Source organism: Bradyrhizobium retamae (assembly GCF_001440415.1).
Classification (GTDB): Bacteria; Pseudomonadota; Alphaproteobacteria; order Rhizobiales; family Xanthobacteraceae; genus Bradyrhizobium; species Bradyrhizobium retamae.
The window spans coordinates 1-41,207 of sequence record NZ_LLYA01000180.1 but is presented as its reverse complement, the minus strand read 5'-3'; the positions used below and the strand labels follow the sequence as shown (position 1 = coordinate 41,207).

Here is a 41,207-nt window from a genome sequence, read left to right as displayed (position 1 = left end):
CCTGGCTCGCGGTACCCGCCGGCTCGGAAGGATTTGCGGCGGGCACCCGGGTCGATGCCTATATGCTGCGGGAGTGATATGGGTTCGGGAATGACGAATACGCCCTCGCCGAAAGGCCGCGACAATATCGATCAGGATCAATTCCTGACCATCCTGTCGCGTGAGGATGCGCTGGCGCGGTTTGAAGCCGCGCTGTTTCCGCGTGCGGTCGCGAGCGAGCAACGCTCGCTTGCGGACGCGCTCGGCTGCGCGCTCGCCGAGGACGTCGTGGCGCCGATCGATGTGCCGCCGTTCGATCGCTCCAATGTCGATGGCTTTGCGGTGCGTTCGGCCGACCTTGCTTCCGCCGGCGAGGCTTCACCGGTGCGCGTGATGCTGAACGACGAAGTGATCGCGTGCGGCATCGCCCCGACGCGGCCGGTGTTGTCAGGAACAGCCACGCCGATCGCGACCGGCGGTCCGGTGCCGCGCGGCGCGGACGCCGTCGTCATGGTCGAGCACACGCAGCCGGCGGGGCATCGTGCGATCGACATCCGCCGCGCCGCTTCGCCCGGGCAATTCGTATCCTATGCCGGCTCCGATATCGCCCGTGGTGAGGCGCTGCTGCGCGCCGGCACCGTCATCGGCTCGCGCGAGATCGGGATGCTGGCGGCCTGCGGCATCGCGGAGGTGACCGTCGCGCGGCGGCCGCGCGTTGCGATCATTTCTACCGGCGATGAACTGGTGCAGCCCGGCCATTCCCTGCGGCCGGCCGCGATCTACGACACCAATGGCGCGATTGTCACGGCGGCGATCATGGAGAATGGCGGCGAGGCTAAGTTTCTCGGCGCCATCGCCGATGATGAGGCGCAACTCGAATCCGCGATGCGTGACGCACTCGCGAGCAGCGACATGCTGGTGCTATCAGGCGGCACTTCCAAGGGCGCGGGCGACGTGTCCCACCGCATCATCGGCCGGCTCGGCAAGCCCGGCATCATCGCCCATGGCGTGGCGCTGAAGCCAGGCAAGCCGCTGTGCCTTGCGGTATGCGACAGCAAACCCGTGATCATCCTACCGGGATTTCCGACCTCGGCGATGTTCACCTTCCACGACATGATCGTGCCGGTGCTGCGGCGGATGGCCGGCCTGCCGCCGCGATCGGACGCCAAGGTAGCCGCGCGCGTTCCCGTGCGGATCGCGTCCGAACTCGGCCGCGCCGAATTCGTCATGGTGTCGCTGGTCGAAGGCGCGGATGGACTGATCGCGTACCCCACAGGCAAGGGCTCCGGTGCCATCACCTCCTTTGCCCAGGCCGATGGCTTTCTGCGCATCGATGCGCTGGCGGACCAGATGCCGGCGGGCAGCGAGGCCGAGGTGACGCTGTTCACGCCGCATGTGCGGGTGCCCGATCTCGTCATCGTCGGCAGCCACTGCACCGGGCTCGATCTCGTTACGGCGCCGCTGGCGCATGCCGGGCTCACCGTGCGCTCGATCGCCGTCGGCAGCCTCGGCGGCCTCTCGGCCGCCAAGCGCGGGGAATGTGACTTTGCCCCAATCCATTTGTTCGACGAGAAGACCGAGACCTACAATACGCCGTATCTCAGCGACGGGCTCGAACTGGTGCCGGGTTGGCGTCGCATGCAGGGCATCGTCTTCCGCAAAGGCGACAAGCGCTTCGAAGGCCTGAGCGCGCAGGACGCGGTGCGCGCCGCGCTGGCCGATCCCGCCTGCATCATGGTCAATCGCAACCAGGGCGCCGGCACGCGCATCCTGGTCGACCGGCTGCTCGGCGGTGCGCGCCCGGACGGCTACTGGAATCAGCCGCGCTCGCACAATGCGGTGGCTGCAGCCGTCGCGCAGCACCGTGCCGACTGGGGCATGACCATTGCGCCGGTCGCGCATGCGTCAAACCTGGGTTTCATTCCCTTTGCCGAAGAGCATTATGATTTTGCGCTGGTAACGGCGCGCAAGCAACGCCCGGCGGTGCAAGCGTTTCTCGACGCGCTGGCCTCGGACGGGGGACGTGCCGCGCTGGCGCAGGCGGGGTTTCGGCCCGCCTGACTCGGTTCGGGCAAAGTAAAATCGGCCCGATCATCGTCGACAACCCGATCGTGACGGGCATTGCCGGATTACTTCTTTGGAAGCCACCCGACAAATCCGACTGCCATGGCAATCCATATCTTGAAGGCGTCGTCGTCACATTCGTCGGCATCGACAAAGACAGGCCCGCCAAGGCGCTTGCCGCCCATGTCGACGATCGATGCGCCCGGTCGCCGCAAGGGCTCGGCCTCATTGTCCTTGCCGACGCGGAACATGAACCGATCCCGGCCCGACTTGGTCCGGTCGACGCCGCCAAGCATGTTTCCGTTCACGAGCAGACAGAGCCCGCCCATCATGCGTTTTTCGGTAACACCTTTGATGCCGCGCAGACCATCGCGGAAGCGTTGGGCAAGCGCGCCATCATAAGCCACGGCTCAACTCGCGGATTTGGTGGCAACGACCTTCTGCGGTCCGCCTTCTGGCATGGTGGCAAAAACCGGCAATGCCGGGTTCACGTGATCCCAGGACGGCGCTTGGCTGGCATAGACGACCATCTGTGGCTTGGCGATTTCGGGATCATCGAGCACGGAGGCACGCGGAAATACGACGCCAGACATGCCAGAGTTCTTCGAGTAGACCGGCGATCCGCATGTCCCGCAGAAACCTCGGCTGATGATATTGCCACTATCCGCCGCACGATCATAGAACGTGACGGAGCCCGTTACGTAGAATGCCTGTTCGGGTACGACGAGATGCGTGCAGTGGCCGGTACCACTCGACTTGCGACAGTCGATGCAATGGCAATGCCCGACCATTTGGGCATCGGCCGTGCTTTTGAAATGAACGGCGCCGCACAGGCAGCTCCCGGTGAACCCTTGCGACATGGCATCCTCCATTCGAATTGCATTCCTGATGACACAACGACAGCGTGGTTAGTTGCAACTTGCAATACGCAAGTCACTCAGATGGAGAATTACCCCGTGAACCGTGAGCCACGATCTGGCTGCCCGATTGCATCGACGCTCGACATCGTCGGTGATCGCTGGACTCTAGTGATCCTGCGCGACCTGCTCAACGGCAAGAGCCGCTTCTCGCAGTTCTTCTCCTCGCCCGAGAAAATTACGACTAACATTCTGACCGATCGGCTGGCTAAGATGGAGTCGGCAGGCCTCGTCACAAAATCTGCCTACCAGGAACGGCCCACGCGTTTCGAATATACATTGACGCGTAAGGGCGAGGCCTTGCTTCCCGTCCTGCACGAGATGTGTCACTGGGCGAATGTCCACATTCCCGGAACCTGGACGCCACCTGCAAGCTTCATGGCGCAGAAGCCCGGGTGAGGCGTAAGCAGCCCGTCCTGTTATGTCAGGAGGGTCTTTCGTCGAGGCCGCCGCCCGGCAATTCGGGCTCGATTTCGTCCGGCTTCTGACGGAGGATTATTCCTTTTCTGCCGCCGGGCATTTCTGGAGACCGAGCCGATGCAGCGGCTGCTCGGCGTGATGAAAGGCAACAAATTTCACAAGGCCGTTGCCACGCTTCCCGGTTACGTCGCGGTTAATGCGGGATCGGTCAGTAGCGTTCCGGAATTCCTGGAGAGCGTGGATGCGAAGACGGTCACTTCCCGGAAGGGAAAGAAATGAGTTGGCCGCGACGCGCGCTGCTCAGCCGCCATCCAGCGCAGCCAGCCGTTCCGCTTCCGCAATATCGTCCATGGTGTTGGCATTGAAGAACGGATCGAGCGGCGTGACCGGCCATGTCACTGTGGCGAGCCTGTAGCGCGCGGTCCAGCGATCGATCTTCCTGATGTCCTCGACGACCAGCGCGTGGCGAAGTTGTTCGCGCAAACCGATGCTCCATAATCCGATCACCGGATGCGATTGGCCATCGGAGGCGGCAACGGCCAACTCGGCATTCTCCGCTTCCACCGCGTCATACAGCCTGGAGACCAGATCGCGCGGCAGGAATGGGCAGTCTGCGGCAGCGCTGAGAACAAATTTTACATCCGGCCGGTTGACCGCAGCCCAGTCGAGTGCGGCCAGAATCCCGGCGAGCGGGCCAGGAAAATCGGCGACGCTGTCGGCAATGACGGGAAGGCCAAACGCTGCGAAGCGTGCTGGGTCACCATTGGCGTTGAGGATCAGGCCGTCGCATTGTGGCGCAAGGCGCGCGATCACGCGGTCGAGAATGGTGCGGCCACCGATCGTGCGCATCGGCTTGTCGCCGCCACCCATTCGCCGCGCCAATCCGCCGGCGAGGAGGACGCCCGGAATTTTACTCGTCACGCTCTTCGCCCTTGCGCTTGTGCCGCGCGGATTCTTCCTCGACATAGTCGAGGTCCTGGTCGAACACGATCCGCTCCTGTCCTGACAGCGCAATGAAGCGCTTGCCGCGCGTACGGCCAACCAGCGTCAGTCCGACCTGCCGCGCCAGTTCGACGCCCCATGCGGTGAAGCCGGACCGCGAGACCAGGATGGGAATGCCCATCCGCACCGTCTTGATCACCATCTCCGAGGTGAGCCGGCCCGTGGTGTAGAGGATCTTGTCGGCGGGATCGACGCCGTGGCGATAGATCCAGCCGGCAATCTTGTCGACGGCGTTATGACGGCCGACGTCCTCGGTGTAGCAGACGGGCGTGCCTTCCTTGCACAGCACGCAGCCATGGATTGCGCCGGCCTCCAGATAGAGCGAGGGCATGGTGTTGATCGTGCGCGTCATCTGGTAGAGCCACGACGTGCGCAACTCGGCTTTGGGCAACGCCACGCTTTCCACCGCTTCAAGCAGGTCGCCGAACGCGGTGCCTTGGGCACAGCCGGACGTCTGCGTGCGTTTCTTCAGTTTGGCCTCGAAATTGGTGTGATGCTCGGTGCGCACCACCACGACCTGAAGGTCATCGTGATACTCGACCTCGGTGACGACGTCGTCATATTTCAGCATGTTCTGGTTCAGGAGATAGCCGAGCGCCAGATATTCCGGATAGTCGCCGATCGTCATCATGGTGACGATCTCCTGCGCGTTCAGGTACAGTGTCAGCGGCCGCTCCACCGGCACCCGGATTTCGACCGCCGCACCCGTCTGATCGGTTCCGGCAACGCGCTCGGTCAGCCGTGGATCCTCGGGGTTCGGCACGATCAGGGGTGCGGGGGCTTTTTCCATCTTCATCATAGGACGCAGGTTAGCATGACAACGGCTTCCAGCCGATATAAAGCACCCTTGGAGAATGCCTAGCCCGGTCCTGGCCAAGGCAGCGGAGAACGCAAATGAAAGTGATAGGCCTCGCGGGATGGAGCGGCGCCGGCAAGACCACCTTGCTGACGCGGGCGATCCCGCAGTTCGCAAAACATGGCCTGCGCGTGTCCGTGATCAAGCACGCCCATCACGCCTTCGACGTCGACGTACCCGGCAAGGATTCCTGGCGGCATCGCGAGGCCGGCGCGGCCGAAGTTCTGGTGTCATCGGGGCGGCGCTGGGCCTTGATGCATGAGCTGCGCGGGGCGCATGAGCCGCGTCTGCCGGAACTGCTGGCCAAGATCTCGCCGGTCGATCTCGTCGTCGTCGAGGGTTTCAAGCGCGAGCCGCACCGCAAGATCGAGGTCTATCGCGCCGCGAATGAAAAACCGCTGCTGTTCCCCGACGATCCCGGCATCGTCGGAATCGCGACCGATACGGCGGTTGAAACCAAGTTGCCGACTGCCCATCTCGACGATATCGAGGCGGTGGCGACGATGATGTTGCGGTCGGCGATATCGCTCGAAGACGTGCTGGCGAAATGCGAAGCTGAGGGCTGATCAGGCACATGGCGCAATTGTCCGACGATTGCTTTGCCTTTGGCGGCCCGATGATGTCGGTCGATGAGGCCGTCGGCCTCATTGCCACGCGTGTGACGCCGGTCGTGGATATCGAGACGGTTACGCTCGCCCGCGCCGATGGCCGCATTCTGGCGCACGAGATCCTGGCGCCGCTGCCGCTGCCGCCCTTCACCAATTCCGCCGTCGACGGCTATGCGGTTGCGAGCCGCGACCTCCCGCAGCACAAAGAGCAAACGTTTCCGGTCACCGGCCGCGTTCAGGCGGGCAGTTCTGCATCTGCGCCGCTCAAGCCGGGGCAGGCAATGCGCATCTTCACCGGTGCGCCGATGCCCGAAGGCGCAGATACCGTGTTCATGCAGGAGGACGTCCGCGTCGAGGGCGATAAGGTGGTGCTTCCCGCAGGCCTCAAGCCGGGCGCCAATGTACGCCCCGCGGGTGAAGACATCGCTTCAGGTTTTGCGGCGCTGCAGGCCGGCCAGCGGCTGCGGCCGCCGGACGTTGCGCTCGCCGCAGCCTTTGGCCTGACACAACTCGATGTCACAAGGCGCATTCGCGTCGCCGTGTTTTCCACCGGCAACGAACTGGCCTCGCCGGGCGAAGCGCGCACCGCGGTGCAATTGTTCGATTCCAACCGTTTCATGCTGATGGCGATGTTGTCGCGGCTCGGCTGCGAGGTCAGCGATCTCGGTATTATCCGGGATGATCGCGCCTCGCTGGCCCGCGCGCTGCAGGAGGTCGCCGGCGGTCATGATTTGATCCTCACGACGGGCGGCGTTTCGACCGGCGAGGAGGATCACGTCAAGGCGAGCGTCGAAAGCGTCGGCAGGCTTGTGCTGTGGCGGATGGCGATCAAGCCGGGACGCCCCGTCGCCATGGGCATCATCGACGGTACGCCCTTCATCGGATTGCCGGGCAATCCGGTGGCGAGTTTTGTCACTTTCGTTCACGTGGTGCGGCCGACCATTCTGGCGCTGTCCGGTGCCCGGCCGGAGCCGCTTCGGCCGATGCCGGTTCGCGCCGCCTTCAGCTACAAGAAGAAGATTTCGCGCCGCGAATATGTCCGCGTCAGCTTGCGCAAGGGTGCCGATGGCGTGCTCGAAGCGGTAAAATTTCCGCGCGAAGGCGCGGGCCTGCTGTCGTCGCTGGCGGACACCGACGGCCTCGTCGAACTCGGCGAAGACGTCACGCAGGTGTCGCCCGGCCAGACAGTCGGGTTCCTGTCCTATGCAAGCCTGATCAACTGATGTCCGTTGACGATGCAGGCCCCCTTCGCCATGGTCGGCGCATGACGACGACAAAACTCGATCTCGCTGGCCTGAAATGCCCCTTGCCGGCGTTGAAGACACGCAAGGCGCTGAAGATGCTGCCGCCCGGCGACAGGCTGGAAGTGCTCTGCACCGATCCGCTGTCGGTGATTGACATTCCGAACCTCATTCGGGAGACCGGCGACAAGGTCGAAATCACCGAGCGCAGCCCAAGCCGCATCGTGTTTCTGATAGAAAAAGCAAATGGGACGATATAAAAGCCGAATGCTTGGGCGATCCCGCGGGTAAAACCCTCGCGCGTTAATTAGACGAGTTCACGACAGCGTCCGATTGCCGGGTGCGACAATCGGTCCTACAAATCCCGGCATGAACGTCCCGACATCGAAGGCGAGCGCGGCGATATCCCCCGCAACGGTCAATGAACCGGCGGCCAAACCAGGCAAGCCGGCCGGCGGTCCCGAGTTCAGCGCGCTGGCGCAGGCCTCGATCCTGATCGTCGATGACGAGCCCGGGATGCGCAATTTTCTCGTGCGCACGCTGGGGCCGCATTGCAAGCACGTGGAAGAAGCCGCCGACACCGACGAAGCCTCGCGCAAGCTCGACAAGAGCCGGTTCGATGTCGTCATTCTCGACAACATCATGCCGGGCAAGAACGGCGTCGACTGGCTGGCGGAGCAGCGGACCGTCGGCTTCTTCGCCGACGCCATCCTGATTACAGCCTATGCCGATCTCGATACAGCGATCCAGGCGCTGCGCGCCGGCGCAGTCGACTTCGTGCTGAAGCCGTTCCGCTCGAACCAGATCCTCAATGCGGTTGCACGCTGCCTCGATCGGGTCCGGCTGCAGCGCGAGAACTACGTTTTGCGTTATGCGCTGCGCGCTTCATCCGATCGCACTTTCCTGCGCGACAACCTGATCGGGGAGTCGCCCGCGGCCCGCAGCGTGCGCGAAACCATTGCCCGCGTTGCCCGCCTGCCGACATCGATCCTGCTCACCGGGGAATCCGGCACCGGCAAGGAAGTCGCGGCGCGCTCGATTCACTCCCTCTCCGATCGCGCCGACAAGCCTTTTGTGCCGGTGAACTGCGCCGCCATTCCGCCTGATATGATCGAGGCCGAGCTGTTCGGGCACATCAAGGGTGCCTTTACGGGCGCGGATAGCGGCCGGGAAGGCCTGTTCCTCTATGCGCATGGCGGCACGCTATTCCTCGATGAAATCGGCGAACTGCCGTTGCCGATGCAGAGCAAGTTGCTGCGTGTTCTGGAGGACCGCCGCGTCCGTCCCGTCGGCTCCGAGCGTGAAGTGCCGGTCGATCTTCGTTTCATCTTTGCGACCAATGCCGATCTCCAAAAGCAAGTGGAGAAGGGACGCTTTCGCGCCGATCTCTATTACCGCCTGAACGTCATGCAGATACATCTGCCGCTATTGAAGGACCGAGGCGACGACGTGCAGGAGCTCGCCACCATCTTCATGAACAAGCTCTCGATCCAGCTCGGCATGCCGCCGGTCCCGATCGATAGCGCAGTGCGGGCCGCGCTCGCGAGTTACGACTGGCCCGGCAATGTGCGCGAGCTGCGCAATTTGATCGAGCGCACCTTGATCCTCGGCGCATTCCCGGACGATTTCGCAGGCCCACGGAACGACGGGCAGGTCGCCACCGCCGACAGTCTCGCGGACCTGGAGCGCTGGCATATTCTTTCGGTGCTGAAAGAAACCGGCGGCAACCGCGAGGAAGCGGCGCGGCGGCTCGGCATCTCGCGCAAGACTATCGACCGCAAGCTCGCGTTATGGAATGGCTGACGGGGCAGGCCGCATCGATGGGCCGGTGCGCGGGCGATCCGTCCGCTTCCGGCTGCTCGCGATTGCGCTGCTGCCGATGCTGGTCATCCTGCCGCTTCTGCTTGGGGTCGCCATCTATCGCTGGAATACGCGGTTTGACGCTACGCTGATCTCCAAGGTGAACGGCGACCTCACCATCGCCCACCAATACCTGGCCCGCATTCTGGAAAAGACCGGCGTTCAGATCCGCGGCCTGAGCCTTTCGTTCCGCTTCCGGGAGGTCGAAGAGCGGGAAACGATCTCCGCGGTGGAGACTTTGCTCGAACAATCCCGCAAGGAGATGGGTCTCGACTTCCTCTATTTGATGGATGCCGGTGGAAAAATCATCGCCTCGTCACCTGCGCTTGAGGGAGCGCCAAGGGCCGATTGGCCGATCATTACGTCGGCATTGTCAGGCGAATCCCCGTCGACGGGGATCGATATCTTCACCAACGATGAACTTGCGACGATTTCACCGGCGCTTGCCCAGCGCGCGCGTCTCGACCTGGTGCCGACGCCAAACGCGGTGCCGACCGATCGCAGCACGGAAACCCATGGCATGGTGGTGCATGCGGCCAGCCGCGCAACGGCTCCCGGAGGCGGACCAGCCGCCCTGGTTGGCGGGATTCTGCTGAACCAGAATCTGGAATTCATCGACACGATCAACGACCTCGTCTATCGGGCGGCAAGCCTACCAGAGGGCAGTCAGGGAACGGCGACGCTGTTTCTCGACGACGTGCGGATCTCGACCAATGTCCGCCTGTTCGAGGGACGGCGTGCGCTGGGAACGCGGGTGTCCGCGGCGGTGCGCTCTGCGGTGATGGGAGAGGGGCGCACCTGGCTGGACAGCGCCTTCGTCGTCAACGACTGGTACATCTCGGCCTACGAGCCGCTCGTCGACACCTACGGCAAGCGCGTCGGCATGCTTTATGTCGGATTTCTGCAGAAGCCGTTCAACGACGCAAAGCTTGAGACGATTCTCATCATTGCGCTCGCGTTCATCGCGATCACGGCGGCAAGCGTACCGATCTTCCTGCGCTGGGCGCAATCGATCTTCATGCCGCTCGAACGCGTCACGGCGACGATCGGTGAAGTCGAGAGCGGTAACCTCTCCGCGCGGACCAAATTGCCGGCATCGGGTGACGAGATCGGCCGGGTGGCGGTTCATCTCGATACCTTGCTGGACCAGATTCAGGAGCGCGATCGTCAATTGCGCGAGTGGAACGAGGAGTTGAATGCGCGGGTACGCGAGCGAACCCGCGATCTCGAACTCGCCAATCTGAAGCTGGAGGCGACCACCAAGCAGCTCATCATGTCCGAAAAGCTCGCCGCCATCGGCGAGATCACCGCTGGCGTTGCGCATGAGATCAACAATCCGATCGCGGTGATGCAGGGCAACCTCGACGTCATCCGCAGCGTGATCGGCGCTGACACCGAGAAAGCGAAGGTCGAGTTTCGGCTTGTCGATGAACAGATCTATCGCATCAGCCAGATTGTCACCAAGCTCTTGCAGTTTGCGCGGCCGGAAGAGTATGCCGGCTATGTCGAGCGTCATGCGCCCGGAAGCGTTGTGGCGGACTGCCTGCCGCTGGTGCAGCATCTCCTGAACAAGACCGAAATCAGTGTTGCGCGGGAAGATCGGGCGAGCCGCCTAGTCCTGATGAACCGCACCGAACTGCAGCAGGTCGTGATCAACCTCATCGTCAACGCGATCCACGCCATGCCGGACGGCGGCACGTTGACGCTGCGCTCGTTCGACGCCGATCGCGACGACAATCCGGGCATCTCAATCGACGTGGCCGACACCGGCATCGGCATGAGCACTGACGTCCTGGACAAGGTCTTCGATCCCTTCTTCACCACGAAACGCAGGGACGGGACGGGCCTCGGCCTTTCCATCAGTCAGACGCTGGTGAAGCGCCAGCGTGGCCAGATCACGGTGGAAAGCCAGATCGGCTCCGGGAGTACATTCCGGGTGTGGCTCCCGGAAGCGAGCTGACCGGACATTTTGTCCAGCGGCTATCAGGACATTTTGTCCAATACATCAGCGGCATTTAGTTAAGTGATTGATTTTCTGCATCGCGCGATTTGGCACGCGGATTGCTGACCTCTCACTCAAGGGTTGGAGTGGGGAGGGCGCGATGATCGGATATTCGGTCGCAAGCTGGGCGACTGCGCGCGCTTGCCGTCTTCATGACGTGCCCATGCCGAACCTCAAAGCGATTTTGCTTCGACTTGAACTCCGATCTGTCGCGCGGACATCGCACGTCCGCGCATACGGTCGGCGCTGCGCGGCTCCCTATCCAACACCCCAACCTCTCAACAATCGTGCCCGGTAAGGCCGCGAACCTGGAGAATACGCCTATGACGACAGCCGATGCCACGCTCGCACCATCGGGTGCGCTCGGGATTCTCGACAAGGAGCGAACGGTTGCGACCGCCGGCTTCAATCGCTGGCTGGTGCCGCCGGCCGCACTCTGCATTCACCTGTGCATCGGCATGGCCTATGGCTTCAGCGTATTCTGGCTGCCGCTGTCGCGCGCGATCGGCGTGACCGCGCCGAAGGCCTGCCCCGACATGACGCTGGTGCAGGAATTGTTCACCACCACCTGCGACTGGAAAGTCGCCAGCATGGGCTGGATGTACACGCTGTTCTTCGTGTTGCTCGGCGTCTCCGCCGCGATCTGGGGCGGCTGGCTGGAGCGCGTCGGACCGCGCAAGGCGGGTTTTGTGTCGGCGCTGTGCTGGTGCGGTGGTCTCGTGCTCGGCGCGATCGGCATCATCACCCATCAACTGTGGCTGTTGTGGCTAGGAAGCGGCGTCATCGGCGGCATCGGACTCGGCCTCGGCTACATCTCGCCGGTGTCGACGCTGGTGAAATGGTTTCCGGACCGCCGCGGCATGGCGACCGGCATGGCCATCATGGGTTTTGGCGGCGGCGCCATGATCGGCGCGCCGCTGGCGAACCTGTTGATGAACCATTTCAAGTCGCCGACCTCGGTCGGCGCCTGGGAAACTTTCATCGCGATGGGCGCGATCTATTTCGTGTTCATGATGATCGGCGCCTTCCGCTATCGTATTCCGCCGGCGGGCTGGCGGCCCGAGGGTTGGACGCCGACGGCGAAAGCCAATGCGATGATTTCGCAGAACCACGTCCACCTGAAGGACGCGCACAAGACACCGCAGTTCTGGCTGATCTGGTGGGTGCTGTGCCTCAACGTGTCCGCCGGCATCGGCGTGATCGGCATGGCTTCGCCGATGCTGCAGGAAATCTTCGCCGGCAAGCTGATCGGATTGCCCGACGTCGGCTTCAACCAGCTTGACGCCACGCAGAAGGCGACCATTGCAGGGATTGCGGCCGGCTTCGCCGGGCTGCTCTCGTTGTTCAATATCGGCGGCCGGTTCTTCTGGGCCTCGCTGTCGGACAAGATGGGCCGCAAGAACACCTATTATACGTTCTTCATCCTGGGCATCGTGCTCTATGCGCTGGCGCCGACATTCGCGGCGATGGGCTCAAAACTTCTGTTCGTGCTCGGCTTCGGCATCATCCTGTCGATGTACGGCGGCGGCTTCGCCACCGTGCCGGCCTATCTCGCCGACATGTTCGGCACACAGTTCGTCGGCGCCATCCATGGCCGTCTGCTGACGGCGTGGTCGACCGCGGGTATCATCGGTCCCGTAGTCGTGAACTACATCCGCGAGTTCCAGCTTGCCGCCGGCGTGCCGCGCGACCAGCTCTACAATACGACGATGTACATCCTGTGCGCGATGCTGATCGCGGGCCTGATCTGCAACTACCTGATCAAGCCGGTCGACGCGAAGTGGCACATGAGCGACGCCGAGGTTGCCAAGCTGCAGGCAGCGACGGCGAGCGCGGGTAGCTCGCGGCCGTCTGGATCCTACGGCATCGGGTTCGGTGGGCTCGACGCCAAGGCTGCGATGTTCTGGGCGTTCGTCGGCATCCCGCTCGCCTGGGGCGTCTGGAAGACGCTGGAAAGCGCCGTCAAGATCCTCTGACTCTTCTGGCCGTCGCGGGGCGAGCGTTCCGCGACGGCATTTCAGATGCGATGGCTCAGGCGCGATGTCGAATTCAAATCGAGTAATCGGAAATCCAGATCAATGCGCATTCGCAATCGCAGCATGAGACGGCTTTATTGATCTCCTGACCAAATTCGCGTTCTCATTCAGTGGTCAGGCAAAGCAAGCGCAGTTGTTCCAGGCGCGGAAGGATCGAAAGCTCGCGGCCTGTGTTGCCCTAAATATCTGATAAATCTCTTGGCATCTGGCATGCCACTGACTAGAGTTGGCTGGCAGACTGGCAGGAACGAGACGTTTCGATGGATCACGACGTACACGACCTACAAAAAGTCCGCTCGTTCGATCATCCGGGCGCGGGACGGAAGCGGGCCAAGGCGACGCCGAAGGGCCGCCAGGTCGACCCCACCGCCGCCCATGAGATCGAGCTCCTGCTCGGCGACCGGCCGCGCCGCCGCGACCTGCTGATCGAGCATCTGCACCTCATCCAGGACAAGTATCACCAGATCTCGGCGGCGCATCTGGCGGCGCTTGCCGACGAGATGAAGCTGTCGTTTGCCGAAGTGTTCGAGACCGCGACCTTCTACGCGCATTTCGACGTGGTGAAGGAGGGCGCGCCCGATATCGCGCCGCTGACCATACGCGTCTGCGATTCGCTGACCTGCGCCATGATGGGCGCGGAGAAGCTGCTAAGCGAATTGCAGGACAGTGCCGGCCCCGGCATCCGCGTGGTGCGCGCGCCCTGCGTTGGCCGCTGCGACACCGCGCCCGCCGCCGAAGTCGGCCATCACTTCGTCGATCATGCCACGGTGACGAATGTGCTGGCCGCCGCCAAGGCCGGCGACACTCACGCGCATCTGCCCAAATATACCGGCTATGACGCCTACGTCGCAGGCGGCGGCTACAAGCTGCTCAATCGCCTGCGCTCGGGCGAACTGAGCAGGGACGATCTGCTGAAGGCGCTCGACGACGCTTCGCTGCGCGGGCTCGGCGGCGCGGGCTTTCCGACCGGGCGCAAATGGCGCGCGGTTCTGGGTGAGCCCGGCCCGCGGCTGATGGCGATCAACGGCGACGAGGGCGAACCCGGCACGTTCAAGGACCGCTTCTATCTCGAAACCGATCCGCATCGCTTCATCGAGGGCATGCTGATCGGCGCGCATATCGTTGAAGCGACCGACGTCTATATCTATCTGCGCGACGAATATCCGGCGTCGCGCGAAATCCTCACGCGTGAAATCGCAAAATTTCCGCCCGGTGGTCCCGTGCTGCATATGCGCCGCGGTGCCGGCGCCTACATCTGCGGCGAGGAATCTTCACTGCTCGAATCGATCGAGGGCAAGCGTGGTCTGCCCAGGCACAAGCCGCCTTACCCGTTCCAGGTCGGCCTGTTCGGCCTGCCGACGCTGATCAACAATATCGAGACGCTGTGGTGGGTGCGCGACATCGTCGAGAAGGGCGCCGACTGGTGGAAGAGCCATGGCCGCAACGACCGTCACGGCCTGCGCAGCTATTCGGTCTCGGGCCGCGTGAAAAATCCCGGCATGAAGCTGGCGCCGGCCGGCGTTACCGTGCGCGAACTGATCGATGAGTTCTGCGGCGGCATGGCCGACGGCCACACCTTCCACGCCTATCTGCCGGGCGGCGCATCGGGCGGCATCCTGCCGGCATCGATGGACAACATCCCGCTCGATTTCGGCACACTGGAAAAATACGGCTGCTTCATCGGCTCCGCCGCTGTCGTCATCCTGTCCGAGCAGGACAGTGTGAAGGGCGCGGCGTTGAACCTGATGAAATTTTTCGAGGATGAAAGCTGCGGCCAGTGCACGCCGTGCCGTGTCGGAACCCAGAAGGCGGCGCTCTTGATGCAGCAGCCGGTCTGGAACCGCGAATTGCTGGACCAATTGAGCCAGGCCATGCGCGACGCCTCGATCTGCGGGCTTGGACAAGCCGCCTCGAACCCGCTGACGTCAGTGATTAAATATTTTCCGGAAGAATTCGTGCCGAAAGAGGCCGCGGAATGACCAAGATCAAGTTCGAACTCGACGGCCAACAGGTCGAGGCCAGCGCGGGCGAGACCATCTGGCAGGTGGCAAAACGCCACCAGAAGGAAATCCCGCACCTCTGCTATTCGCCGGAGCCGGACTACCGGCCTGACGGAAATTGCCGCGCCTGCATGGTCGAGATCGAGGGCGAGCGCGTGCTGGCGGCGTCCTGCAAGCGCACGCCGAGCGTCGGCATGAAGGTGAAGACCGAAAGCGCCCGCGCCGTGGCCGCGCAGAAGATGGTGATGGAATTGCTGGTCGCCGACCAGCCGGCGCGCGAGACCTCGCACGATCCAGATTCGAAATTCTGGCACTGGGCCGAAAAGGTCGAGGTGACCGAGAGCCGTTTCCCGGCGGCCGAGCGGTGGCGGGGCGATACCAGCCATCCCGCGATGAGCGTCAATCTCGATGCCTGCATCCAGTGCGGCCTGTGCGTGCGTGCCTGCCGCGAGGTCCAGGTCAACGACGTCATCGGCATGGCCTATCGCAATGCCGGCGCCAAGATCGTGTTCGACTTCGACGACCCCATGGGTGAATCGACCTGCGTCGCCTGCGGCGAGTGCGTGCAGGCCTGCCCGACCGGTGCCTTGATGCCGTCGGTGATGCTGGACGAGAACCAGACCCGCGTCACTTACGCTGACAAGAAAGTCGATTCGCTTTGCCCGTTCTGTGGCGTCGGCTGTCAGGTCACCTATCAGGTCAAGGACGAGAAGGTTATTTACGCCGAGGGCCGCGACGGCCCGGCCAACCACAACCGGCTCTGCGTCAAGGGCCGCTTCGGCTTCGACTACATCCACCACCCGCATCGGCTGACAAAGCCGCTGGTGCGGCTGCCGAACGCGAAAAAGGATGCCAACGACCAGGTCGATCCGGCCAACCCGTTCACGCATTTCCGCGAAGCTTCGTGGGAAGAGGCGCTGGATATTGCCGCAAAAGGCCTCGTCAAGGTTCGCGACGAGAAGGGCGTCAAGGCGCTCGCCGGCTTCGGCTCCGCCAAGGGTTCGAACGAAGAGGCGTATCTGTTCCAGAAGCTGGTGCGCACCGGTTTTGGCTCCAACAATGTCGACCACTGCACGCGGCTCTGTCACGCCTCGTCGGTCGCGGCGCTGATGGAAGGGTTGAATTCAGGTGCTGTGTCGGCGCCGTTTGCGGCGGCGATGGATGCCGAGGTCATCATCGTGATCGGCGCCAATCCGACGATCAATCATCCGGTTGCTGCGACTTATCTCAAGAACGCGGCCAAGCGCGGCGCCAAGCTGATCGTGATGGATCCGCGCCGGCAGGCGCTGTCGCGCCATGCCTGGAAGCATCTCGCCTTCAAGCCCGGCAGTGACGTCGCCATGCTGAACGCAATGCTTCACACCATCATCACCGAAGGGCTAACCGACCAGCAATATGTCGCCGGCTATACCGAAGGCTTTGACGAGCTCGCCGAGCGTATCAAGGAATTCCCGCCGGAGAAGATGGAAGCGATCTGCGGTATCCCTGCCGAGACGCTGAAGGAAGTGGCGCGAACATACGCGCGCTCGCAGGCCTCGATCATCTTCTGGGGCATGGGCATCAGCCAGCACATCCATGGCACCGACAATGCGCGCTGCCTGATCGCGCTAGCGCTGACGACGGGCCAGGTCGGCCGTCCCGGCACCGGGCTGCATCCGCTGCGCGGCCAGAACAACGTGCAGGGCGCTTCCGACGCCGGTTTGATCCCGATGTTCCTGCCGGATTATCAGCCGGTCGGACGCACCGATCTGCGCGAGCCTTTCGAGAAGCTCTGGGATCAGGACCTCGACCCTGTGCGCGGCCTCACCGTGGTCGAGATCATGAATGCGATCCATGCTGGCCAGATCAACGGCATGTATATCGAGGGTGAAAACCCCGCGATGTCGGATCCCGATCTGCAGCACGCGCGCGAGGCGCTGGCCAAGCTCGACCATCTGGTGGTGCAGGATCTCTTCGTCACTGAAACCGCGTTCCACGCTGACGTAATCCTGCCGGCGTCTGCGTTTGCCGAAAAGAGCGGCACCTTCACCAATACCGACCGCCGCGTGCAGCTTGCGCGCGAAGTGATCCGTCCACCGGGCGATGCGCGGCAGGATCTCTGGATCATCCAGGAGATCGGCAAGCGCATGGGGCTGCCGTGGAGCTACGACGGCCCCGCCGACGTCTTCACCGAAATGACACAGGTGATGCCGTCGCTGAAGAACATCACTTGGGAGCGGCTGGTGCGCGAGGGTGCGGTGACCTATCCGGTCGACGATCCGAACAAACCCGGCAACGAGATCATTTTCACCACGGGTTTCCCGACCGCGAGCGGCCGCGGCAAGATCGTCCCGGCCAAGGTGATCGCGCCGGACGAGGTGCCCGACGCCGAATATCCGATGGTGCTCTCGACCGGGCGTGTGCTCGAGCACTGGCACACCGGCTCGATGACCCGCCGCGCGTCCGTGCTCGATCAGCTAGAACCCGAGGCGGTGGCGTTCATGTCGCCGAAGGATATGCGCAAGCTCAGCGTCTGGCCCGGTGATTTCATCCGGCTGATGACCCGCCGCGGTGCCGTCGAGGTCAAGGTACGCTCCGACCGCGACGTGCCGGAGAACATGATCTTCATGCCGTTCTGCTACGCGGAGGCGGCGGCGAACTTGCTGACCAACCCAGCGCTTGATCCGTTCGGCAAGATCCCCGAGTTCAAGTTCTGCGCCGTGCGCGCCGAAAAGCTGGCGCTACAGTCTGCGGCGGAGTAGGAGCTCCCAACATTCAGCTCGAATGAGCCACCGGGTCGCGGGAACGCGCGCCCGATGACAAACTCTGCGATATCCGGGGGCAGTGTTGATAAGGTCCCGGATGTCGCCGGGCTATACTACTACGCGAAACTGCCGCTGCACCCCGGCTCGTGCCGCGCTCGCGTCCTGCGGCGCACCCAGCGCGCAATGGCATTCACCTTCGTCATCGGTAAGTGATATGCTTCCCCGTGATCTGACCCGGGCCGCTTCGTATGTCCAAGGTGATCCAGAGCAGGAGGACGCAACGCCATGGCTGAGAGCGTCATGTATCACGAAGGTAACAGGCAATTGCAGGACCGGTTCGACAGCCGCCGGATTTCGGATCGGCTGGAAGAGAAGCTGATGCGCAAGGAATTTTCGGCCGACGACAAGCAGTTCATCGAAGGCCTGCCCTATTTCTTTCTGGCGACCGCCGATGCCGAAGGCCGTCCGGATTGCTCGTTCAAGGGCGGGGCGCCGGGGTTTGTGCGTATCACCGGGCCGTCCGAGCTCGCATTTCCGGACTATGACGGCAATGGCATGTTCAAGAGTCTCGGCAACATTGTCGTCAATGCCGATGTCGGCCTGCTGTTCATCGCCATGCACGACAAGCCGCGGCGTTTGCGTGTCAACGGCAGCGCCAGCGTGAGCGACAGCGACCCGCTGCTGTCGGAGACCGTCGGCGCGCAGCTCATCGTTCGCGTGACGGCGCGTGCGATCTTCCCGAACTGTCCGCGCTATATTCCGACGATGGGATCGATCGAGCCGTCGATCTATGTGCCTCAAGCCGGACAGGACGCGCCGGAGCCGGCGTGGAAGGGTTTTGCAGATTTCAAGGACTGCATCCACCCGCGGCAACCGACGTTCAAGGGTTAGGGGGTGATTGCAGCCCGCACCGAAAATCACTCTTGGCCTAGATCGCCGTCATTTCGCCCTTGGTGCAGGCGTCCCGCAGCTTGAATTTCTGGATCTTGCCCGATCCGGTTAGCGGGAATGCGTCCACGACGTACCAGTGTTTTGGCGTCTTGTGCGGAGCGAGGGAAGCGCGCATGTAGGCGATCAATTCTTCCTTGTCGATCGCGGCGCCGGGCGCCGGGCGGATGAAGGCTGCGACCTCTTCGCCCCATTTCTCGTGCGGCAGGCCGATGACGGCGACATCGCCGACCTTGGGATGCTTGAACAGCAGCTCTTCCAGCTCGCGCGGATAGATGTTTTCGCCGCCGCGGATGATCATGTCCTTCAGCCGGCCTTCCACGGTGCAGTAGCCGCGTGCGTCCATCGCGCAGAGATCGCCGGTGTGCAGCCAGCCGTCGGCATCGATCGCAGCCGCAGTCGCATCAGGCATTTCGAAGTAACCGATCATGACGTGATAGCCGCGGGTGCAGAATTCGCCGATCGTGCCGATCGGAACGGTCTTGCCGGTGTTGGGATCGATGATCTTGGTTTCCATATTGGGCAGCGGCAGGCCGATCGTGTTGGCCTTGTCCTCGACGCTGTCATGGGTGCGGGTCTGCGCCGCGACGGGAGAGCATTCCGTCTGGCCGAAAACAATCGTAAAGGGTGCGCCGAGCTTTTCCTCCAGGAGCCGCACCAGCGAGGCCGGCACTGTCGAGCCGCCGGAGCAGATCGCCTTGACGGAGGACAGATCGGTCGCCGCGAATGTCGGGTGCTCCAGCATCGCAACCAGCATGGTCGGCACGCCGAGCATGGCGTTGCCGCGATAGGTCCCGAGCATTTCCAGCACGAGGCCCGGCTCGAAGGCCTCGACCAGCACCTGGGTTGCGGCTTTCGATACCGCGCCGATCACGCAGCAGACGCAGCCGCCGGTATGAAACAACGGCATCGTGGTGACGAAGACGTCGCCGTCGTCGACGCCCATCCGGTCGGCGGTATCGGCACCATTGTTGAGCAGCCCGCGATGCCGGAGCAGGGCGCCTTTCGGAAAGCCCGTCGTGCCCGACGTATACTGGATCATGACGGGATCGTCGGGGCCGACGGCCGGCAGCTTGATGCCCTCGTCGTCGCCTGCGGTGATGAAGTCATTCCAGTCGTCGAAGCAGATGATCTCGCGGAGCTCGGAGCAGTTTGGGGCCACCGCCTGCACGGTCTCCAGCATCGGATTGCCGCGGAAGCCGTTGACCACGAAGATGCCGGCGGAGCGCGACTGCTTCAGCACATATTCAACCTCCCGGGCGCGGAAGGCCGGGTTGACGGTGACGAGCACCATGCCCGCCATGCCGGCACCGAATTCGAGCATCATCCATTCCGGGATGTTCTGCGCCCAGACGGCAATGCGCTCGCCGGGCTTGAAGCGCGACAGCAGCGCGCGGGCGGTGCGCTGGGCTTCGCGATAGAACTGTGCGTAGGTCCATTGCCGCCGCTGCGCCGGGTCAGGCACGCCCGCGATCAGGGCGAGGCGATCGGGCGCGGCTTCAGCCGCCTTGCGCAAGAGATCGCCGAATGTCATCTCCCGTACCGCAGGCGTGGTCGGTCCTGCGACGTGCGACTTCGTCAGTGCCATTCATTCCTCCCCGGCCCGGCGCCATTATCCTCGGTGGCGCCAGTTCCCAAGGGAAAATGCCTTCCAGATTCGGGTAATGCAAGCGGGATAGAACGTGGCCGAGGAGATGGAAGGCTAGGAAGGGGATCCGGCAGTAACCCCGTCATTGCTTCGTCGCTGACGCTCCTAACAATGACGGATGGATGGGGCCTCAGCCGGCCTTGCGGTGCCTCGCCGACGACCGGTGTGCTTTCCTTGCTGTCCTCCGGCGTGCCGGCGCCCGCCGCGAGGCCGGGGCTTGTGCGCGCCGTTTCGTCGCCGCCTTGCCCTTCAGGCTCGCCTTCAGCGCGTCCATCAGGTTGATGACGTTGTCCGCTCTCTCCTCGGGCTCGGCGACCTTGACCGGCTTGCCGGAAGCCTTGCGCCGCACCAGCGCCTTCAGCGCGTCCTCATATTCGTCCTTGAATTTCGAGGGATCGAAATGCGCGGCCTTGGTCCGAAGGATATGCCCCGCAAGTTCGACCATGTCCTTGGTGATCTTCGGTGTCTTGATATCATCGAAGAAATCGTCCTCGTCGCGCAGCTCGTACGGATATCGCAGCGTGGTGCCGAGCAGGCCCTTGCCGAGCGGCTCGATCGCCATGACGTGCTCGCGGTTGGTCAGCACGATGCGCGCCAGCGCCACCCGTTCCTCATCCTTCATGGCGTCCCGGATCACCGCGAAGGCGTCCACCGCGGCCTTGCCGTCGGGGGCAATGTAGTAGGGGCGGTTGTAGTAGCGCTTGTCGATTTCGTCCCGCGGCACAAAACTGTCGATCTCGATCGTATGATTGCTCTCGATCTGGACGGCTTCGAGTTCCTCCTTTTCGATCTCGACATACTGGCCCTTTTTCAGCTCATAGCCGCGGCCCTTCTGGTCGCTCTCGACGACGTCGCCGGTCTCGGCATCGATCATTTGCTGCTTCAGCCGGTTGCCGGTCTCCTTGTTGATCATGTGAAAGCGGGTTTTCTCGACGGATGTCGACGCCGGATACAGCACGACCGGACACGACACCAAAGAGAGCTTCAGCGAGCCTTTCCAGTAGGCGCGGGGGGCCATTGCAATCTCCGGGCGCGGTTTGGGTTTGGGAACTTCAACGGTTAGTATGGGTTTTCGTTCCGGGCGTTGCCGCGGGGCGGATTTGATCGAGGTGTGGCCGTGGCGTTGAAGAAGCTCAGCACGTACCGCAAGAAGCGCGATTTCGGCAAAACGGCGGAGCCCTCCGGCGACGTCGAGGTCGCGCCCGCCCGAGAGCAGCGGTTCGTGATTCAGAAGCACGATGCGAGCCGGCTGCACTATGATCTCAGGCTGGAATTCGACGGCGTGTTCAAATCCTGGGCGGTCACCAAGGGGCCGTCACTCGACCCCCACGACAAGCGGCTCGCGGTCGAGGTCGAGGACCACCCGCTCGATTACGGCGATTTCGAAGGCACCATTCCGGAAGACCAATACGGCGGCGGCACGGTGATGCTGTGGGACCGGGGCTATTGGGAGTCTGATGATCCCGATCGCGGTTTCAAGAAGGGCGACCTGAAATTCACCCTGCATGGCGACAAGCTGCATGGAAGCTGGGTGCTGGTGCGGATGCGCGGCGACCGCTACGGCGGCAAGCGCACCAACTGGCTCCTGATCAAGCACCGTGACGAATTCGCTAGGGAAGGCGAGGATAACGACATTCTCGACAAGGACCGTTCGGTTGCCTCCGGGCGCACGATGGAGCAGATCGCGCAAGGCAAGGGCAAGGCGCCAAAGCCGTTCATGCTGGCCACGAAGACAAAGGCCGACGCGGTCTGGCAATCGAACCGCGGCGATGCCGCCGAAGCGCGGAGCCTGCGGAAGACAGCCGCTTTGCGGGCCGCGCCGGAGATCAAGACGCGCGCCCCCGCCCCGACGGCCAAGCCGAAGAAGGTCACGGCGATACCGGATTTCGTGGCGCCGCAGCTTTGCACCGTCGTCGAGCGGCCGCCCGGCGGCGCGGGCTGGTGTCACGAGATCAAGTTCGACGGCTACCGGGTGCAATTGCGGGTCGAGGACGGCGATGCGGTGCTCAACACCCGAAAAGGCCTCGACTGGACCGACAAATTCCGGGCAATCGCCGAGGAAGCGAAATCGCTTCCCGACGTGCTGATCGATGGCGAGATCGTCGCACTCGATCATCACGGCGCGCCCAACTTCTCGACCCTGCAGGCGGCGCTGTCGGACGGCGACAGCGAGAGCCTGATCTTCTATGCGTTCGACCTGCTGTTCGCCAATGGTGAAGATCTTCGCAAGCTCCCGCTCGGCGACCGCAAGGCGCGGCTGAAGAAATTGCTGGAGGCGCAGAAGGGCAAGGACAAGCAGATACGCTATGTCGAGCATTTTGAAAGCGGCGGCGATGCCGTCCTGCAATCGGCCTGCAAGCTCGAACTGGAGGGCGTTGTCTCCAAGAAACTCGATGCGCCCTATCGCTCCGGCCGCACCGAGAGCTGGACCAAGGCGAAATGCCGCGCCGGGCACGAGGTGGTGCTGGGCGGCTGGAAGACCACCAACGGCAAGTTCCGTTCGCTGATGGCCGGCGTCTACCGCGGCGATCATCTCGCCTTTGTCGGTATGGTCGGTACCGGTTTCGGGCAGGACAAGGTCCGCCGCATCATGCCGGCGCTGAAGGCCGCAGCCTCCGACAAGAACCCGTTCGGCGGCAAGAACGCGCCGAAGAAGACCCGCGATGTGCATTGGCTGAAGCCCGAACTGGTTGCCGAGATCGAGTTCGCGGGCTTCACGGCGGATGGAAACATTCGTCAGGCCGCGTTCAAGGGCCTGCGGCAGGATAAGCCGGCCGAGGAGGTGGAGGCGGAAACACCGTCCAAGGCAGGCGTCGCGCAGCCGAAGCCTGGCAAGGGCAAGGGCGAGACCAAGGGCAAGACCAAGGGTGCGGTGGTGCGGGCAACGCCCGCAACGACGAACAAAACCGGCGACGTCATGGGCGTGGTGATCTCAAAGCCGGACAAGGCGCTGTGGCCCGACGCCGGCGACGGCGAGGGCGTTACAAAGCTCGACCTCGCGCAATATTTCGAGGCTGTTGGCGAATGGATGATCGGCCACCTCAAGGGCCGTCCATGCTCGATCGTTCGCGCGCCCGACGGCATCCATGGCGAGAAATTCTTTCAACGCCACGCCATGCAGGGCGCGTCCAACCTCTTCGAACTGGCCAAGGTTTCGGGCGACCGCAAGCCCTATCTGCAGATCGACCGGGTCGAGGGACTGGCTGCGGTGGCGCAGATCGGCGGCCTCGAATTGCATCCCTGGAATTGTGCGCCGGACGCTTACGACACGCCGGGACGTCTGGTTTTTGATCTCGATCCCGCGCCCAATGTTGAATTCTCCGACGTCATCGAGGCGGCAAAAGAGATGCGACAGCGGTTGACCGCTGTTGGTCTCGAAAGCTTCTGCAAGACCACCGGCGGCAAGGGGCTGCACGTGGTGACGCCGCTGCTGCATGGCGCAAGAGACAAGGTTTCATGGAAGGAGGCCAAGGCCTTCGCGCAAGGCATCTGCCAGTGGATGGCGAATGATGATCCCGAGCGCTATCTGCTCAACATGTCGAAGAAGCTGCGCAAGGGAAAAATCTTCCTCGACTATCTTCGCAACGACCGGATGTCGACGGCGGTCGCTGCCTTGTCGCCCCGTGCGCGCGAGGGTGCTACCGTGTCGATGCCATTGACTTGGACGCAGGTGCGCGGCGACCTCGATCCGAAGAAGTATACGATCCGCACCGTGCCGTCGCTACTGGCGAAGACGAAAGCGTGGGAGGGCTACGATGACGCCGCAGCGTCGATCAAGCCGGCGATGAAGAAATTGGCCTCAATGTAGGGCGGGCAACGCGACAGCGTGCCCACCATCTTTTATCTCAACAAGAAAGGTGGGCACGGCGCAAGTGCGCCTTTGCCCACCCTGCGATTCTCGACGCGTGGCTCAGATCTTCCCGAGCAGCAGCAGGATCAACAGGATCACGATTACCAGGCCGAGTCCGCCGCCGCCGTAATATCCGGTGCCATAGAACGGGCCGCCACCGATGCCACTGAAACCGCCGAGCAGGGCGATGATGAGAATAATCAGAATGATTGTGCCGATAGACATGAATCTCTCCTCAGCCCGAAGCAGGGCGCGTGTCTATCCTGCCTTCGTGGAGAGTAACAAGCGTTAATCACGAAAGTTCCGGTCTGGGAGGCGATCGTACGGTCGTCCCTTACTTTCGAACCGCGTATAATTACATGTAGCCAGATCAGGGAGGATTTTTCAGCGATGACCAAACCGCTCGTGGTTTCCATCCCGCATAGTCTCGGCCGCGAGGAGGCGATGCGCCGCCTCAAGACAGGACTGTCGCGCGCCGCTTCCAGCGTACCGATGCTGACTGTCGACGAGGAGCGCTGGGAAGACAACCGCATGATCTTCCACGTTCGCGCCCTCGGGCAAGGCGCAGCAGGCCATGTCGATGTCGCCGACGATCACGTGCAGGTGGAAGTGGTGTTGCCATGGTTGTTGCAGCGCTTTGCCGAAGCGGCCCAGGCCGCGATCCGCAGCCGCGGCCAGTTGCTGCTGACCAAGAAAAGCTGACGTTCAGCCGCGACGGCGCCCTGGTGTGGGTTTTGTCGCGCCATTGTACCTGGCTTTCAGCACCGCGACCGGCAGAAGCGTCAGCAGGTCTGACAGGCGCAATTGCGCAGCATCGGCGTCGGCAAAACCTTCCATCGCGTAGCCGCCGACGTTCAGCGTGGCGTCGTAGTTCTCCGGACCGGGCCAATGTCTGCCGCCGTCGGTAAACGGCGCAAACCATCGTGTGACCACGACGATCGCGGCCTCGCGGCCTCGCCGGCGGGCGAACGCGATGAAATGGTCGCGCCGCGGCCCGCTAACTTCCAGGGGCTCGTAGTCACCGCTTGTGAACGTATCGGCGAGCTCGGTTCGAAGCTTGAGCAGATGCTGTGTCCAGGCCAGCTTCAGATGACCGCTCGGCCACTTCTCGACCAGCCGATCCCAATCCGGATTCTCCACCACGACCAGCCGGCCTGCGCGTTCGGCAAAGTCGACGGGCCGCCGGTTGTCCGGATCGACCAGCGAAAAATCCCAAAGTTCCGTCCCCTGATAGAAGTCCGGCACGCCCGGTATCGTCGACTTCAGCGTGGTCTGGCTGAGCGAGTTCAGGGCGCCCAGCAACGAGAGCCGCAGCGCCAGCGTCTGCAGGGAATTCAGGAATTCGCCTGAGCGCGAAGGATCGAGAATCTTCGCGATGAAGCTCTTGACACCCGTCTCGTAGGCCGCGTGGGGATTGAGCCAACTCGTTTCCTGCTTGCCTTCGCGCGCCGCCTTCAGCGCATATTCCTGCATCCGGTCCACGAACGAAGCGTCGTTCGGCTGCCATGCCCCCACCAGCGCCTGATACAGCATGTATTCGAACGCCGCCGAGGGCGCGCGCAGATCGCCATCGACGGAAAGATGCGGCGCGTTGAGCAGTTTCCATCGGGCTACCGTGCCGGTCCATTCGCCCGGAATTTCCGAAAGCGCCAGGATTCGAGCGCGGGCATCCTCGCCCCGCTTGGTGTCATGCGTCGCCGTCGCCGTCATGCCGTGCGGCGATGCGCCGGCGCGGGACCGCATCATCCCATGAAATTCGCCGGCCGAAAGCGCCTGTGCGGCGGGATCGCCGCCGACCTCGTTGAGGGCAAGCAGGCGGTGGTAGCGGTAGAACGTCGTGTCCTCCAGCGACTTTGCCATCATCGGTCCGGTGAACTGCTGCATCTTCAAAGCAAACCGGCGCACCCGCGGCGCGCTATGGCGGGTACGTCCAGGCTTGATCAGGTCCATTGTCAGGGCGTCGCGCAGGAAATCGAAGATGCCGTCATCGGCGGCAAACCAGTCGGCGCGCGCCCGTTCGATCGTCCCTGCTATCAACTGGCGGTCATGCGCGGATGGGCCCGACGCTGTCAGGTAGGTGCGGTAAACCGGAAAATGCAGCACGTAGAGTTCGAGTGCCTGCCGCAGGCTGTCGGCGGAATAGTCGCGGGTGGAATAATGCCCGCTGGCGATCCGCGCCAGGAGGCGCGTCAGCACCGTGAACTCGCTGGTCAGCAGCGTTTCCAGCACGCGACGCTTGGCCTCCCGCAGGATCGGTTCGAGTTTCGGCGAAAGATTGCTGATCTGCCGCCAGACCTCGTCGAGCGGCTCCAGGCCGCTTCCGTCGGTCAGCACATGGGTGATTGCGTTTAGCCACTCATAGCCGGTGGTGCCGTGAACGCCGGCAAACGGCGGCAGCTTTTCGTGCTCGCCGAGAATTTTCTCGACCACAACGTAGAAGGGCCTGCTCCGCCCGCCAAAGCCATCGCGGATCAACCGGCGCAGGCGCTGGAAATACTGGACGGGATCGCGCAGGCCGTCGATGTGGTCGAGCCGCAGGCCCTGCAGCTTTTCCTCCGCGATCAGCCGTTTGACCTGGCGATGGATCACCTCGAAGGTGCCGGTGTCCTCGACGCGCAGGCCCGCCAGCGTGTTGATATCGAAGAAGCGCCGGTAATTGATGTCACTGGAAGCGAGCCGCCAGTGGCCGAGCTTGTAGTGCTGGCGTTCGAGCAGATGATGCAGCGCCAGCGTTGCAGCGGCGCGATCCGGCCCGGCCCGATAGGCTGCAAGCCCATGCGCGATGATCTCGGCGGCGCCCGTGATGCCCTTCAATTCGGCTTTGAACGCAGGTGCTTCCTTGCGGTTGGGGCGTCGCGGTCCCTGATAGCGGGAGGCCAGCGCAAGCATGGCCCTGCCGGTCGCACTTTCCTCCGCGCCCGCTTCCTTGACGATCATACGCAGGATTTCGCCATAACGCTCCGGCGCGATCGGCAGCCGATGCTCAAAGTACCAGGCCGAAAAATTGCCTTCGCAGGCGTCATAGCGCAATTCGATCTCGCCGTTTTCCAGCGCCTGACCGTAGGACGAGCCGATGATCGGCAGCAACACCCCGCCGCGGGCGCGATACGGCAACTGTTCCCAGTCGATGTCGAAGGATGCCGCGCGCGGCGAGGTAGGCCCCCACTCCAGCATGTCGAGCCACCATGGATTATCGTCAAAGTGCACGCCGACATGGTTGGGGACGAAATCGAGGATCAGCCCGAGATCGTGTTGTCGCAGCATGGCGCTCAGCCGCTCGAAGCCGGCTTCGCCGCCGAGCTCGGGATTGAACTGGGCGTGGTCGATAACGTCGTAGCCATGCGCGCTGCCCTTGCGGGCGCGCATGAAGGGCGATGCATAGAGATGGGTGATGCCGAGCGCCTTCAGGTAGGGCACCACGGAAGCGGCGGCGTCGAAATCGAAATCCGCCGACAGTTGCAGGCGGTAGGTCGCGATCGGGATCGCCGGGGGCATTTTCCTATCCGATGCGCCAGTGCACCGACCATGGCGGGACGCTATTGCCCAACTCGCTACCCCAGATCAGGGTTCCTGCAGCTTCGCCGTGGCTGACGGCCTTTTCCGACAGGTTGGCGGTGAGGCGAAGCGCGGCGCCATCGCCCATACGCCAATCGGCTGTCAGCAATCCGTTGCTTTCCGCCTCTGCTTTCCCAAAAGCCGTGCCAGCCAGCCGCGGCACAATCTCCTGCCGCCGGACCTGCAATAGTTTTCGCACCATGGTCAGGCGTTTCCGCCCCGCCGGAGCGTCGCGGCCATCCCAGTCGAGAACGGCGGAATCGCGGGTCGAAGCGGCGAGCGCGTCGGGGACTTCATCGCCATATTCCGCATAGGCCCAGGCCAATTCGATGCGGCGGCCCTTCCGAACCGCGTCGGCGAGTTCGCCGCCGAAATCGCAGAAAAACGGGAAGGGAACCGTTGAGCCCCATTCCTCGCCCATGAACAGCATGGGGATGTGAGGCGCGATCAGCAGGACCTGAAGCGCCGCCTCGATCATCCGCGCGTCGACGTTGCCTTCCAGCCGGTCGCCCAGCGCACGATTGCCGATCTGGTCGTGGTTCTGCAGGAAGTTGATGAAGGCGGTCGGCGCGAGATGGCCGCTTGGCTCGCCACGCCTGACGCCGCGAAAAGCCGATGGCTCGCCCTGGTAGACGAAACCCGATGACAGCGAGCGGGCGATATCCGATCTCGGCGCGCGCTGGTAATCGCCATAATAGCCCTGCTTCTCGCCGGTCATCAGCACACGCCAGGCGTGATGGTAATCGTCGTTCCATTGCGCGCGGTATTTGCCGTGTGGTGGGTCCTGGACGGAATCCAGGATGCTGGCGCGGTTGTCGCCGTTCTCCAGCACGAGGTGAATGTGCCGGCCGGTTTCTGCGGCCAATTGGCCGGCAGCGGCGCTGATATCGTGCAGCAGTGACAGCCCGCCCGGTTCAACGATCGAGTTGACGGCATCGAGCCGCAGTCCATCGAAGCGGTAGTCGCGTAGCCAGGAGAGCGCGTTCTCGATTGTAAAGGCGCAGACTTGCCTGACGCGATAGTCGATCGCACTGCCCCATGGCGTGTGGGCTTCGGTGAAGAAGGAGGGCGCATAGCGGCCGAGATAATTTCCTTCGGGGCCGAAATGGTTGTAGACGACGTCAAGCATCACCATCAGCCCGCGCAGGTGCGCCTCGTCGATCAGCTCCTTGAGATCTTCGGGACGGCCATAGGAGCTGTCGGGTGCGTACCACAAGACGCCGTCATAGCCCCAGTTGCGGGCGCCGGCGAAATCCGCCAGCGGCATCAATTCCAATGCGGTGATGCCGGTCTCTACGAGATGGTCGAGCCTGTCGATCATGGCGCGATAGCTGCCTTCCGCGGTGAAGGTGCCGACATGCGCCTCGATGATCACCGCCTCCTGCCACGGCCGTCCGTGCCAGCTTGCGGCCCGCCAGCGATACGCGTCATGGTCGATCACTTCGCTCGGGCCGAAAACGTCCTCGGGCTGAAACAGCGAAGCTGGATCGGGGACATCGAGTTCGCCATCGATGCGGAATTTGTAGCGTGCGCCGGCCTTGACACCGGCAATATCGGCCGTGAACCAGCCGTCTTCGCCGCGCCTCATCGCGTGAGGCTGCTCCAGCATCACCTCGATGCGTTTGGCCGCCGGCGCCCACAGCCGGAACCGCGTGCCGTAGTTTGTCAGAAGCGGGCCGAATTGCCGGTCATTCATGCCGCGCCCGCAAAGACAAGCACCGATCGCGGCGGCGCGCTGGTTTCGACGCCCGAAGCGAATTCGGCGGCGGCCAGTACGGCCTCGGTCGTATTCAGTACCTGCTGCCAGCTCTTGTATTCGGGCATCCGCGGCAACTTGAAAGCAATCTCTTCGGGCGCAGCGTTCAGCACGATAAAGATCGGCGGCTGACCTGGTTCCAAAGGCCCCAGTACATAGGCGAGGAACCGTCCTTCCGGAAAATTCCAGTCGGCTTCCTGCATCTCCTCGGCTGCCGGCGTCAGCCACAGCACGCCGTAAGAGCCGTCCTTGCGCCGCCCGGAGAGCCAGCGCTGGTAGCGCAGTTGCGGGAAGCGCCGGCGCAGCGCGGTCATGTGGCCGACGAAATCGGTCAAGTCCTCGCCTGGCTTGCCGAGATTTTCCCAGTTGACCCAGCCGATCTCATTGTCCTGGCAATAGGCGTTGTTGTTGCCATTCTGCGAATTGCCGACTTCATCGCCGGCCAGCATCAAGGGCGTCCCCTGCGCGAGGAACAGGCAGGCGAGCTGGTTCCTGCGGAGTTGCCGGCGCAGCGCCACGATCGCGGTGTCAGTGGTCGGGCCCTCATGGCCGCAATTGTTACTGTGGTTGTCGTTGGAGCCGTCGCGATTGTCCTCGCCGTTCGCCTCGTTGTGCTTCTCGTTGTAGCTGAACAGGTCGGTCAGCGTGAAACCGTCATGGACGGTGATGTGATTGATGCTGGCGCGCGTTGCTCGATTGTCGTGATGGAACAGGTCGGATGAGGCGGTCATGCGGCGCGAGACCTCGCCGATCAGGCTGCCTTCGCCGCTCCAGTAGCGCCGCAACGCACTGCGATAACGGTCGTTCCATTCCGACCATTGCGAGGGAAACGCGCCGACCTGATAGCCGCCCAAGCCGAGGTCCCACGGCTCGGCGACGAGTTTTACGGTTGCCAGCACCGGGTCCTGCCGCACGGCCGTGAGGAACGAGGAATTGCGGTCAAAACCGTTCGGCCCGCGCGCCAGCGTGGTGGCGAGGTCGAAGCGGAAGCCGTCGACGTGACAGACCTCGACCCAGTAGCGCAGCGAATCCATCACCATCTGCAGCACGCGCGGATGGGTGAGATTGACCGAGCTGCCGCAGCCGGTGAAGTCGTCATAGTAGCGCGGATGCTCTTTGTTGAGCCAGTAATAGGACGCGTTATCGATGCCGCGGAAACATAGCGTCGGGCCGAGATGATTGCCTTCGGCGGTGTGGTTGTAGACTACGTCGAGCATCACTTCGATGCCGGCATCGTGCAGCCGCGCCACCGTGGTGCGGAATGCATCGAGCGCATTGTCCTGCGCATAGCGCGGCTCCGGCGCGAAGAACGCCAGCGTGTTGTAGCCCCAGTAATTGGAGAGCTTCTTTTCCACCAGCACCCGGTCGTCGATCAGGCCGTGGATCGGCAACAGTTCGATGGTGGTGACGCCGAGCCGCTTGAGATGGTCGATCATCGCCGGCGAGCACAGCCCGCCATAGGTGCCGCGCCAGCCCGGCGCCACGTCGTCGCGCCTCTGCGTCAGGCCTTTGACGTGGGCCTCATAGATGACGGTGTCTTCCCAGGCGACGGTCGGCCGTATCTCGCGGCGGCCCCAGTTGAAGCTCTCGTCGACCACGACCGCCTTCGGCATGCCGCGGGCATTGTCGCGGCGGTCAAACGAAAGATCCTCGCGCGCGCTCCCCGTTCGATAGCCGAAATGCGCGTCGCTCCACACCAGCCGGCCGGCGAGCCGCTTGGCATAGGGATCGAGCAACAGCTTGTTGGCGTTGAAGCGGTGTCCCCGCTCCGGCGCGTAGGGGCCGTGAACGCGATAGCCGTAGAGCTGTCCGGGCGAGACGTCGTTGAGATAGCCGTGCCAGACGTCCTCGTTGCGCTCGGGCAGTTCGATTCGCTCGAGTTCGCGGCGGCCCTGGCCGTCGAACAGGCAAAGCTCGACCTTCTCCGCATTGGCCGAGAACAGCGCAAAGTTGGTGCCCCTGCCGTCCCAGCTTGCTCCGAGGCGGGCGGGGCTTCCCGCGGACAGTCGCATGCGTCAGCTTTCCGGTACGAGAAAGATCGCAGCCAGAGGCGGAATGGTTAGGCTGAGTTCGGGGATGCTGCCTTCCAGGGTCTGGACTTCGCCGACGTTGCCGACATTGCTGCCGCCATAATGCGCGGAGTCGGAATTGAGCGCTTCCCTCCACTTGCCGGCGAACGGCACCCGGACGCGGTAATTGTGATAGACGTTCGCCGAGAAGTTCACCACCACGAGGCAGCGCGCGTGCGCATCGAAACCCTTGCGCAGCCAGGCAAAGACGTTGCCGCCGGAATCGTGGGTGATGACCCATTCAAATCCCGCCTGGTTGCAATCCATCTGGTGCAGCGCCGGCACGCTGCGATAGAGCCGGTTGAGGTCGCGGATCAGGTTCTGCATGCCGCTATGGCGGTGCTGCGCCAAAAGGTGCCAGTCGAGCGAATGATCGTGGTTCCATTCGCGCTCCTGGCCGAACTCGCAGCCCATGAACAGGAGCTTCTTGCCGGGATGGCCGAACATGAAGCTGTAATAGGCACGCAGGTTCGCAAAGCGCTGCCACTCGTCGCCGGGCATGCGGCCGAGGATCGATCGCTTGCCGTGCACGACTTCGTCATGCGACAGCGGCAAAATGAAATTTTCCGAAAATGCGTAATGCAGGCCGAACAGCACGTCGCCGTGATGATGCTTCCGGTAGATCGGATCCTTGCCGATATATTTCAGCGTGTCGTGCATCCAGCCCATGTTCCATTTGAAGCCGAAGCCGAGCCCGCCATATTCGACCGGCCGCGAGACCTGCGGCCATGCGGTAGATTCTTCCGCAGCCGTGGTGGCTTCCGGAAAATGCTCGAACAGTTCGATGTTGAAGCGGCGCAGGAACTCGATGGCTTCGAGGTTTTCCCGGCCGCCAAGCCGGTTCGGAATCCACTCGCCGGCGGGCCGGCTGTAGTCGAGGTAGAGCATCGAGGCGACGGCATCGACGCGCAGGCCGTCGACGCCGTAGCGATCGAGCCAGAACAGCGCGTTGGAGACCAGGAAATTGACCACTTCGGTGCGGCCGTAATTGTAGATCAGCGTGCCCCAGTCGAGATGGCGGCCCTGCATCGGGTGGGCATGCTCGTAGAGCGCGGTGCCGTCGAAATAGCCGAGCCCATGCGGATCGTCGGGAAAATGTCCGGGCACCCAGTCGAGCCACACGCCGAGCCTCTCGCGATGACAGGCATCGACGAGGGCGGAAAAATCTTCCGGTGGGCCGAACCGGCTGGTCGGTGCGTACAGGCCGGTCGGCTGATAGCCCCAGGAGCCGTCGAACGGATGTTCGCTGACGGGCAGAAACTCGAGATGGGTAAAGCCCATATCCTTCGCATAGGCCGGAAGCTGTTCGGCGAGGTCGCGATAGCTCAGCCATTCGTTGCCGTTCTTGCGCCGCCAGGAGCCGAGATGAACCTCGTAGATCGAGATCGGCGCCTCCAGCGCGTTGATGCCCGATGGCGCCGGGCGCGGACGCGGAATTCTGTTTTCGTCGACGACGATCGAGGCCGTTGAGGGCCGGACTTCCGCCGCAAAGGCCACCGGATCCGATTTCAGCGGCAGATGCCGTCCGTCGGAGCCGGTAATATCGAACTTGTACCGGTCGCCGGCGCGGGCATGAGGCACGAACAGTTCCCAATAGCCGACGCCGCGCACCCGCATCGGATGCCGCCTCGCATTCCAGAAATTAAAATCGCCGACCACGCTGACCGCCTTGGCGTTCGGCGCCAGCACCACGAACGCCACGCCGTCGACGCCATCGAGGATCATCGGATGCGCGCCGAGCTTGTCGTAGATCCGCCGGTGGGTGCCTTCGCCCAGGAGATAGAGGTCGAAGTCGCCGAGCACGGGCGGAAAGCGGTAGGGGTCGTCGAGATCGACGACGTTCTCGCCGAAGCGGGCGCGGAGCTGGTAGCGTTTCGATCCGTTCGGCAGCGCGCCTGCAAACAGCCCGGCATCGTGAATGCGCTCAAGCGGCGCCGTCTCGCCTTGCTCGCCGATCGCCTCCACGTTGGACGCTTCGGGGATGAAGGCGCGCACCACGCTGTGTCCGCCTTCGTTGTGCAAGCCCAGATATCGGAACGGATCCGAATGCTTGCCTTCGATGATTGCGTAGGCCTCTGCAGATAGCTTGGTCATGAGGCCTCGAAGGATGGTTGTGACAACATCTTGATAATTCCGCTCAGTGGCACGCGCAGCCATTCCGGCCGGAATGACAGTTCGTGTTCGATCTCGTTCAAGGCCTTCTCGAGCAGGAAGAAGGTCAGCAAGCCGTCTGCCGCTGTCGGATCGGCCGGCCAAAGCCGTTGGTCGGTCATCGCTTCGCGGTAGGCGGCGAGAAATGCGGCCGTCGCCCGGTCCCGCCATTCGCCAAGCGCCGCGCCGAGCTTGCCGTGGTCATCGTGGGCTACTTTGAGCGCGCGCTCAAGGGCCGCGGTTGCCGAATAATCGATCGAGCGGATCAGGCTTGCGATGTCGCGTGCTGCGGGCATCTTGCGCCGGCGTTCGGCGATACTGCGCCGCGGCGCGCCTTCGAAGTCGATGATGAAGATATCGTCCTTGACGATCAGCAACTGGCTGAGGTCGAGGTCGCCATGGCCGCGAATGTTGGCGGCGTCGACCTCACGCAGCAGCAGCGATTCCAGCCAAACCGGCAGGGCCGGCTGCAACGCCAGCACCTGATCGGCCAACGCTCGGTCGGCGTCCTTCAGCGCCTCTCGCCGCTGCCGAAGCGCATCGAAGACGCGCCCGGCGCTGAGCATCAGATCGTCGACCCAGCGCTGCACGTCGTCGCGGCTGGTCGGCTCCGGCGCGAATTCGGCAAGCTCGCCGTTGCTGGCGAGCGCAACATGCAGCTCGGCCACGCGCCGTCCGGCTTGCGCGATGTAGCGCAGATAAGGGATCTCTTCCTCGCGCTCGCCGGGATGGATGCTCGTTGCGAGCAGGCTCTGCTCCTCGACGAAGCGATCGAGATAGGCCGCACTCATGGTCCAGAGGTCGCCCTGATTGGCGATGAAGGCGTGAACGACGCCGACCGCGCTCTTCTCGTTGCCCTCGACCAGCTCGGCGCTGCCGAGCAGTGCCGGCGCATTGGGAAAGTTGGCGACATCAGTCAGGAAGCGTCCCATCTCGATTTCGGGATTGGGACCGGCCTGAAGCGTCCGGTACATCTTGACGACATAGTCATTGTCCACCAGCGCGGTGCTGCGCGGCAGTTCGGATTCAATGGTGCGGATGTGCTCCGGCTGCCGGATCGACTTGTCGCCGAAGCGGCTGGTCGGGCGAAATTCGAGCCGCAAGCCCTGTTCGCTCTCGTCGACCATCAGCGACTGCTGCAGATTGCGCAAAAACAGCGCGACGAAGATCTGGTCGGTGGCAACGTCGAGCAGCGTTCCCTCACGCGCGCCCTGGCGAACGGCGGCCAGCGCATGCGGATTGTAGCGCTCGCGGTCGAAGCGCACCCATTCGATCTGCATCGGCAGCACGTAGCGCGTGGTGACGCCGCGCTGCGTCGCTTCGAAGAAAGCGAGCCATGGACGGTTGTCGCCGATGTCGCAGAACGGAATCGCCGACGTCAGTTTCGGATGGATCGCCTTGGCCGAGCGTTCCGGGTACCAGCGACTGCGCGCCAGATGTCCCGGAAGCACGTCGCGCTCGAACACGCCGCGCTCGCGCGCCAGCGATACCCAGGTCGCGTTCAACGGCACCACCAGCGTTTCAAACTCGGGGACCGCGCGCTGCGGCACCGGCGCCGATTTGTCGCGCTCCTGCAGTTCGAACCAGTAAAAGCCGTAAGGCGACAGCGTGATCATGTAGGGCAGCTCGCCGATCGCCGGGAAGCGCGTGCGGCCGAGCATTTCCAGCGGGATGCGGTCCTTGAAGGCGGAGAGGTCCAGTTCGGTCGCCTGAGCCGATCGCGACAGATTGGCGACGCACAGAATGACCTCGTCCCCGTGCTGGCGCACGTAGCACAGCACCGAGCGGTTTTCCGGGCGGATGAAGGTCATGCTGCCGCGGCCGAAGGCGATCGTGGATTTGCGAACCGCGATCAGCCGCTTGGTGGCAGAGAGCAGCGAGGAGAGGCTGCGCGACTGCGCCTCGACGTTGACGGACTCATAGCCATAGACCGGGTCCATGATGGTCGGCGCGTACAGCCGCGCGGGGTCGGCACGGGAGAAGCCGCCATTGCGATCCGGCGTCCACTGCATCGGGGTGCGGACGCCGTTACGGTCGCCGAGATAGATGTTGTCGCCCATGCCGATCTCGTCGCCGTAATAGATGATCGGCGTGCCCGGGAATGAGAACAACAGCGAATTCATCAGCTCGATCTTGCGCCGGTCATTGTCCATAAGCGGCGCCAGCCGCCGCCGGATGCCGACATTGATGCGGGCGCGGGGATCGTTGGCGTAGGTCGACCACAGGTAATCGCGCTCGACGTCGGTGACCATTTCCAGCGTCAGCTCGTCGTGGTTGCGCAGGAACAGCGCCCACTGGCAATTGCTTGGAATATCCGGCGTCTGGCGCAGGATGTCGGTGATCGGAAAACGGTCTTCCTGCGCGATTGCCATGTAGATGCGCGGCATTAGCGGAAAGTGATAGGCCATGTGGCATTCGTCGCCACGGCCGAAATATTCCTGTACGTCCTCCGGCCATTGATTGGCCTCGGCCAGCAGCACCTTGCCTTTTGCGTAGGCATCGAGTTCGCTGCGCAGCCGCTTGATGATGGCATGCGTCTCCGGCAGGTTCTCGTTGTTGGTGCCGTCGCGCTCGCAGAGATAGGGAATGGCGTCGAGCCGGAAGCCGTCGACCCCGGTGTCGAGCCACCGCTTCATCACCTGCACCAGCGCGCTCACCACGCGCGGATTGTCGAAATTGAGATCCGGCTGGTGCGAGAAGAAGCGGTGCCAGTAGAACTGGCCGGCTTCCGGGTCCCAGGTCCAGTTCGACTTCTCGGTATCGGTGAAGATGATCCGCGTGCCCAGATATTTCTGGTCGGTATCGCTCCAGACATACCAGTTGCGGGCAGAGGAATTCGGGTCCGAACGGCGGGCGCGCTTGAACCAGTCGTGCTGATCGGAGGTGTGGTTGATGACGAGCTCGGTGATGACCCGCAGGCCGCGCTTCTTGGCTTCCTGGATGAAGCGCCTGAAATCCTTCATCGTTCCGAAATCGGGGTTGATGTCGCCGTAGTCCGCGATGTCGTAGCCGTCGTCGCGGCCGGGGGAGGGATAGAACGGCAACAGCCACAATGTGGTGACGCCAAGGTCCTGCAGGTACCCCAGTTTCTCGGTCAGCCCGGCAAAGTCGCCGATGCCGTCATTGTTGCTGTCGGCGAAGGCCTTGACGTGCAACTGATAGATGATCGCATCCTTGTACCAGAGCTCGTCGGTGGCGACCTCTGCGGCTGGCGCCTCCTTTGCTTCGACCACAAGCTTGCTATCCGGATTCAGCGGATAGGTACCGTCGATAGGAAGGGAGACGCCGGCGTTGGAGCTCTCGGCGGTTTGCGCTTTTTTGTTCACGGTGATGCCATTGCCATGGAAATGACGTCCCCGTTTCGTTTGCAGAAAGGGAGACGTTCCGGACATAGATAGAAAGCCGCTCGGCTTGCTTTGGTTCCAGCGGAACCGTTGGCGAGCCCGAACGTTGGACACGGTCTATCTCCTTCCCGTAATTGGACAATTTCGCGACATCGGTTTGATGTTTGCGTGCAAAGTATGTGCCGAATGGATCTTTTCGCTCAAGCTAAAGCTCTGGGAATTCAAACCGAATTCCTGGATGGCCAGGGTAATCGCCGTGTGACAGACGCGGCCGCCCTCAAAATTATCCTGGATGCCTTGCCGCGGCAGGCGCCGGGGCCGCTGGTCGGCCATCCGGTCGTGGTCCGGTCCGGACGGCCGTCGCGAACCGAACTTCCCACAGCCACGCTTCCGGCGGAGTGGAAAATCGTTGCGGATTCAGGAGTTATCGCCAAGGGCGAGAGCTCGGATCATGCCATCGACTGGCCCAAGGACCTGCCGCTCGGCATCTACCGGCTGCAGGTGAGCGATGCCGCGAGGGTCGAGGATGTGCCGCTGATTTCGGCGCCGGAACGGGCGTTTGGCGGCGAGTTCGACCGCTGCTGGCTGCTCGCGGCCCAGCTTTACGGCGTCCGCTCGGCGCGCAATTGGGGCATGGGCGACTACACCGACCTCGCAAGCCTGATCGAACTCGCCGACCATCTCGGGGCCGACGGCGTCGGCCTCAATCCCTTGCACGCCCTGTTCGACGATCGTCCGGGCGATTGCAGTCCGTATTCGCCAAACAGCCGGTTGTTTCTCAACGCGCTCTATATCGACGTTGAAAAGATTCCCGAATTTCAACTCGATTCCGAAACGAGCGAGGCGCTGGCGCCGTTGCGGGCACGCGCGGTCGTCGATTATGTCAGCGTCGCCGGTTTGAAATGGCGCGCGCTTCGCTCCGCCTTTGCTGCCTTCAAGGCCAATGCCAACCCGGTCCGCCAACAGGATTTCGACAAGTTCCGCTCCGAGTGCGGTACCTTGCTGTCGCATTTTGCCTGCTTCGAGGTACTCCGGCACAAATTCGGCAAGCCGTGGTGGGAATGGCCGGAAGAGTGGCGGCACCCGGACGAGGCCAGATGCGCTGCCTTGCGCGAGGGCGCGGACGCCAGTGAAATCGAATTCGTCGAATTCGTGCAATGGACCGCGGACCGGCAGCTCGGCGCGGCCAGCGATCTGGCGAAGAAGCTCGGCATGAAGGTCGGGCTCTATCTCGACGTCGCGGTCGGCGTGCAGGCAGACGGGTTCGATGCCTGGAACGAACAGGTCGCGATCTCTCGCCATCTCGGCGTCGGCGCGCCACCCGATCCGCTCAACACCGCCGGCCAGACCTGGGGCCTTGCCGGCTTCAATGCGGCAGGGCTCGAGCGGCAGTCCTTTGCGCCGTATCGCGACATGCTGCGCGCCTCGATGCGGCACGCCGGCGCGATCCGGCTGGATCATGTGCTCGGGCTGAAGCGGCTCTATCTGGTGCCGCAAGGCTTCACCGCACGCGACGGCGTCTATGTACAGATGCCATTCGAGGCGCTGCTCGCGGTAACCGCGCTGGAAAGCCTCACGCATCGCTGCGTCGTGATCGGCGAAGACCTCGGCACCGTGCCGGAAGGGTTTCGCGACCAGATCGCCGATTGGGGCATCTGGTCATATCTCGTGATGATGTTCGAGCGCGACGACCACGGATCGTTCCGCAGCATCGATCATTACCTGACCAACGCGCTCGTCACCTTCAACACCCATGATCTCTCGACCTATGCCGGCTGGCGTTCGTTCGGCGATCTCAAGCTGAAGCGCTCGCTCGGGATCGATCCGGGCGAGAGCGACGATGCGCGCTGGCGCGCGCTTGCCATGCTGGACAACGTGCTGCGGCATCACGCCATCTACCGCAACGATCTCTATTCGGTCGCAAATTTCCTGGCACGGACCAAATCGCGGCTGCTCGCGGTCTCGCTGGAGGATCTGCTTGGGTTGGTCGACCAGCCCAATATCCCCGGCACCGTCAACGAGCATCCGAACTGGCGGCGGCGGCTTCCGGTGTCGATCGAGGAGATGACGTCCAAGGTCGACGTCGCCGCACTCAAGGCGGCAACTCATGAGCGGTCGCGCGCCGCGATCTGACGAGTTCGAGGAGGAAGGCAGAGCGAGATGACAGTCGGAAGAAATGCCACTCCGTTCTGGCGGTGAATCACCTTGTCGTGCCGGATCGAAGACTATGGTTTGATCGGCGATTGCGAGACCGCGGCACTGGTCGGCCGCGACGGATCGATCGACTGGCTATGCTGGCCGGCCTTCGATTCCGACGCCTGCTTTGCAGCCCTTCTCGGCACCCATAAGCACGGTCGCTGGCTGATCGGCCCGGTGGAGGAAGTCACCGGCACCTCGCGCAATTATTGGGGCGACACCCTGATCCTGCAGACGCGGTTCGAGACCGCTGACGGCGCGGTCGAGCTGATCGACTTCATGCCGCCGCGCGGCAACGCCTCCGATGTGGTGCGGTTGGTGCGCGGCCTTCGCGGCCGGGTCAGGATGCACATGCAGCTTGTCATCCGCTTCGGCTTCGGCACCGATATTCCCTGGGTCAAGAAGACCGAGGACGGCTCCGCCCTGCTCGCTATTTGCGGGCAGGACATGACGGTGTTGCGTACCCCGGTGGAAACGCGCGGGGAGGACCTGACGACGGTCGCCGATTTCGAGGTCGTCGAGGGCGATACCGTCCCCTTCGTGCTCACCTACGGCCCTTCGCATCTGCCGGTGCCCAAGCCGATCGATCCTGCCTATGCCTTGCACGATACCGAAGCGTTCTGGACCGAGTGGAGCAACCGTTGCACCTATGAGGGCGAATACCGCGCTCTCGTGATGCGCTCGCTGATCACGCTGAAGGCGCAGACCTATGCGCCGACCGGCGGCATCGTCGCTGCGCCGACGACCTCGCTGCCGGAAAAACTCGGCGGCGCCAGGAATTGGGATTATCGCTTCTGCTGGCTGCGCGACGCCACCTTCACGCTGCTGGCGCTGATGAACTCGGGCTATACCGAGGAAGCTTCCGCCTGGCACCATTGGCTGTTACGGGCGGCGGCGGGTTCTCCCGCCAACATGCAGATCATGTACGGCATCATGGGCAACCGGCGTCTCCTGGAATGGGAGGCCACGTGGTTGCCCGGCTATGAAGGCGCACGTCCCGTGCGGGTCGGCAACGCCGCGCATGCGCAACTGCAACTCGACGTCTACGGTGAATTGATCGACGCCTTTCACCAGTGGCGCGTGGCCAAGCTCGAAATGGATGAAACGAGCTGGGCGCTGGAATGCGCCGTGCTGCAGCACCTCGCCGGCCGGTGGGATCAGCCGGACCACGGCATCTGGGAGCGCCGCGGCGCGGGCAGGCATTATGTCTCGTCGAAGGTGATGACCTGGGTCGCGTTCGACCGCGGTATCAAGAGCGCCGAGATGTTCGGCTTCAAGGCGCCGCTTGTGAAGTGGCGGGTGCTGCGCGACGCCATTCACGCCGACGTCTGCGCGAAGGGCTTTGACGCTGAGCTGAACGCGTTCGTCGAGTCATACGGCTCAAAAATGCTCGACGCGAGCATCCTGTTGCTGCCGTCAGTGGGATTTCTGCCGCCGGAGGACCCCCGCGTGCGCGGTACGCTTGTCGCGGTCGAACAGCATCTGATGCAGGACGGTTTTGTGCTGCGGCATGACCCGCGGGAAGTCCCGGCGGAGAAACAGCCGGCCGAAGGTGCGTTCCTCGCCTGCACGCTTTGGCTTGCGGACGCGTATGTGCTGGCGGGCGAATTCGGCAAGGCGCAGGAGTTGTTCGCCCGCGTCGTCGCAGTCGCCAACGACCTCGGCCTCTTGGCCGAAGAGTACGATACGGTGGCTCGTCGCCAGACCGGCAATTTCCCGCAGGCGCTGACGCATATCGCGCTGATCAACACCGCGCAGAACCTCAGCGTGGCGAAGAAGTCGACCGAGAAACCGGCGATGCAGCGCTCGAAATAGCGGGCGAGGCCGGTAGGGTGGGCAAAAGGCGCGCAGCGCCGTGCCCACCATCTCACGCGTTGCTCGAAAAAGGTGGGCACGCTTCGCTTTGCCCACCCTACGAGGCTGTGAATCTTTTCATGGCGGAGGGTCGGCGGCCATGATTC

27 protein-coding genes and 1 pseudogene are annotated in these 41,207 nt (G+C 63.2%); 16 read left to right on the top strand and 12 right to left on the bottom strand.

The genetic code is table 11. The features are described from left to right. The first annotated feature begins 78 nt into the window (after positions 1-78). Entirely contained in the window at positions 79-2,040 is a 1,962-nt protein-coding gene (locus tag CQ13_RS29145; RefSeq protein ID WP_156433976.1) for a molybdopterin biosynthesis protein, read from the top strand. Between the two features lie 68 nt (positions 2,041-2,108). Here CQ13_RS29145 and CQ13_RS29140 read toward each other — a convergent pair whose 3' ends face one another. Then, positions 2,109-2,450 carry a TfoX/Sxy family protein gene (locus CQ13_RS29140; protein ID WP_057846267.1) on the bottom strand — a complete coding sequence of 114 codons (342 nt, stop codon included), beginning with the start codon at positions 2,448-2,450 and terminating at the stop codon, positions 2,109-2,111. 3 nt (positions 2,451-2,453) lie between these two features. After that, a complete protein-coding gene (locus CQ13_RS29135) occupies positions 2,454-2,834 on the bottom strand; it encodes a GFA family protein (protein ID WP_197427479.1) in 381 nt (126 codons plus the stop codon). Here CQ13_RS29135 and CQ13_RS46850 point away from each other — a divergent pair. Together CQ13_RS46850 and CQ13_RS41685 are read left to right on the top strand one after the other, a co-directional pair. After that, a complete protein-coding gene (locus tag CQ13_RS46850) occupies positions 2,772-3,359 on the top strand; it encodes a winged helix-turn-helix transcriptional regulator (RefSeq protein WP_347337066.1) in 588 nt (195 codons plus the stop codon). The two genes, CQ13_RS29135 and CQ13_RS46850, sit on opposite strands and share 63 nt — an antisense overlap. A 22-nt stretch (positions 3,360-3,381) precedes the next feature. Beyond that, positions 3,382-3,659 (top strand): annotated as a pseudogene (locus CQ13_RS41685) (substrate-binding domain-containing protein); the annotation flags it as partial. A gap of 21 nt (positions 3,660-3,680) precedes the next feature. Here CQ13_RS41685 and mobA read toward each other — a convergent pair. Further along, positions 3,681-4,346 carry a molybdenum cofactor guanylyltransferase MobA gene (gene mobA, locus CQ13_RS29125; RefSeq protein ID WP_057846272.1) on the bottom strand — a complete coding sequence of 222 codons (666 nt, stop codon included), beginning with the start codon at positions 4,344-4,346 and terminating at the stop codon, positions 3,681-3,683. Beyond that, the gene (locus CQ13_RS29120) at positions 4,291-5,181 is read right to left on the bottom strand and encodes a formate dehydrogenase accessory sulfurtransferase FdhD (RefSeq protein WP_057846266.1); all 891 of its coding nucleotides are present in this window, start codon (positions 5,179-5,181) and stop codon (positions 4,291-4,293) included. Before CQ13_RS29120 ends, mobA begins: the two co-directional genes overlap by 56 nt. A 95-nt stretch (positions 5,182-5,276) precedes the next feature. Here CQ13_RS29120 and mobB point away from each other — a divergent pair, with 95 nt between their 5' ends. The 9 genes from mobB to CQ13_RS29075 all read left to right on the top strand — a co-directional run bounded on the left by mobB (position 5,277) and on the right by CQ13_RS29075 (position 18,620). After that, positions 5,277-5,804: a molybdopterin-guanine dinucleotide biosynthesis protein B gene (gene mobB, locus CQ13_RS29115; protein WP_057846265.1), complete on the top strand. Its 528-nt coding sequence runs from the start codon at positions 5,277-5,279 to the stop codon at positions 5,802-5,804. An 8-nt stretch (positions 5,805-5,812) separates the two neighbouring features. Next, positions 5,813-7,069 (top strand): molybdopterin molybdotransferase MoeA, encoded by a 1,257-nt coding sequence (locus tag CQ13_RS29110; RefSeq protein WP_057846264.1) that lies wholly within the window; start codon positions 5,813-5,815, stop codon positions 7,067-7,069. A gap of 41 nt (positions 7,070-7,110) precedes the next feature. Further along, positions 7,111-7,347, top strand: coding sequence for a sulfurtransferase TusA family protein (locus CQ13_RS29105; RefSeq protein WP_057846263.1), 237 nt, complete (start codon positions 7,111-7,113; stop codon positions 7,345-7,347). Between the two features lie 109 nt (positions 7,348-7,456). Beyond that, positions 7,457-8,890: a sigma-54-dependent transcriptional regulator gene (locus CQ13_RS29100; protein WP_057846262.1), complete on the top strand. Its 1,434-nt coding sequence runs from the start codon at positions 7,457-7,459 to the stop codon at positions 8,888-8,890. After that, complete coding sequence (locus CQ13_RS29095) at positions 8,883-10,907, top strand: sensor histidine kinase (protein WP_057846261.1); 2,025 nt, start codon at positions 8,883-8,885, stop codon at positions 10,905-10,907. The genes CQ13_RS29100 and CQ13_RS29095 overlap by 8 nt, the downstream gene beginning before the upstream one ends. Positions 10,908-11,272: 365 nt before the next feature. Next, a complete protein-coding gene (locus CQ13_RS29090) occupies positions 11,273-12,925 on the top strand; it encodes an OFA family MFS transporter (protein ID WP_057846271.1) in 1,653 nt (550 codons plus the stop codon). 320 nt (positions 12,926-13,245) lie between these two features. Continuing rightward, the gene (locus CQ13_RS29085) at positions 13,246-14,964 is read left to right on the top strand and encodes an NADH-ubiquinone oxidoreductase-F iron-sulfur binding region domain-containing protein (RefSeq protein WP_057846260.1); all 1,719 of its coding nucleotides are present in this window, start codon (positions 13,246-13,248) and stop codon (positions 14,962-14,964) included. Continuing rightward, positions 14,961-17,726, top strand: a complete 2,766-nt coding sequence (gene fdhF, locus CQ13_RS29080; protein WP_057846259.1) for a formate dehydrogenase subunit alpha — start codon at positions 14,961-14,963, stop codon at positions 17,724-17,726. Before CQ13_RS29085 ends, fdhF begins: the two co-directional genes overlap by 4 nt. Before the next feature lie 288 nt (positions 17,727-18,014). Further along, positions 18,015-18,620 carry a pyridoxamine 5'-phosphate oxidase family protein gene (locus CQ13_RS29075; protein WP_057846258.1) on the top strand — a complete coding sequence of 202 codons (606 nt, stop codon included), beginning with the start codon at positions 18,015-18,017 and terminating at the stop codon, positions 18,618-18,620. A gap of 37 nt (positions 18,621-18,657) precedes the next feature. Here CQ13_RS29075 and CQ13_RS29070 read toward each other — a convergent pair whose 3' ends face one another. Both CQ13_RS29070 and ku read right to left on the bottom strand, forming a co-directional pair. Further along, positions 18,658-20,265, bottom strand: a complete 1,608-nt coding sequence (locus CQ13_RS29070) for an AMP-binding protein (RefSeq protein ID WP_057846257.1) — start codon at positions 20,263-20,265, stop codon at positions 18,658-18,660. Between the two features lie 190 nt (positions 20,266-20,455). Next, on the bottom strand, positions 20,456-21,343 hold the full coding sequence (gene ku, locus CQ13_RS29065; protein ID WP_057846256.1) for a non-homologous end joining protein Ku: 888 nt from the start codon (positions 21,341-21,343) through the stop codon (positions 20,456-20,458). A gap of 99 nt (positions 21,344-21,442) precedes the next feature. On the opposite strand from ku, the gene ligD reads away from it, so the two are divergent. Further along, the gene (gene ligD / locus CQ13_RS29060) at positions 21,443-24,133 is read left to right on the top strand and encodes a DNA ligase D (RefSeq protein WP_057846270.1); all 2,691 of its coding nucleotides are present in this window, start codon (positions 21,443-21,445) and stop codon (positions 24,131-24,133) included. A gap of 102 nt (positions 24,134-24,235) precedes the next feature. Here the strand turns inward: ligD and CQ13_RS41680 are convergent, their stop codons facing one another. Then, on the bottom strand, positions 24,236-24,400 hold the full coding sequence (locus CQ13_RS41680) for a DUF3309 family protein (protein WP_065727178.1): 165 nt from the start codon (positions 24,398-24,400) through the stop codon (positions 24,236-24,238). Between the two features lie 165 nt (positions 24,401-24,565). On the opposite strand from CQ13_RS41680, the gene CQ13_RS29055 reads away from it, so the two are divergent. Then, entirely contained in the window at positions 24,566-24,877 is a 312-nt protein-coding gene (locus tag CQ13_RS29055) for a polyhydroxyalkanoic acid system family protein (protein ID WP_057846255.1), read from the top strand. Positions 24,878-24,880: 3 nt separating this feature from the next. Here CQ13_RS29055 and treY read toward each other — a convergent pair whose 3' ends face one another. The 5 genes from treY to treS are packed head-to-tail and all read right to left on the bottom strand — an operon-like array spanning position 24,881 to position 36,939. Next, a complete protein-coding gene (gene treY / locus CQ13_RS29050; RefSeq protein WP_057846254.1) occupies positions 24,881-27,670 on the bottom strand; it encodes a malto-oligosyltrehalose synthase in 2,790 nt (929 codons plus the stop codon). A gap of 4 nt (positions 27,671-27,674) precedes the next feature. Continuing rightward, on the bottom strand, positions 27,675-29,426 hold the full coding sequence (gene treZ, locus CQ13_RS29045) for a malto-oligosyltrehalose trehalohydrolase (protein WP_057846253.1): 1,752 nt from the start codon (positions 29,424-29,426) through the stop codon (positions 27,675-27,677). Beyond that, entirely contained in the window at positions 29,423-31,498 is a 2,076-nt protein-coding gene (gene glgX, locus CQ13_RS29040) for a glycogen debranching protein GlgX (RefSeq protein WP_057846252.1), read from the bottom strand. The genes treZ and glgX overlap by 4 nt, the downstream gene beginning before the upstream one ends. Positions 31,499-31,501: 3 nt before the next feature. Further along, on the bottom strand, positions 31,502-33,649 hold the full coding sequence (gene glgB / locus CQ13_RS29035; protein ID WP_057846251.1) for a 1,4-alpha-glucan branching protein GlgB: 2,148 nt from the start codon (positions 33,647-33,649) through the stop codon (positions 31,502-31,504). Continuing rightward, positions 33,646-36,939 (bottom strand): maltose alpha-D-glucosyltransferase, encoded by a 3,294-nt coding sequence (treS, locus tag CQ13_RS29030; protein ID WP_057846269.1) that lies wholly within the window; start codon positions 36,937-36,939, stop codon positions 33,646-33,648. Before treS ends, glgB begins: the two co-directional genes overlap by 4 nt. Positions 36,940-37,236: 297 nt before the next feature. On the opposite strand from treS, the gene malQ reads away from it, so the two are divergent. Then, positions 37,237-39,183, top strand: coding sequence for a 4-alpha-glucanotransferase (gene malQ / locus CQ13_RS29025; protein WP_057846250.1), 1,947 nt, complete (start codon positions 37,237-37,239; stop codon positions 39,181-39,183). 72 nt (positions 39,184-39,255) lie between these two features. Next, positions 39,256-41,061, top strand: a complete 1,806-nt coding sequence (locus CQ13_RS29020) for a glycoside hydrolase family 15 protein (RefSeq protein ID WP_057846249.1) — start codon at positions 39,256-39,258, stop codon at positions 41,059-41,061. Positions 41,062-41,207: the final 146 nt, after the last annotated feature.

Bases quoted from the DNA above. Each gene is read 5' to 3' on its own strand.
- CQ13_RS29145 (WP_156433976.1), top strand. From the start codon at position 79: ATGGGTTCGGGAATGACGAATACGCCCTCGCCGAAAGGCCGCGACAAT.
- CQ13_RS46850 (WP_347337066.1), top strand. From the start codon at position 2,772: ATGCGTGCAGTGGCCGGTACCACTCGACTTGCGACAGTCGATGCAATG.
- CQ13_RS29135 (WP_197427479.1), bottom strand. From the start codon at position 2,834: ATGGTCGGGCATTGCCATTGCATCGACTGTCGCAAGTCGAGTGGTACC.
- mobA (WP_057846272.1), bottom strand. From the start codon at position 4,346: ATGTCGAGGAAGAATCCGCGCGGCACAAGCGCAAGGGCGAAGAGCGTG.
- CQ13_RS29120 (WP_057846266.1), bottom strand. From the start codon at position 5,181: ATGATGAAGATGGAAAAAGCCCCCGCACCCCTGATCGTGCCGAACCCC.
- mobB (WP_057846265.1), top strand. From the start codon at position 5,277: ATGAAAGTGATAGGCCTCGCGGGATGGAGCGGCGCCGGCAAGACCACC.
- CQ13_RS29110 (WP_057846264.1), top strand. From the start codon at position 5,813: ATGGCGCAATTGTCCGACGATTGCTTTGCCTTTGGCGGCCCGATGATG.
- CQ13_RS29105 (WP_057846263.1), top strand. From the start codon at position 7,111: ATGACGACGACAAAACTCGATCTCGCTGGCCTGAAATGCCCCTTGCCG.
- CQ13_RS29100 (WP_057846262.1), top strand. From the start codon at position 7,457: ATGAACGTCCCGACATCGAAGGCGAGCGCGGCGATATCCCCCGCAACG.
- CQ13_RS29095 (WP_057846261.1), top strand. From the start codon at position 8,883: ATGGCTGACGGGGCAGGCCGCATCGATGGGCCGGTGCGCGGGCGATCC.
- CQ13_RS29090 (WP_057846271.1), top strand. From the start codon at position 11,273: ATGACGACAGCCGATGCCACGCTCGCACCATCGGGTGCGCTCGGGATT.
- CQ13_RS29085 (WP_057846260.1), top strand. From the start codon at position 13,246: ATGGATCACGACGTACACGACCTACAAAAAGTCCGCTCGTTCGATCAT.
- fdhF (WP_057846259.1), top strand. From the start codon at position 14,961: ATGACCAAGATCAAGTTCGAACTCGACGGCCAACAGGTCGAGGCCAGC.
- CQ13_RS29075 (WP_057846258.1), top strand. From the start codon at position 18,015: ATGGCTGAGAGCGTCATGTATCACGAAGGTAACAGGCAATTGCAGGAC.
- CQ13_RS29070 (WP_057846257.1), bottom strand. From the start codon at position 20,265: ATGGCACTGACGAAGTCGCACGTCGCAGGACCGACCACGCCTGCGGTA.
- ku (WP_057846256.1), bottom strand. From the start codon at position 21,343: ATGGCCCCCCGCGCCTACTGGAAAGGCTCGCTGAAGCTCTCTTTGGTG.
- CQ13_RS41680 (WP_065727178.1), bottom strand. From the start codon at position 24,400: ATGTCTATCGGCACAATCATTCTGATTATTCTCATCATCGCCCTGCTC.
- CQ13_RS29055 (WP_057846255.1), top strand. From the start codon at position 24,566: ATGACCAAACCGCTCGTGGTTTCCATCCCGCATAGTCTCGGCCGCGAG.
- treY (WP_057846254.1), bottom strand. From the start codon at position 27,670: ATGCCCCCGGCGATCCCGATCGCGACCTACCGCCTGCAACTGTCGGCG.
- treZ (WP_057846253.1), bottom strand. From the start codon at position 29,426: ATGAATGACCGGCAATTCGGCCCGCTTCTGACAAACTACGGCACGCGG.
- glgX (WP_057846252.1), bottom strand. From the start codon at position 31,498: ATGCGACTGTCCGCGGGAAGCCCCGCCCGCCTCGGAGCAAGCTGGGAC.
- glgB (WP_057846251.1), bottom strand. From the start codon at position 33,649: ATGACCAAGCTATCTGCAGAGGCCTACGCAATCATCGAAGGCAAGCAT.
- malQ (WP_057846250.1), top strand. From the start codon at position 37,237: ATGGATCTTTTCGCTCAAGCTAAAGCTCTGGGAATTCAAACCGAATTC.